This is a genomic window from Salegentibacter salarius (genome assembly GCF_900168265.1).
GTDB lineage: Bacteria > Bacteroidota > Bacteroidia > Flavobacteriales > Flavobacteriaceae > Salegentibacter > Salegentibacter salarius.
The window spans coordinates 115,344-173,014 of record NZ_FVZF01000001.1; the positions used below are offsets into that span (position 1 = coordinate 115,344).

Here is a 57,671-nt window from a genome sequence, read left to right on the forward strand (position 1 = left end):
CATCCCCAATTTCACCGGCATCCTCTCCAAAAATTAAGGTTTCAGGTTTATTTCCGAATATTTGATCGAAATTATCACGCAAAATAATTCTTCCATCTACTTCAGCCGAATCTTCATTGTATTCTGGTAAAACTTCGACCTCCAGACCATTAGATTCTATATGTAAATGGCTGTTATAATCATTAGCCATATCTTTGTCAAAATCATTTAGCCAATCAATAAGCTTAGATTTTTCTTCAGAATCTTCTTTTCTAATCGCTCTTAAAGCTTTTCTTGCCGTAATAGCCAGATCTTTTTTAAGAGGCTCTTTATTTCCATTTAATTCTTTAGCCAATTTAACAACCGTTTCTTTTTCTTCGGTATTTTTAGCTAATTTAGAAAGTACAGAGAGTAGTTCTTTTTGCTTTGCTTTAGTAGGTTGCAGGTAATTATCCCAGGCAGCTTTTTTACCTTCCCTAACTTCGCGTTTTATTTCTTTTTCAATTTCTTCCAGCTCCGCATCGGTACTAATATTATTTTCAATAATCCATTCCCTAAGCTTCACATTACAGTCGTACTCACGTTCCCAGGACAAACGTTTTTCATCTTTGTAACGTTCGTGAGATCCAGAAGTGGAGTGCCCTTGAGGTTGCGTGAGTTCTACCACGTGAATAAGAACCGGGCAATGTTCTTTTCTAGCTATTTTTTCAGCTTTTTCATAAGCTTCAATCAAGGCTACATAATCCCAGCCATTAACTACAATGATCTCGTAACCTTTGTTTTCTTCATCTCTCTGGAAACCTTTTACGATCTCAGAAATACTTTCTTTAGTAGTTTGATGCTCTGCGTGAACCGAAATTCCATACTCGTCGTCCCATACACTTAGTACCATAGGTACCTGTAATACACCGGCGGCATTAAGGGTTTCCCAAAAATGACCTTCACTTGTACTGGCGTTACCAATGGTTCCCCAGGCGATCTCATTTCCGTCTTCTGAAAATTTTTCAGATGAAATTCCTTCTACGTTTCTATAAATTTTAGAAGCCTGTGCAAGGCCTAAAAGTCTTGGCATTTGGCCGGCGGTAGGAGAGATATCTGCACTGGAGTTTTTTTGTTCCATCAGGTTTTTCCAGCTACCATCTTCGTTAAGACTGTGTGTGGTAAAGTGACCTCCCATCTGTCTCCCGCCAGACATTGGTTCGTTTTCCAGGTTAGAATCTGCGTATAAACCGGCAAAGAAATGTTCTATGCTAAACTGATTAATGGCCATCATAAAAGTTTGATCACGATAGTAACCAGATCTAAAATCACCATTTTTAAAAGCTTTGGCCATTGCGAGTTGTGGCACTTCTTTTCCATCGCCAAAAATTCCGAATTTAGCTTTTCCGGTAAGAACTTCCCGTCTTCCCAAAAGGCTACATTCCCGGCTGGTAACGGCTATTTTGTAGTCTGCCATTACCTGGGCCTTGAAATCCTCAAATGAAATTGAATCTTTAATTTGTGTTTCGCTTTGCATGAACGTTATTTTGAATAATAACAAATGTAACGAAAACTTAGATTGTACACAATTCATTAAAATCAAAATATTTTAAGAAAAGTGTATTTTAAATTATTTTTATTGTTTTTACTGAAATGAAATCTTTAAAATACTGGGAATTACTGCGTTTTATGTAATTCAAGTGAGGAATGCTAAGAATTAGCTAACCAGATTAAAACTTTGTTAATACCACCGGCGGGTAAAAAGCTTGATCAATGTATTTATATCTAGAGAAACAATAAATCTTATTTTTTGATCATAATTTTCTTGAGCTACTTCCCAGCCTAAATTGGAATAAACAGGGAAAAACAGCTCAAAGTAATCGTCTACCAGGCTTAATCTAATCCCAGAATCATATAGAAATTGAGCGTTTTCGTGCTGGTTCTTTACCAGGCCTACATCGCCATAGACAAAAAACCATTTATAAAGATTGGTACTGCCATTTAAAGTAGTTAACCACTGGTTAGCATACTCGGGTTGTAATTGAGATTTAAAACCGCCTTCAGCAACAATTATTTGCTGGCTGAATAAACCCGAGCCCTGGCTTCTTCCGTAGTAATTATAATCGAAAAGATAATCTGTAGGCCTATCTAAGGCAAAACTGAAATAATCTGATTCCATATCATCACTGTACAGAAAAGTTCCCGTAAAAAAGCGCAGATTAATTTGACGGTTATTTCTAAACAGTTTTCTATACTCCAGGCTCATAGATATTTTACTGAACTTTTCTGCCAGTTGAAAATCGAAAGAAGCCGAGTAGTAATCTACTAAATGTGGTTTGCTGTAGCGGTAATTTATATTGAAAACATTATAATTAGGTTGCTCTAAATTTTGATTAGGGTCAATATCCCTTCTCACGTTTACATTCCTAATTAAAAGATTTTGGCGCTCGTTATCGCGTAAATATTTATTTCTGAAAGAAAAGTTTATAAAAGGAGTATATTTTTCATAGAACAAATTGTAACCATAAGAGTAACGCGTTCCTCCAATCCCGTAAGTGATGGCATAAAGCTCTTTATTTGCAAACTGGTGCTTATTTGTTACCGAAGCTGAACCAACTATAGTTTCACTATTAAAACCATATTTTGGCGAAATACTAAAATTAAAGGTCTTGGATAATACGGTTTTATTATACAATTTTGGCCCTATTGCAATTCCATCATACAAATTATAATTAAACTCGGGCATAAAGAATAATTGGGAATACCTGGGATCCTCAATATCCTGTAACAGTCTAAACTGAAGGGGTTTATTGAAAAGCTTAGTTACTGCTTTATAATTATCACGCTGATTAAATTCCGGTATTTTCTGCTCATAATTTAGTGCAAGCCGGTCTACATCCTGCCTGGCAATTTCTATAGTTTTTGTTTTATCTATATTTTCAACCCACCTTTTAAAAACTACTTCCCCATCTTTTAAACCATATAATGAAATAGGAAAATCATTTTTCTCTTTATTTTTTATGGTAACCCTAAGGGAATCCCGGCTTTTGTATAAGTTTTGAATAGTGAAATCTATCTTTTTATTTGAGCTTACATAATCCTTAAAAAACCAGGAAATATCTTTTGTAGCATATTTTCGCAAAATTTGCTCAAAATCTTCAGCCGAAGTTGGCTGCATTTTATGCTGAGAATAAAAATCTTTTACGGCTTCTTTTATCGTATCATTTCCGAGGTAATCTTCAACGTATTTTAAACCAACCCCTGCTTTGTAAGAATTTGCAATATTTTTGTTGAATTTCACCAGGGAATCCTGCGCTGAATTTAAAGGTTGGTCTAAGTTCATTCGCGCCATATTCATATAAAGAAACTGATATTGATCGTTAAATTCGAGATCTGCTGCGTGAAACCATCTTACCCCAATAATATCGCTGAGATTTCCCAGGAGTTTCATTTTAGGATAATAATCATTCACATAATCTATCATTAAAGAAACCAGGATCGCATCGTGCACCCATTGTTCTTTCCTGGGATTAATGTGTATAGAGTTTTCCAGTAAATAATTGGTGATAGTCTTAAATTGCTTAATATCATATTGAAAACCATCGGGAAAAGGACGAATAAAACCGGGTAACTGGTTTAAGCCATAAATTGGGCTGTTCAAATAGTCGTCGCGCGTCACAAAAATTTTCTGATGTGGATATTCACCTACTCGCTCCTGGTAATATTTTAGGATACGATTCAGTAAAATTCTTTTTATCTCTGGCTGAAGTTCATCGTCAGCCACATTGGTAATTATTTCGTGATCTTCGGTTGGTAAGGATTCAAAAATAAAAGAGTTAGTAAGGTAAAGTTTACTGTCTAATTGATCTTTCCCTGAAAGTTTAACCGTTTTTGCACCATTACTTGTGCTAACGCCTTTAAAGTTAAGAGCAGAGCCTACATAATATTGCGGTGGGGTTGTAAGTTCTATTTGTACATCGTAAAGGGCATTATACTGATCTCCCAAATTTTTATGACTGTAAACTTGCCATTCACCATTTTTGTAAACTCCTGGAGTGATGTACCAATACCTAAGTTTATAATTGTTATCTGAATCTACCCCGAAACGGGTAAATTTATCTATAGGAATTTTAACCTGGTAATTAAGATTTATTGTAAAGCTCTGGCCGGGAAGTAAAGGTTGGTAAAGTTTGACCCTAATAAGATCCTGGGCATTTTCAGGTCGATCCCATATTAAGCTGTCATTTTTAGAATTCGTGATACTCTCAATATAGGTAGCCCCGCGTTCCTGCGGTTTGGCAAATCTAAATCGTCTTGCAAATTCTTCGGCAAAACGTTTTGCCAGTGGGGTGTTTTTTGCGCTAAAGGCATTAGCCCAATCATTAAGATAAATTTGGGTAAGCGTATCTTTGCTGGAGTTGGTATAGACCAATTCCTGCTCTATAGTAAAGATGTGTGTACTATCGTTTAAGTGAGCATTTAAGGAGATGGAGTTTTGCGCAAAACTCCATCCAATTCCCACAATAAAAAGTAAATAAAATAGATGAAATCTCAAGGGGGAAAATTTTTTAGCGTCACATAGAATTTGAGCTAAATATAATCAAACTTTTTATCCCTCCTTAAGAATTGATTAAAAGTTAGGACTAAGATTATATTCGCCGTAGAATTCGTTTAGAATTTCAATAACTTCATCTTCTGTATCTACTACCTGAACCAAATCCATATCTGGTGCGCTTATATTTTGAAAAGTATCCAGAAGGGTTTTTTGAACCCAATCTACCAAACCACTCCAAAATTCACTTCCCACCAATATAATAGGAAATTTATCTATTTTATGAGTTTGAATAAGGGTAATAGCCTCAAATAATTCATCTAAAGTTCCAAAGCCGCCGGGCATTACCACAAAGCCTTGAGAATATTTTACGAACATTACTTTTCTCACAAAGAAATAATCGAAATCCAGGCTTTTGTCGTTGTCTATATAAGGATTGTCATGTTGCTCGAAAGGTAAATCTATATTTAATCCTACAGAAGTTCCGCCACCAAGATGAGCACCTTTATTACCGGCTTCCATAATTCCAGGCCCTCCGCCCGTGATTACTCCATAACCGTTTTCCACGATCTTTTTGGAAATCTTTTCGGCCAGTTTATAATATTTTTGATCTGGTTTGGTCCTAGCTGAACCGAATATTGAAACACAAGGCCCAATTTGACTTAGCTTTTCGTAGCCGTTTACAAATTCGCCCATTATTTTAAAGATAGCCCAGGAATCGTTTGTTTTTATTTCATTCCAGGCTTTATTCTGAAGGTTAGTCCTCATATTATTTATTAGTATTGTTAGTGTAATTCTTTTTTAAGGAATTCAGCTGTATAACTTTTCTTCGATTTTGCCACTTCTTCGGGTGTGCCTTTAGCGATAACTTTTCCGCCATTTTTTCCACCTTCGGGACCAATATCGAATATGTAATCGGCCATTTTTATAACATCCATATTATGTTCTATAATAAGGACGGTATTTCCTTTATTGGTTAATTCATTTAAAACATCCATTAAAACCCGAATGTCTTCAAAGTGTAAACCGGTAGTTGGTTCGTCTAATATATAAAAAGTATTTCCGGTATCGCGCTTTGAAAGCTCTGTAGCCAGTTTAATACGTTGTGCTTCTCCACCAGAAAGCGTTGTACTTTGTTGGCCTAAAGTAACATAGCCTAAACCAACATCTTTAATAGTTTTTAATTTTCTATAGATCTTCGGAATTGGCTCAAAAAAGGTGGTCGCTTCATTAATCGTCATTTCCAAAACATCGGCTATAGATTTTCCTTTATACCGAATTTCTAAAGTTTCTCTATTGAAACGTTTTCCCTGGCAGGTCTCACATTCTACATACACATCGGGAAGGAAATTCATCTCTATAACTCTAAGTCCGCCACCTCTGCAGGTTTCACATCTTCCACCTTTAACATTGAAACTAAATCTTCCGGGTTTATACCCTCTGATAAGTGCTTCAGGTGTTTTTGCAAACAAGCTCCTAATTTCTGAAAATACGCCGGTATAAGTAGCCGGATTTGATCTTGGAGTTCTACCAATTGGCGTCTGATTAATATCTATCACCTTATCGGCATTATCCAGTCCCTTGATTGTTTTATAAGGTTTTGGTTCTTTTACCCCATTAAAATAATGCGCATTCATAATAGGGTAGAGGGTTTCATTAATTAAGGTAGACTTCCCACTTCCCGAAACGCCGGTAACTGCGATCATTTTTCCTAAAGGAATTTTAATAGAAACATTTTTGAGGTTATTTCCCGTAGCTCCTTTAAGCTCAATATTTTTTCCGTTTCCTTTTCTTCTTTCCTTCGGAATTTCAATTTCTTTCTTTCCGTTTAAATAAGATGCGGTAAGGGTATCGTGTTTTTTTAATTCTGAAGGTGGCCCCTCGCTAATAATTTCTCCACCGTGTTTTCCTGCTCTCGGGCCAATATCTATCACATAATCGGCGCGTTCTATCATGTCTTTATCGTGTTCAACCACAATAACAGAATTACCAATGTCTCGCAGAGAAATTAGCGAATTGATTAATTTTTCGTTGTCCCGCTGATGTAAACCAATACTTGGTTCATCTAAAATATAAAGAACGCCTACCAGTTGTGAACCAATTTGAGTCGCCAGGCGAATTCTTTGTGCTTCACCACCAGAAAGCGATTTAGAACCACGGTTAAGAGACAAATAGGTTAGCCCAACATCTACAAGAAAACCAATTCTTGTTCTTATTTCTTTAATAACTTCAGCTGCAATCTGATTTTGTTTCTCGCTTAGTTTTTTCTCTAAACCAACAAACCATTTAGCCAAATCTTCAATATCCATTAATGAAAGTTCGGCTATATTTTTGTCGTAAATTTTAAAATAGAGCGATTCCTTTCTGAGTCTTTTTCCTTCACAAACCGGGCAATCAACCTTGTCCATATATTCTTTGGCCCAACGCCTTAGTGAAGTAGAATCATTATTATTAAAAGTGGTTTCAATAAAAGTAGCCACGCCTTCAAAATTGATCTTGAACTCCCGATTTACACCTAGGCTTTTAGACTCTTTAGTAAAGGTTTCTTTTCCGCCGTGCAGAATAAACTTCATTGCAGCTTCGGGAATTTTAGAAACGGGATCTGTTAATTTAAAATCCCACCTTTCTGCAATTAATTCCAGTTGAGAAAACACCCAATTTTTCTTTTTGGGGCCGTGTGGAGCCAAAGCTCCATTTTTGATCGATTTAGAATAATCGGGAATAATTTTATCAATATTCACCTGGTATAATGTGCCAATACCGTTACAGCTGGGGCAGGCTCCTTTCGGGGAATTAAATGAAAATGTGTTAGGTTCTGGGTTTGGATAGGAAATTCCGGTAGTAGGACACATCAAGTTCCGACTAAAATAACGCACCTTTTCGGTTTCCTGGTCTAAGATCATAAGAGTATCACTACCATGGTACATCGCGGTTTTTATGCTCTCATCCAGGCGCTTTTGTGCATCGGTTTTATCGTCAATTTTTAACCTATCAATTACAATTTCAATATCGTGGGTTTTGTAACGATCTAATTTCATACCTTTTACAAGGTCACGAACTTCGCCGTCTACACGAGCTTTCAAAAAACCCTGCTTGGCTATTTGCTCAAATAATTCACGATAATGCCCTTTTCTGGATTTAATAACTGGAGCGAGCACGCTCACTTTTTTTCCTTTAAAATCTTTTAAAATAAGATCTTTTATCTGGCTGTCGGTATAGCTAACCATTTTCTCACCGGTCTCATAACTATAAGCATCACCGGCACGAGCAAAAAGAAGACGTAGGAAATCGTAAATTTCGGTAATAGTGCCGACCGTACTTCTAGGATTTTTACTGGTGGTTTTTTGTTCTATAGCAATAACAGGGGAGAGGCCTTCAATTTTATCTACATCGGGACGCTCCAGACCACCCAAAAATTGCCGGGCATAAGCAGAGAATGTTTCAATATAACGCCGTTGGCCTTCAGCATAAATAGTATCAAAAGCCAGGGAAGACTTTCCAGATCCTGATAGACCGGTAATCACAACCAGTTTCTCTCTGGGAATATTAACATCTATATTTTTAAGATTATGGACGCGAGCCCCTAATACTTCTATAAATTCTTCGGTTTTAGCCATATTTTTTATCAAGGGGGCAAAGGTACTTAAAGTGTTGCTAACTAAAAAGAAAGCAAGTTTCTGCTAATGTTAATTATGGTTTAAAATTGAAAATAGGAGTTAGGGTCATCCTTTGAGATAGATAGGATTGCAATTAATATAATTTTGTAAGGTTTTAAAAATCACTTCAGCTTTATCGAGTTTGTTATTCCTTTTATCCTTTAATTATTCTACTGGTTGTCAGTATAATATTACTTTATTTTTTTGCAGGAATTAAGGATATTCCCCTATATTTGATAGACCAAATCTTCTTAATTTATATTTTCCACCCCCCGGAAACTTAAAACCTGCTATGTTAGGTAATTTTAAAGCCCTATCAATTTTGCCCCTTTTATTTTTTTGCACCCCAAGCGAGATTTAAAATATTCAGATGTTTACATCTGTATGTTTTGAATGTATCTATTGAATGTCTTGTGGACTTGCTCCACGTATTAACTAACTGGCATAATAGCCGCAAAATTGATGTAGTATGATTACGGATAAAAAGCAATTATTGCTTATCACGAATAAGCAAAGTATGGTAGACTGCGTACAGGAGGGGGTAAGTATGCACTTTGAGCTAACACAGGCTAATTCTTTACACACTGGCTTTAACATAGCCCTTAATTTGTTACCTGATGTAATTCTTTTAGATTATTCTTCTTTTAGATCGGGTAGAAACTTTAAGAATATCGCCAATTTTAAATCTAATCATTTTCTTACAAAAGCCTGGCTCGTGGTTTACGCTGAAGAACGTTTTAGGGCTGAAGCGGAAAGCAGGTTCCGAAAAGTGGTAGACGAGTTTATTTATTCACCAACGATAGAAGCTCTTTGCGGAAAAATCATAAAAATGGTTTATAGCAATCGTTCCCTTTCTAATTTTTGGAAAGACGCTTTTATGGGAATGTTTAATCTTATTTCAAAACCAGTTTTATTACTTGATCAAAATGAAATCGTGGCAATGAATGATGCTTTTAAACAAAGTTTTAGAGTAAGAAATAGTAAGGGTTTAAAACTCACTGATTTTGTTAAATGCGAAAACGTGCAAAAAGTAAAAGATAGTTTACGAAATTTTGCAAGAGGTAAACATATTAAAGCTGCGACAAAAACTACCTTATTATTAAGAAATGATAAGCTAAGAAATGCGCGTATCAATTTTTCTAAGTTGAATAAGAATTTTGGACACCAATTTGTCATGTTTATAGATTTTGTTGAAAAAAATGAAGAAATTAATGATGGCATTGGTACTTCCTCTGAAGAGGTAGAAAATTGCTTCAAGCAGAATAGCCAACTAACAGAATTTAAATTTACGAATAGGGAGAAAGAGATTATTGAACTTCTAATAAAAGGCTATAAAACTAAAGACATCTCTGAAGCTTTATTTATTTCCCCAAAAACAATAGAAAAACATCGTTCAAATATTATAAAGCGCACAAACTCTGATACTATATTAGAAAGTATCATTTATGCAATAAGTCATGATCTCATAGATTATCAAAAAGTGCAGTAACTTCTACTTTAGGTTGAAAATAGGAGAAAACCCCCATAGCTTTATAGGAAAGAATTGACCTACATTTATACTAGAAATTTTATCGAAAAGTAGTCACCCCACTTCTCTACTTTTTATGCCCCCAATCTTACTTTAATCTTGTTCTTGAATGCAATTATTCTAGAAATAGAACCGTGTATATATATTATTAACCATTCTTAAATATTATTAACTAAAAAACTTTAGAGTTATGAAAATTTTTAAAAATTACTTTATGGGTGTTGCGATAGTAGCGATGCTTTTTGCTTCCTGTAGCAAAGATGAAAATGCTGGTGAGCCCAAAGTAGGTGATGAGATGGCTACTATTTCATTGGGAGCGGTTCTAAATGATTTTATCAGAAATCAGGATGTATCGAAACAAAGTATACCTGAATGTTCTGATGACGCACCAATGTATGCAAGAGTAGTACTTACGCATGAGCTCGGAGAAGAAGATGTAGTAGTTCCTATCAACTTTGATGGTACTACTTATTTTACCGATTATGATGAGGATTTAGCAATTCCTATTCCTGCGGGAGAAACCACCACTGCTGTTAGTCTAACCGATTTCTGGGTGTATTCCGAAGAACCAGGGGACACAACCTTGCCAATTTGGGTAGCACCAAAAGAAGGAAGTGATTATGAAAACTTTGTAAACGATCCTCTTCCAATTAATTTTGATCTTAGAGCTGGCTCAAAGAAATACGTAGATGTAGAAGTATTATGTTTTGATGATAGAGATGTAAACTTATACGGATATCAATTCTTTGATCTTGTACCAATCCCGCTGATTAAATTTTGTTTATTCGGAAACTTCTGTCCTTCAGAAGATGGAAGACACTATGTAGCCGGTTATACAGTAAATGTATGGATGGGCTCAGAAGCAGTTGGAGATCCAATTTACACTGAATCTAATACTGTAGAAGAAGATGAAACTACTGGCGATTATTATTCAGATCCATTATGTTTCTGGTTACCTGATACAGCCGAAACTGATACTTACTATTTCCAGATTACTCTGAATAATACCGACGAGTATAGTTCAGATGATGCCGGAGAAGTTATTCTTGCAGGTGCAATTACAGATGATGAAATCAAAATGTTCTATAGTGAGGACGATGATTCAACTATGGATTACTACCACTTTAACTATGGATGTGGAAATGATAACCCTCCACCATTTGATGACCCAAGAACAGAAGCTAAACGTTATAAGGCTTGTTTAAAGAATTTAGGTGATTCAAATGCTGTAGGATTTGCATATCTGAAATTACAAGGTAATCAATTAACTGCTACTACTGCAGCTACTGAACTTACTCCAGGAGATGTGCCACAACACATTCATGAAAATGCAACCTGTGCAGATTATGGTTCGCCAATTTGGGACCTTGATTACACAGGAGATGTATGGCCAGAAGCAGACGCAGCTGGAAACTTATTCTATACCAGGACTTTTACTTTAACTCCTGCTCAGGTAGCAGCTGCTAATTTAGATCTAAGAACTGCAGTTTTGCATGAGGCAGATATGACACCACTTGCTTGTGGTGAGTTTGAAGAATATTAAAACACCCTAAAGGTGTCCCATCCTGGGACACCTTTTTTAAGTTTTAATTTTTTAAAAATATACTTGATGAAATCACTATCAAAAATTTTAATGCCTTCTTTGGCTATCATTTTCTTTTTCTTTACCTCTTGTACTCAAGATGAACCGGTAGGAAAAGAAGAATTTGGTGATAATCTGGCGGTAATTGAAATAGGACCAATTTTAAATGATTTATTAAATAGACAAATGGAGGGGGATATTCCTGCATGTTCTGATGAAGTACCCACCTTTGCCCAAATAATGTTAACTCACGAATTGGGTAGCGTAGATGTAGTAGTTCCTATCCTGGCAGATGATTCAGGTTTGTTTACAGATTATGATGAAGAGCTGGCTATCCCAGTTCCAGATGGGGAAACCACAACGGAGGTTAGTTTAACAGATTTTATGGTATATGCAGAAGAACCAGGTGCGGAAGTAATGCCAATATGGGTAGCTCCTAAAGAAGGTAGTGATTACGAAAATTTCGTTAATGATCCATTACCTATTGTATTTGATCTTCGTGCAGGCTCTAAAAAATATGTGCCAGTTGAAGTACTTTGTTTTGATGATAGAGATGTAAACCTTTACGGTTATCAATTCTTTGACCTTATTCCTAAAGAACTTTACGAATTCTGTGTATTTGTAAACTATTGTACCGATAACGGAAGACATTATACAGGAAATTATAATTTAAGTATTGACTATTTAATGGGTGATGAAGTTACTAACCTATATGATGGTGAATCTCCTTTAACAGGAAATACGGAAGAGGACGATTCAGGAGACTGGTATGCAGATCCACTGTGTTTAGCCATTCCTGCGCCAATGTATGGTGAGGCTGATACTGATATTTATTTACGTGTTACCGTTACTTTAACTGCCTGGGATGATAATTATGGAGATCCTGCAGGTGAGTATTCCGAGATTATTGAATTAAGCTGGAACGATGTTCAGGCATATTTCGGAGATGATGACACTATAGACTTCGAGCATATTTTCTTTAATTGTGGTGACGACCCAACACAGGATTGCCCAATAACCGAAGAAGATACCGATGGTGATTGTGTTCCTAATGAAGATGATGTGTGTCCTGGTTATGATGACGAAGATGACATGGATGGCGATGGTGTTCCGGACGGATGTGATGCATGTCCTGAAGATTTCGGTGATCCTCTAGATGGTGGTTGTCCTGTTCAAGACTGTACTGGAGATGCAGATGGTGATGGAATTAATGATTGTGATGATGGATGTCCTTATCAAGCTGGTCCAGAATCAAATAACGGATGTCCTGAACAAGGAGGTGATTACTGTGAAACCGCTTATATGGAAGGTGATACAGAGCTTAACACCCTAGCAAATGCAAATCGTTGGGGCTGGGCTGAACGCTATCAAACCGGTATAGATGGAGACAGTGAATCATTTGATATATGGGCTGGAGCAGGCCAAAATGATACCTCTAAAGGGGAACATGTAGGTACTGCAGTAATCTCGGTAGATGACGATGACATCACATTGGTAATTACACTTGAACCTGGAGTAAGCTTAAATGAACTTCATGTTAATTTAAGTGAAGATGCACCATCAGGAAATAGCGTTTTTGCACCTGGTCAATATAACCTGAATGATGAGGTTAGCCCAAGTACTTTGACTTATACCTGGGATAGAGACTATAGTGATGACTTCTATATTATAGTTCACGCTGTAGCTTGTTATTAATTAAATAAAATTAAACTACCAGGATTTATTTACTCCTGGTAGTTTTTAAATAACCATTCTAAATATTTAATCCAAAAAACTTTAATTATGAAATTATTAAAAAAATATATGGCAGTTATTGCTGTATTCTCACTCGTATTTTCTTCCTGTACCAAGGAGGAAAACAATCTAACAGACGATCCAGCATCTGAAAATTTTGCAGAACTTAGTTTAGGTGCAAGCTTAAATAGTTTTGTGAACAGAGCTGCTGTAAAGCAAAGCCTTCCTGAGTGTTCTTCAGAATCACCGGCTTATGCTCATGTTGAACTTACTCATAACATGGGTACTGAACTAGAAGGAACTATAGAGATAAATGTTCCCATACTGGAAGAAGATGGAACTTATTATACCGATTATGATGAAGGTTTAAAAATACCAGTTGCAAATAGTGAAACTAATACAGCTATGGTATCCTTAACCTCGTTTTTGGTTTACGATGGGGATCCAGAGGATGAAGCTTCAACTTTAATCTGGGCCACTCCAACCACAGCAAGTGATTATGGCAGCTTCGTTAGTCAGGGGCTTCCTTTTGATTTTACTATTCGGGCCGGTTCTAAAAAATATGTTGATATAGAAGTCTTATGTTTTGATGATCGTGATGTTAATTTATACGGCTATCAATTCTTTGATCTAATTCCAGAGGTACTTTATGAGCTATGTGTTTTTGCCAATTATTGCAATGATGCAGGCCGTCACTTTACCGCAAATTATAGTCTGGCTGTAACTTATATTGGAGGAGATGAGGATATGATACTTCATGAAACTGCAGATCTTCCCGTTACTGGTTATGATGAAGATACAGAAGATTACTTCGCTGATCCATTTTGCTTTGCTATTCCTGCTCCACAGTATGATGAAGCAAGTGATGAGCCCTACATACGTTTAACCGCAACTTTACTTAATTGGGAAGGAAATTATCCTGATCCAGTAGGTGTACCTCCAATGGAAGTAGATCTTTCCTGGGATGATATTTCAGGTCACTTAAACGATGATGGAACTGTTGATTATGAGCATATTTTCTTCAATTGTAATGGAGACGATCCAGGAAATGGAAATGGTGAATGTGATCCTCAAAACCCAGCTGATGACTGTGATGGTGACACTATTCCGAATGGTCAGGATAATTGTCCTGAAACGGCTAATGCAGGTCAGGGTGATTTAGACGAAGATGGAATTGGAGATGTTTGTGATACAGATATTGATGGAGACGGAATTCTAAATGTTGATGAAAATGAAGGTTGTGTTAGAAATCCAGATCCAGAATGTGGTGAAACAGTGGTAGAACCTTGTTTGCCTGAAGCTGCTGACGGATGCGAATCTACAGATGCATTAAACATTAATCTTGATAGTGCCGGTCCTAGTATTACCAATGTTTCTTATGGAGATTGGACAGTGCAAATTGTAGATGGTGAATTATTTGTAGGTGTTACGCCTATAATTCCATTCGAAATTTCAGACATAGAAGTTATAGTACTTCAAAGTGCTACTTGTGAAACTGTAACTGTTCCAGATGAAGGAGGTTCGGTTACAATACCTGGCATAACAGAAGATGATTTGCCACTTTCTATAAGTGTAAGAGCAAATATCTGCGATGTGTCAGGAGAATAATAATCTCAGCTAATTTTTACCGGGGGGTGACTAAGAAGCTGAGTAGTTTTTACTTCCCTCTTTCTTGAGAGATGTAAAAAGAGGCTGTGCGGACTTTCCGCACAGCTTTTCTTTTTAAAAATCTTAGGAACTCAAAAATAAGTTTATATGTTTAGCCAATAATTTTTGGATTTATTTAAATGATTTTCATCTTAAAAACTTCGAAACGGCAGTAAAATAGAAGCTTTCTACAATGAATTAAAAAGTATTTTTTAAGTATCAAATTAATTGAAAATTGTATTCAATCAATATGCTTGTAAATATTTGTAGGAATCTGACTATTAAATTATTAAACGCCTTCTGAGGGTGTTTTTTTTGGAATGACCTTTGTAAATCAAAATGAAAATTTCAAATAATTTAATTTTAAAAAGAGAACCCTACTTATGAAAAAAAGCAAATTCTTGTTACTACCTGTTCTAGCGATTTTGGCTTGTAGTAAAGATCCCATTGCAGAAAATGAAGAATCAGAAACGCAATTAAAACCTGAAGAAATTACCGAGCAACTTACCGAAGTAGCATACCCCGATGAACAAGGCCCTGTCTCAGAGATTTATTATGGGGGTCAAAAGATGCCTGTAGAGTCACATAACGGTAATTATGTTTATCAGGGAGATATTATGATCCCTGCAAATCAAACCAGTAAATCTCCGCAAAGTCTAATACTAGATAAGGATGAAACTCCTCAGAAAAGTACTGGGAGAACAAGTGGAATGTGGCCTGATAATACTGTTTATTATGCTATAGATAATAATCTATCAGATAAGAACCGTGTTTACGATGCCATAGATCATTGGGAGTCTAATACATCCCTTAAATTTGTTCAAAGATCTGGTCAGTCCAATTATATTTATTTCACCCCTGGCTCTGGCTGTTCTTCTTATGTTGGAATGATTGGAGGTCGTCAAAATGTAACATTGGCAAGTGCTTGTACCACAGGTAATACTATTCACGAGATTGGCCACGCGGTTGGACTTTGGCATGAGCAAAGTAGAGTAGATCGTGATAATTATATTAATGTTAATTTCGAAAATGTTCGAAGTGGTACTGAACATAACTTCCATACTTACGAAACCAGTGGCTTTGATGGTGATGAATTTACCAGTAGCTTGGATTTTGGTTCAATAATGATGTATAGTGCCTATTCTTTCTCTAAGAATGGTGAGCCTACAATTACCAGAAATAATGGTAGTATTTACCAGGTTCAAAGATCTGAACTTTCTTCTGGAGATATTAGAGGTATTGACGCAATGTATCCGGGAGATGGAGGTGCTCCATCTTATACAAATGGTGAATACTATACTATTAGTGGAGTAACTGTGCTTAGAGCGAACGATCTTTGGTATTTCTGGACTAAATACGGATTCAAAAGAGTTGAATTGAAAAATGACCGTTGGTATTGGGTTTAATGACTCAGTTTCTAATAAAATTAAGAACCCGGACAATCTTGTCCGGGTTTTTTATATTATAAGACTTTTTGGCAGCAAAACTGTAGAAATACCTTCTACACAATTTGAGGTTGATTTCCCCAAATTTGTTTCATCAAAATCCGAAATAATTTGATGTATGTTATTTTTTAAAGATTAAAATAATCTTTAGTGATTTAAAATGCAACTTTCCAAAGGGACTTTACGGTTTGAATATTTAGAAGAAATATGGGCCAGGAATTAAGCGAAAAATTCTTCAACTAGCGTTTTTTCATTTTTACTGAGATTTTGATTAATCGAATTTGTTTGCATTTTATCCAATTTTTGGGTGTTTCTACTACCTGGAAACTAGGGAATGCTTAAGTATGAGGGGCTAAGGTTTTGTATTTGTAAGAAAAGGACTAATAAAAATTTTACTTTGAATTTGTGAATCTTACGGGTTTTCCCCCATACACAACAGAGTAACCTCATTATAAATTAGTATTAAGATTGAAAGGCATTTCCTACCAGCCAGAAATCTTCGCCCCCAACCATTTTACCCCTACTATTTATACTATAATGCACCTGATTTATTTCAGGTTAGATAACTAAACTATTTAGGTCATGAAAAAAATTATACGTTTTAGCCTGGGAATAATTCTAATATTATTTTGTGTTGTGTCCTGTACCAAGGAAGAAGTAGGTAAGGAATTAGAGGAATCCCATGCGGTTGGGAAACTCTCTTTTGGAAGTGTACTAAGCGACCTGGCTAATCGAAACCAACTAGTTAAACAAGGTAACTCTGATGCTTATGATATTCCACAATGTTCAGATGAAAACCCACTGTTTGTTAGAGTTGCTATTAAGGTAAAAGACCAAAATGGCGATTGGATTTGGTATAAAAATTCTCACCAGGAGAAGATAGAAATAGAAGTAAATCCCAATGGTACCGATTTGGATAACGATGGAAATTTGGACGCCTGGTTCACCCAGGAATCTGCTGATCTTGAACTTGCGGAAGGAGAGTATAGAATAGAATATTTTGCGGTTACTACTGCTTCGGGAAATGAACAGGAAGACATTATTTATATGGCACCCCGAATTCCTGAAAACGAATTAGATTATAGTCAAAGTATACAATATCATAATTTTGTAAATAAACCTTTACCCATTGAGGTGAAAATTAGACCAGGGGTGAAATATTACCAGCCTGTAGAAGTCCTGTGTTATGAAGAGCATTATGCTTTCGCTTTTGGTTATTTATTCTTCGATTTTAATGCAACCAATTTAGTTTACCTATGCACTTACGGTAATGTGTGTGAAGAAGATCAAAAACATATGCCGGCCCAATTCAAAATGAAAGTATGGTCCGGTTCAGATGAAGGTGACCTTTTAGTAGTAGCTCAAAATGAAAGAAAAGCCTTTAATGATGATAACGGATCTCATTATTATGCTGATGCACTTTGTTTCCCACTTCCTGAAATAGAAGATTATTATGCGAAAATATGGCTAATAGAAGACGAGACTGAAACACTTATTAGAGAAGGGAGTTTTAATGCTGAAGATCTTGCAAATATTTACCAGGAAGAACAGGAACATTACTACTATCATTTTAGGGAAGCTTGTTGTGGAAAAACAGACAATTCCAATTTACTGGAAGATATAACTGAAAATGAAGAGGATTGTGAAGAAGAACCGCAGGATCCAGAAGAACCAGTAGATTGTAACGTATGTGAAGATGAGGATGATGGAAAAGTAAATGAACTTCGATTAAGATATATAGGAGAAGAGGTAATCACTTTAACAATTAAGAATAATATAACCGGTAATGATGTCATTTTATTAGAAAATGAATCTATCCAACCTGGAGAGATTATTAATATTCCTGCGGAATGGGAACACCAAGGTCACGGGGATGTAATAGGTAACAATTTGGAATTCATTATTGAAGAAGAAACCAATGAATATCTCCACGTAAGTTGTTCTCAAATCCTATATCTCGGGAAATTAAGTAGCCAATCAAGTTCTAATAATGGTAACCAGGGCAATAATTCAAATAGCGGAAATAGAAATGGTCAATCTGGAAATAATAATAATGAGAATGATCCTCAAAACGGAAATTTTGAAATAACATATATAAAAACTAGCGGAGGAGGAGAATGTCCTATCCCTAACTAAAAATATTAAACCCATAGGCCTGTCATTGGGTGGTTCTTTTACAGGCCTATTAATCAAACCTTTTTATTAATTAATCTAAATTTTTTATTATGAAAATCTTTAAAATTTATTTGGCTTATGTCGCTTTATTAGCGATGATAATGACTTCCTGTAGTAAGGAAGACAACCCAGACAGTCCCGATGGACCGGCTGGAGAAGAGATGGTAGCTCTATCTTTTAATTCGATCTTGAAAGATTTTAATGAGGGCAGAGCTCCTATTTATAAACAATCAGAAGCAAATCCAGTAAACCAGGGCGAAAATGCTATTCCAGCTTGTTCTGATGATGCTCCCACGGCTATAAGGGTAGCAATTTTGGATGAAAATGATGAGTGGGTTTCTGGAGATCAATTCTTTGAAATTCCTGTTATTCCAAATGGTGATGGCGGTTGGATGACCGAAGAAACAGACGATATTGAGTTACCAGAAGGTGAATATAGTCTTGAATATTTTGCTGTGTTGTCAGGTGAGAATATTGTTTATATCGCTCCACGTGAAGATGACGATTATGGTCCAGCCGAATACCAAAATTTTGTAGATGACGCCTTACCAATTGACATTGATTTAAGAGAAGGAGTGAAAAAGTATGTTGATGTAGAGGTACTTTGTTATGATGAGCATTTCGTGTACTCCTATGGTTATTTATTCTTTGATTTCGAAGAAGTAGACATCGTTTACTTATGCTTGTTCGGTAATTATTGTGATGAAGATGGTAGACATTATCCTGCAGAATTTAGATTTGACGTTTGGGCATTAAACGATGATGAAGCTGATCCGAAGGGCGACCTATTGTATAGTGATGAAAATGAAACTGGTACTTACGATAATGGAGATTTTTATGCAGATCCATTATGTATTGCATTACCTGATTACGGTGAAGGAGAGGAAGATGTTTATTATGGAGAGCTTTCTCTTTACAACCCAGAAACTGAAACTTGGTCACTAATAAGAATGGGAGCATTTAGCCAACATGATGTTGAAAGCCTAGAATTAACAGGGGAAGATATACCTGCCGGTTATGATAGCGCAAGTAATTACTATCACTTCAGAGAAGGAGCTTGTTCAAACCAGGATGATTCAGACCCATGTTTATTTTCAGAACCAACAAATGAAGGAGAGCATTATTCTAATGATTTTGACGGAGATGACGAGAAAGATTTCATTAGTATAACCGGTATAGATGGTAATTATGATAATGTTACTACTAATTCGCCCTCTAACACTCCTGGCAATGGTACAATGCAAGATGAAGGTACTTACGGTTTCTTTGCATCTCCTAGTGATGTCCACAGTAATTGGATTGGAACTTTACCAGACACAGGTAATATGCTAATTATTAATGGAGAGGATGATATAGCAAATACAGCTCCTTATTTTGTGATTTCCGAATCCGAAGTTTGTCCTGGAGCCGATTACTTTGTAACCTTCAATCTAGTAAATGTTCTCGATGAAGATAATGGCGGAGCTGCCAATAACGTAGATTTACAAGTTAGAGTTAATGGTTCTGTTCTTCCAGGAGTAACTATTACGGCGCCTTATGACAATGGAAACCAGCAATGGTTAAAAGTTGGATTAAGACTAAAAGCAAATGGGAACGGTGAATTTGAGGTTCGTTTTGAAAACGCTGAGACTGCTGCAAATGGAAACGATTTTGCAATAGATAATGTAGTTATCTCAAACGACCCAGGAATTATTGATGGAACAGAAGATATTACGGTTGTTCAGTAATATTAAATGTAAATTTATTTTAATCTAAGAAGAGCCCAAATTTGGGCTCTTCTTTTTTTATGGCTTAATTTCCAATTTCACATAACTTCTTAACTCCTCAAAAAACATCCTAAATTCATTCTCAAATTCGTCATAAAACTCACGTAATTCTTCAACGGCTAAATGCATTTTAGCACGGTATTTAATTCTTCGGTTCATTTGAAAAAGAATTTTCTCTATGCCATCTATTTTTCGATAATTAAAAAGCCAGTTATCAGCGATCATATATGGAAGAAAATTTTGAACTGGTTTTGGTAAAACTTCAAAATTATCTTGAAGAAGTTTATAAAAATCTTCAGTATAAATCTTTAAAGGAATATCACTGTAATCTTTCCAGTTTGCTGCTAGAAAATGATCATATAAAATGTCTACGATAACACGGCTGTAGTGGCCATACCTGTCAAATAAACGTGCTACACTTTTGCTTACAATAGGATGGGTATCAGTAAAAGTATCAATAGCACGATGCAGTACAATTCCCTTTTGAATTTCCGGTGGATACTCTAAATACTGATTTCCTTTAATCGAATCTGCGATAAAATTTCCGATTTTTAATTCGTCATTATCGCCCGAAAGGTATATGTGTGCTAAGAAATTCATCTTTGAAAGTTACATAAATCCGGTAGTTTCCTGTTTAATTTTTGTTAAGTTTTGGCGCTACCTGACTGCTCCTTGTATATTTGTTAAAATTTCAATTTTAAAGACAGACATATTCAAAATATAATAAACTTATGAGTTTAATAAAATCAATTTCAGGAATACGGGGTACAATTGGAGGAAAAACGGGTGATAACCTTACCCCAATAGATACGGTGAAATTTGCCGCCGCCTACGGCACCTGGTTAAAAAATAATTCAGAGGATAAAAAATTAAAGGTAGTTGTAGGTCGTGACGCCAGGATCTCAGGAAAAATGGTCCAGGATTTAACGATGAATACCCTCACCGGTTTGGGAATAGACGTTATAGATATAGACCTTTCAACCACACCAACGGTAGAAATTGCCGTGCCTTCAGAAAATGCGGATGGTGGAATTATCTTAACCGCCAGCCATAACCCAAAGCAATGGAATGCCCTCAAATTATTAAATAGTAAAGGTGAATTTTTGGATGGGGCAGAAGGAGCGAAAATTCTGGAATATGCAGAGCAGGTTAATTTTGATTTTTCGGAAGTAGATGACCTCGGTATAATTACAAGGATAGATAATTATATGGATATTCACATAGAAGAGGTTTTGAAACTTAAACTTTTGGATGCCGAAAAGATAAGAAAGGCCGGTTTTAAAGTTGTGGTAGATGGAGTGAATTCTAGCGGCGGAATTGTAATTCCTGATCTTTTGAAGAAAATGGGCGTTGAGGTAGTAGAACTTTATTGCGAGCCAAACGGGCATTTTCCGCATAATCCGGAACCTTTAAAAGAACACCTTACCGATATTTGTGAATTAGTGAAAAAGGAAAAAGCCGATTTTGGGATCGTAGTAGATCCAGATGTAGATAGGCTTGCTTTTATTGATGAAAACGGAGAAATGTTTGGGGAAGAATATACCCTCGTGGCTTGTGCCGATTATGTGCTATCTAAAACTCCGGGAAATACTGTAAGTAATTTATCGTCTTCAAGAGCGCTTAGTGATGTCACTAAAAAGCACGGCGGGGAATACAATGCCAGTGCGGTAGGTGAAGTTAATGTCGTACAGCTAATGAAAGATTCTAATGCGGTTATTGGTGGAGAGGGCAATGGCGGAATTATTTATCCCGAATCTCATTACGGACGTGATAGTCTGGTGGGAGTTGGATTGTTTTTAACCCATTTAGCCGAAAAAAACATTAGCGTTTCTGAATTAAGAAAAGAATATACAGCTTATTATATGAGCAAAAATAAAATTCAGTTGACTCCTGAAATTGATGTGGACGGAATTTTAAAAGCTATGGAGGTGAAATATAAAGATGAACAAATCTCTACGGTAGACGGGGTGAAAATAGATTTCCCTGAAAACTGGGTGCATTTGAGAAAATCAAATACCGAACCAATTATTAGAATTTATACCGAAGCAAAAAGTCAGGAAAAGGCAGATGAGCTAGCTGAAAATATGATTAAGGAAATTAAGAAAATTATAGCCTAACGTACCACAGCATTTTTGGGAATTTCTTTTCCAAGATGTTTCCAACGCTTGTGCGTCCAGAGATAAAGTTCTGGTTTTTCGCGAATCTGTTTTTCTAAATGCTGAATATAATCTAAGGTAATTTGATTGTTTCCAGTTTCAGCAGGATTATCAGAAATATTAATTAAAGAGGCTTTATAATAGCCTCTTTTTACTTTTTCTACGTGCAGGTAGAGTACTACCATATCAAATTCTTTAGCTATCCTTTCAGATCCTGTATAAAAAGGAACTTTTTTTCCCATAAAATCTGTCCAGAATTTATAACTGGCTGTTTTAGGAGATTGGTCGGCTATCATGGCATAAGCGCCACGCAGGCCGGCATTTTCATTTCGGCTAATGCGCATATTGGCTTTAGAGTTTTGGATAAGTTCGGCGCCAAATCGTCGTCTTATATCATTAATAAGTTTATCAAAACCGGGATTTCTAATTTTTTTGTAAATCCCAAAAGCGCTGTGTTTAAGCTCATGGAGTTGTAAAGCAAAAAGCCATTCAAAACTGGCATAATGCCCACACATGAGCATAATACTTTTGTCGAGTTTTTCTATCCGTCTTATTTCTTCAATATTTGTATAAACAAAGCGTTTTTTAAGTTCTGCTTCAGAAATAGAAATACTTTTTACCATTTCCAGGAACATATCACACATATGTGCATAAAACTTCTTCCGTATTTTAATAATTTCTTCGGAAGACTTTTCGGGAAAAACCAGATTTAAATTATCTGTAACGGTTTTTTTTCTGTATCCAACGAGATGATAAACTATAAAATAAACCACATCTGAAACACGGTAGAAAAGCCAAAAAGGAAGTATGGAAATAAGCCAAAGCAACGGATAAAACAACCAAAAAACTACAGCCTGCATAAAATAATTTTCAGCAAATATATGGTATATTTGGCACTAAACTAAAGCTACTATGGGAGAATTAAACCTGGTTACCCTTATAATTATTGGTGTAAATGTATTGGTTTCATTCAAAGGATTTAAAGACGATTCTTTTTTTCAGAAATATAAATTTAATATCGCCGATATTAATCGTGGGGCCATATATCAAATCCTTACTTCCGGTTTTTTGCATGTAAATACTACCCACCTTTTGGTTAATATGCTTACCCTTTATTTTTTTGCGAATTCAGTAATCTTTTTCCTGGGGACTTTAGGCTTCATTTTAGTGTACCTGGCCAGTTTGGTTTTAGGGAATCTGCTATCTTATTATTTTCATAAAAAAGATATGCATTATACGGCTGTAGGAGCAAGTGGTGCGGTAATGGGCGTGCTTTATTCTGCAATTTTATTGAGGCCTGATATGATGCTTGGCCTGTTTTTTATTATTCCGGTGCCGGCTTATATTTTTGGAATAGGTTATTTGTTTTACACTATTTACGGGATGAAGCGGCAGTTAGGAAATATTGGTCACGATGCACATTTTGGTGGTGCGGTAGGCGGCTACTTACTAACCTTATTGCTTGCTAGCTGGGTTTTTGAAGAACATTTGCTGATGGTAATTCTTTTAGCTCTTCCGATTCTAGTTTTATTTGTGCTACAAAAAATGGGTAAAATATAATTTGGTACTCTTCTTGTTTACTGGTACTGCATCAATATTATAACACAAAACCATGAAAAAGATAATCTTACTTTTCGCTTTAGTTGCGGGGCTTGGAATGCAAGCTCAAAATGATAATAGCAATCCCGGTATTCACGTGACTGGAGAAGGAATTGTAAAAGTAACCCCAGATAAGGTGACCATAAATTCCAGGATTGAACACGAAGGCCAAAGCGCTACTTCGGTGAAATCTCAAAACGATGAGGTGGTAGATAAAGTGATTAAATTCCTGAAATCTGAAGGTGTAGCGGAAAAAAACATTAATACCGATTATATCAATTTGAATAAAAGATATAATTATAATGATAAAACCTATACCTATGTAGCTAGCCAGGCTATTTCTATTACGCTTGAGGATATTAGTAAATATGAATCAATCATGAAAGGCCTATTGGAAAATGGTCTTAACGGAATTAGCGGAATTGAATTTGAATCTTCAGAAATAGAGAAGCATAAAGCAGAAGCGAGAAAAAGGGCAGTTTTGAATGCTAAAGAAAAAGCTGAAACTCTAGCGGAACCTTTAGGACAACGCGTTGGAAAAGCTTTTATGATAAGTGAGGGCAGTAGTAGTTATTATCAGCCCGTTTATCGTGCAATGGAGATGAAAGCTTCATCAGACCAGGCTTCAAACCAGGAGACGATTGCTCCCGGGGAAATGGAGGTTAATATTAAAGTGAACGTTGCTTTCCAATTACTTATGGAGTAAAAGAAATAAGTTTTAAATAAAAAAGCGCCAGAAAGGCGCTTTTTTATTTTATGGAAAAATCAGAATATCTAACCTTTATTAAGCAATTCTCCAATTTTGTTATCTAAAGCATCACCTCTAAGATCACGGGCTACAATGGTACCATCTTCATCTAATACAAAAGCGGCTGGGATAGCTTTAATTCCGTAGAGCTGTGCCACAGGATCCTGCCAGAATTGAAGGTTAGAGACCTGGTGCCATGGCAAACCATCTTCTTCAATAGCTTTTATCCAACGATCTTTTTGTCCGGGACGGTCTAAAGAAACGCCAATTATGCTTAAACCATCGTCTTTGTATTTATTGTATGTTTTAACGAGGTTTGGATTCTCAACGCGGCAGGGTTTACACCAGGCTGCCCAAAAATCTATTACCGTAACTTTTCCCATGGCATCTTTTAAAGCAAGCTTATCACCATCTGGAGTAGGGGCAGTAAAGTTTGGAGCTTTGCTACCAACGGCTACTTTATTTTCTTTTTCAAGGTTTTTAGCGATCTGTTTTCCGATAGCAGTATTCTTTATTTCTTCAGAAAGCCCTTCATACATTTCCTTGATCTCGTTTACCGGGTAAGATTTCATTCTAAGCATATCGCTTATCACCATTATAGATACAAAAGAATCTGGGTTTTCCTGAACTATTTTTTTCTTAAAAACCTTATCGTTATCTATAATTTCTTTTTCGGTTTCCTTTAAGTTGGTAAGTTTAGTGCTGTCTTTTTGTTGAAAAGCAGAGCGCATAGCGGTACGGCCTTTCATCACCTTTTCATTTACCTTGGTCAAGTGGCCTAAATATTCCTGTAATAAACGATTTTCCTTTCCACCGCTTACTTCAGAAGCACGTAAACTATCTTTATAAACTTTAAAGTTTATTTCTTCATTTTCAGAAATAAAAATCACATTTCCCTGGGTACCTTCAAATTCAAGAAAGCTTAAATTAGGAGTTTCAGGATCTTCCATATCCAGTTCAAAATGTCCGTCTTTAATTTTAGTAGAGTCTACCCGGTTTGGACGGTTGGTATTTTCGTCAATTTCAGAAATATATACCATTTTGCCGTCTTCCATTTTAGGAGCCTCTCCCGAGATAGAATAACCTTTATCTTCCTGGCAGGAAGTAAACGCTGCTGCAACAGCAAGCATAATTATTATTTTACGCATAAAATTTGTTTTGTTTAAGGCAAAAATAAGCATCTGGCCTTGCAATACCACCGTAATTTTATAAAAAATTGTTAATTTCAACTCTGTTAATTTGTAAGCCTTGGGGAATATGTAATTTTAACTGATATTACCTTTTTATGACAGAACAGAAAGAAGATTTACCTTTTGAGATCCAGATTAGTTTTCATAAAGTTGTTGAGCAATATAAGAAGCAACTGGAGCATGAAGAAAGTGAGGTTGCCCGTAATTATATAAAAAGCATTTTAGAGCATGTAAAATCTTTTCCTGCATTAACCGAAGGAATTAATGATTTTGATGAGCTCAAGAAATACAAAGAACCGGTAAGGGTTTTACTAGACGATCTTTTTCCCAGCGTGCTTACCAATAATGAAATAAAAGCTGCTTCTATACCTTTTCAAAATTTCTTATTTAATAGATCTAAGCGTTTTAAAAAAATAATGGAGGCCACTCCAGATGATTTTGAACTGGAAATAAGAAACCTTGATAATAAAACTATTTACGTACAGGAATGCATTAATATCTTGAACGATTATTATGGTTATAATATTGATTATTCCAGGCCTTTATATTTTGATATTCCGGATGAACAGGGTATAATAAGGCGTTACCGTATTGCATTAAACGGCGATTTTATTGATATTTTCCCTAAGGATAAAGCCAAAAAGATCACCGATGACGATGTAGATGAATTATTACAGAATGTTGAGAATATAGATTTGTGGAAAGAAAAATTCCCGCCCCAAAGCTGGGTATTTAAAGGCTTTACCATAGTAAATCTTACCGATGTTACTATGGATGACGCCATATCTGAATTAAAAACGGCCTTGCTTTTTGAAAAATCTTCAGAACAGGACGAACTCTTAAAACTGGAAGAAATTTTTAGATCTATTTACAAAATTCCCGATCTAAGAGTAGGTTTTACAGTTTATAATCCGCAGGATGAGATGTTTGAAAAAATGGAATATAAAGATGCCAATAGTTATATTCTAAATGATGAATTGGTGAGTGAGTGCAGGGAAGGGGTTTGTGAAGAAGGTTTCAATAACATTTTTAAAGATTATAGTTTCTTTAGTATTGCTAATGTGGAAGAATATGCCAAAAAAACTAAGAATAATATTCTTTCCAGGCGGTTAAAGGAAAGTGATGTAAAAAGTTGTATTCTGGCCCCGGTGGTAAAAAACAATCGTTTGCTGGGGGTTTTAGAATTGGTAGCTAAGAAGAAAAATCAACTTAACAGTATTAATACGATTAAGTTAGATGAGATTTTACCTTATATCGCTACTGCGGTAGATAGAAATAGAAGCGATTTTGAAAATAGGGTTAAAGCTGTTATTCAAAGTGAGTGTACTTCTATACATCCTAGTGTTTTATGGGTATTTGAGAAGGAAGCGAAAAAATATATTCGGGATTATGATGAAGACGGACTTGCTTCTTTTAAAGATATTGTTTTTAAAGATATTTATCCGCTTTACGGGCAAATAGATGTGGTAGCTTCTTCAGATGCCAGAAACGATGCGATTCAAAAAGATTTACTGCATCAATTAGAAGAAATTCAATCTATAATAGATAAGGCGTATAAATTGGAGGAGCTTCCAATTTATGAACAGGTGAAATTTAGAATTTCCGATTTTATGGAAGACCTGGAAAGTAGCCTGAATGCTTCCAGTGAACAGAAGGTATTTAATTTACTTCAGAAGGAAGTGAATCCTATAATGAGCCATTTACGAAAGCAGTCTTCAGAATTAAAAGACCTGGTAGAGGAATATCAGCATAAACTCAATCCGGAAACAGGAATAATCTACAATCATCGTAAAGACTACGATAAAACCGTGCAACAAATAAACCGTACGATGTCTCGTTTTTTAGACCGGAAACAAATTGATGCGCAAAAGATCTATCCTCATTATTTTGAACGCTATAAGACAGATGGGGTAGACCATAATATTTACATTGGCGCTTCTATGGTAAAGGATAGGCCTTTCAATAAGGTATATCTTTATAATTTAAGGCTTTGGCAGTTGAGTACCATGTGTGAAATGGAAAATCGTTTTTACCAGCTGCAACAAACCACACCTATTAAGCTAGACGCTGCTTCTCTAATTTTGGTTTATAATTCCACCATGTCTATTCGATATCGAATGGATGAAAAGAAATTTGATGTAGATGGGACTTATAACGCGCGTTACGAAATTATTAAAAAGCGTATAGATAAGTCGTTTATAAAAGGAACTGAAGAGCGTGTGACCAAAAAGGGAAAAATAGCAATAGTTTATAGCCAGCGAGCAGACGAAAAAGAGTATCTAAGGTATATTAAATACCTGCAGACTAAACACTACCTTGGTGATGAGGTAGAATTGTTAGATCTTGAAGATGTACAGGGTGTAGTTGGGCTCAAGGCTATTAGGGTAGAAGTGTTATATACGCCCAATAGCAATGAACCCGATAGAACTATTAATTATGAAAATTTAATGGAAGAATTACATTAGGTAAAATGCTCCCACAAATGCAATTACCGAGATAATGATACCTATCATGAATACTGTATAGGTAATCCTCAGTATTTTATATTTTCTATGCAAAACCTTACCAAGTAAATGGAGGTCTAGCATTAAAGATTCGTAGACGTAATCTTTATCTTTTATTATTTCTTTCATTCCCCATTTGAATTGTTCAAACGGCATTTTATGGCTATTCCCAAAAAATAAAAGGTTTACTTCCCGATTCTTTACCTGTTCTTTTGTAAACTCTCCGCTTGTAACCTGCGGACGTGTAGATAATACCGAAAGAATAATTGAAGCTACACTAAATAAAATCAGGATAAGGGTTGGAATCAATAAGTGCTTATTACTGGCAGCATCCAGTTTCGGGATCATATTTGCCAGCGCCAGTGAAATAATAATTGCGTTTACCGATAGCAATATGTTGGCTTTAGTATCGGCAATATCACTTAATTTTATGTGGTTTCTAAGCGTTACCCTAAAAAGTGTTTGGATACTCCTTTCTGGATTATCATTCTTGTAACGCGCCTTCATTCGCGCCTTAGCTTCCTCTTTCTTAAGTTTTTTCTGTTGTTTATTTTTGTCTTCAATAAGTTCCAGCAGGTTTTCTTCCTTTGCCGGCCCCCATTCCTCGATAGCGTAATCGGTGTAGAATTGATGTTTTTCGGTAAACATTCTTATGTTTTCCTGTATCCATTCTGCAGTAGTGAAATTCTTAATGTTATGAAGTTCCAATTCCTGTCTTAAAAGTTCACTGGTTTCTTCAAAATAATCTTTTGCAAAATGAGAAGAATCTGCATCTTTTATGATTTTTTCAGAAATAGTCTTTGGTGTAGAATCAAACTTGGTGGCTTTAATGTTATTTACTACCTCTTCAATTAAGTCTGGAGTGGCATTATTTTGCTCCAGGAAGTCTTTTGCAATATTTACACTTTCCTCTTCATGTCCTTTAAAAGTACGAGTGTATCCGGTGTCATGTAACCAGGCAGCAAGTAATAGTGCTTCCTCTTGTTTAACATTAATTTCGGATTTGGCAATTAATTCTTTAGTACTTTTAACGACGCGTTGTGTATGCTTATAGTTGTGGTATATATACGTGTTCGGTAGTTTTTCCTTAAAAAGATTTAAAACAAAATCATCTGCTTTCTCAATGAGATTATTCATATATTTTAGCTTGTTTTTGTTTAGCCAAAGTACAAAAAATGTTCAATACCCCTTATGAAAAAAACTAACATCTTTATATCACTAACAGCCCTGTTAGTGATTTTTTCGTGTGTATCTACAGATCCCAAATATCGCGAAGGTGAACCTACTTCCAATTTTGGATATCCTGAAAACAAAGATATAGAGAAATCTTTCTACCTGTTAGGAGACGGTGGTTATTCTCCAATTGGAGGAAGTTCCGATGGTCTTATTGCTTTTAAAAGTTATTTAGATTCGGTGAAGCAATCAGACAATTACACCATTTTTCTAGGCGATAATATTTATCCTGACGGAATGCCTGAAAAAGACTCCCCAGATAGGGAAGCTGCCGAATATAGAATTGATGCCCAGTTAGATGCCATTGAAGATTATGATGGTAATGTGCTCTTTATTCCCGGAAACCACGATTGGTACAACGAACGTATTGAAGGTTTAAAAAGGGAAGAGGATTACTTAAAAGAAAAGTTTGGTGAAGATTTGATCTGGAGTCCAAAAACAGGCTGCGGATTGGAAATTATGGATATTGGTGAAGAAATTACTTTAATTGTAATAGATTCCCAATGGTATTTGGAAGACTGGAATAATAATCCTACAATAAATGATAACTGCGCCGAAATTAAAACGCGGGAGGCAATGTTTCTTGAAGTTGAAACCGAACTTAAAAAGAGCCAGAACAAAACCGTTATTGTAGCACTACACCATCCCTTATTTACTAACGGAATTCACGGAGGTCAGTATAATTTTAACAGTCATATTTATCCTTCTCAAAAGAAAATTCCGATTCCAATTTTAGGATCTTTAGCCACATTAATTAGAACTACGGGAGGAGTTTCTATCCAGGATGCTCAGAACGAAAGGTATAAATCTCTGGTTAAACGTCTTGAAACTTTAGGGCATGATTCAGATCGTTTACTGTTTGTAAGCGGGCACGAACATTCATTGCAGTATATTAAGCACGGGAAAATTAATCAAATTGTTTCTGGATCTGCTTCCAAAGCAACTTACGCAACCTTAAGCAACGATGGCCTTTTTGCTTATCCCGAGCAGGGATTTGTAGTTTATGATGTTTTTAAAGATGGTTCTTCCTGGGCTAGTTTTTATGGAAATGAAAACAATAAACCCAAACTATTATATCAGAAAGAAATTTTTAAGGCACCAAAGGAATTTGATGTTTCAGATTTCAAGGAGGAATTTGAAAAAACGATTACTACCTCAGTTTATCCAAAAGATGATACCGAAAAAGGAACTGTCCACCGAACTGTTTGGGGGCAACGCTATCGCGAACTTTATGGTACAGATATCAATGTAAAAATCGCAGATCTTGATACGCTTTATGGAGGGCTTACTCCAATGCGTGCAGGTGGTGGTCACCAAACTATTTCTATTCGGTTAAAAGATAGTTTAGGTAGGGAATATAACATCAGGAGAATTAAAAAGAAAGCCGTTCAGTTTTTACAAACGGTTGCGTTTAAAGATACGCCTATAGAGACCCAACTGGAGAATACGGTAGCAGAAGACGTTATATCAGATTTTTATACGGCTGCCCATCCTTATGCCTTTCTAGCCATCCCAACTATGGCAGATGCTATTGGGGTTTATCATACCAATCCAGAAATCTACTATTTGCCCAAACAACCTAAGTTAGGAAAATACAACGAAGAGCACGGGGATGCTATCTATATGATAGAGGAAAGACCTGAAGATCATTGGTTGGGAGCAGAAAGTTTTGGCTCTCCTAATCACGACATTCAAAGTACGGCGGGAATGTTTGACCGTTTGCGCAGAGACGAGAAGTATTCTTTAGATGAACCTGCTTATGTTAAAGCCAGAATTTTTGATATGCTTATTGGCGATTGGGACAGGCACCAGGATCAATGGCGCTGGGCTGAAATTGAAGATGAAGAAGGTAATCGCACATTCGAACCAATTCCAAGAGATAGGGATCAGGTATTTTCAAATTTTGACGGTGCATTTTTCGGGACTTTAAGGGCTCTAACAGGTTTTGCCTCGCAATTTGCGGTCTATGATGATGATATTAATGATGTAGAGTGGTTTAATGTTTCAGCAACCGGTTTAGACCGTTCTCTACTGCAAAATGTAGGAAAAGAAACCTGGAAGGAGCAAGCCGAATTCATTAAAAAGAATATGACCGATGAGGTTATTGAAAAAGCTTTCCAAAAACTTCCCCCGGAAACTTACGATGAAACAACCGAAGAATTAATTGAAAAAGTAAAAGCACGAAGAGATAATATTGTAGATATCGCCTTAAGATATTACGATCACTTTGCAGATCTTGCCATTATTACAGGAACAGATAAAGACGATTTTGTAGATGTTACCCGAATGAAAGACGGGAAGACTAAAATTAAAATTAGCAGAAATAAAGATGGCGAAAGAGGCGAGGTAGTAAGCGAAAAAGTTTACCATAGGGATGAAACGGAGGAAATTTGGCTATACGCCCTAGATGATGATGATGAAATTTTGGTTGAAGGAGAGGGCGACGATTATATTTTCCTTAGAATAATTGGTGGACAGAATAATGATATATATACTATTAAAAATGGAAACAGGCTTAAGATATACGATCATAAATCCAAACCCAATACTGTAAAAGAAGCCGGGGATGCTAAATTCAGGTTTCGGGATAATTATGAGATAAATACTTACGATAAGGATAAGAAAATCTTTACCGGCGGTGCCATTGTACCGGCCTTTGGTTTTAATCCAGACGACGGGTTTAAGATTGGTCTGGAAATGGTTACCACAAAAAATGCTTTTAAAAGAAATCCGTTTACTACGCAGCATACCTTCGGTGGGGGTTATTATTTTGCCACCAACGGATTTGATTTATATTATGAAGGTGAATTTGCACTTATCCTTGGGGAGTATAATCTAAAAGTTGGAGCTAATTATGCCAGTCCTAATTTTGCGAGTAACTTTTTTGGCTACGGTAATGAAACTCCAAATTTCGACGAAACTCTGGACTTTGATTACAATAGGGTGAAAATTAGTCGTTTTGGAGTAAAAGCAGGTTTTGAAAACCAGACGCCATTTGGTAGTATGTTTAGGTATATGGCTAGTTTTGAAGGAAACCAAGTTGATCCTACAGATGGAAGATTTATCACTGAAGACTTTACTACCGATGACCCGGAATTCTTTGACAGGAAATATTTTGCCGGCTTAGATGCATTATATCGTTACGAAAGTTATGATAATAGGCTTAACCCAAGTAGAGGAATGAAATTTGAATTGAACCTTGGTGGACAAATGAATACCGCTGAAACTTCACAGGTTTATGGATATTTCAAGCCTTATTGGGGCTTCTATAATGCACTTACCAGGAATAGAAAACTGGTTTTAAAAACTCGCGTACAGGCTCAATTAAACATGGGAGATGATTATGAATTTTACCAGGCTGCGCAATTAGGTGGAAACACCGGCTTAAGAGGTTATCGCTTGCAGCGTTTCACCGGTAAAAGTGCTTTTGCCACAGGTGCCGATCTAAGGTATGGTTTCGACCAGTTTACAACCAGATTCCTGCCACTACAAATTGGTGTTTTTACTGGTTACGATTTAGGTAGAGTCTGGAACGACTTTGAAGATAGTAGCAAATGGCACGATAGCTATGGTGTAGGATTTTGGGTTAATAGCGCGGAAGCTGTAAATGGAACCTTCAGTTTATTTAAAGGAAGTGAAGGCTATAGATTTTTCTTTGGTTTCGGATTTGAATTTTAATAGATAGTAAGAAATAAACATTCAAAAAAGCTCCCGGGAAAAAAAATCCCGGGAGCTTTTTTATTTTCTGAGATTTAGGTTTTTATTTTCTCTGAGTAACGATAGCTTAAATCTTTTCCCTTTCTCTCTATGCTTGTATGCTTGATCTTTTAAGGTTATTAAGTTTTAAATATTGGCTTCTTTGGAATAGATTCTGATATAAAAAGAATCCCTGCAGAGCTGATAGTAAGCAAAATCCATAGGTCTTAATGATAGTTATTTCCTAGTTCAGTAAAGAAAAAGCAATGACTTTATCTTGATAAGTAAGTCTAATTAAAGTTCCTTTGAAGCTAGAACACCTAAAGTAAAATCAACTTAAAGCTGAAATGAAATAAGCTGGGATTATTCCCCTTAATCCGGCTTCTTCATATTAAGAGTGTTCGAGAAATCGATAGTTCGAATAGGGAATGGGATGTTGATACCATTCTTATCGAAAGTTTTCTTGATTTCTATAATAGCGATGTCTCTAGCGACTAGTAGATCCCGGTTTTTAGTAGCATCAGTCCAGAAGCGCACTACAAAATTGATAGAACTATCACCAAATTCGGTAAACATAAATTCAACCTGTTCGTTTCCGCGGGAAGGGAAATGTTCAGAAATGGTTTCTATGGTCATTTCTTTAACCTTTTCAAGGTTGGAAGAGTATCCTACACCGCAATTTAGCATAACCCGGGACCGGGTAGTCCTGGAAAAATTTTTAAAAGGCTCTTCCACAATTTTAGAATTGGGAATTACCACGTAGTTATTGTCAGATTGTTTTACCACAATATTCCGGAGATTAATTTCAGTAACTTCTCCGGCATAGGAATTTGTTTCTATCCAATCTCCAATTTGAAGTTCAGGTAGGAAACTTAAGATAATTCCTGAAAAAGTATTGTTTAAAGTACCTTGTAGGGCTAGACCTATAGCTAAACCAACAACACCTGCACCCGCAAGCACCGATGTAAGGATCTTGTTGAGGTCTAGAATACCAAGGGCAATAAAAAAACCGATAAGGATCACAATTGCCTTGCTCACCTTAACGGTTATCTGTCTAATGGAATCTTGTTTAACCCTATTCCCAAGAAGCTTGTTTAGTAATTGTCCGGTGTATTTCGCAAGAAATACGAATATTACAAAAACAAGAATTGCTAATAAAAAGTTTGGCAAATTCAATATCAATGAATCAAGCCAGCTTATTAATTTTGCGCTAATTCCCTCCAGAGATTCTTTAAGGTTAAATTTTTCTTCCAATATTTATATGTTAGCTGGATTTATGAGAATCGGTTGTTTTCATTTTCCAGGCATCTAGCATCCAACTGGTTTTTTCCAGTTCTCTAATGTAGGCACCAATAAGATCTATAGTACCTTCATCTCCAGCTTTATCTGCGGTTTCTACTACAGATCGCATTTGTTTTAATAATGTTCCATGATCTTTTAGCAGCGTTTCAATCATTTCATAATCGGTTAGATCTGCCTTAGATTCTTTAATATTTGAAGCCTCTAGATAATCGGTTAAATTACTAATAGGAGTGTATCTTAAAGTAAGAATACGCTCTGCAATTTCATCTACCTTTAATTTAGCTTCATCGTATAATTCCTCAAATTTTTCGTGTAGATCAAAGAAATTTTTACCGATTACATTCCAGTGAAAATTTCTAAGTTTTTGATAATACAAGTGGTAATCTGCAAGAAGAACATTCAGTTCGTCTACGGTTTTACCTGTTTTTTCTTTATCGAGTCCTAAATAGCTCATAGTTTTATTTTATTGATTTTTAAATTTCAATACGAAAATATGATAGTTTGGTGATTCAGCCAATAAATTCAGCTGATTTAATAGAAGTTTAACGAAGCTTAATTAATAGGACGATTGTCCTTTAAATCTAACTTTTTAATCATTTCTTTTGAAACCTGACCACTGGAAACACCGTAGCCATCAACTAATACTCCTTTGTAACCTTTAGAAGTGGTAATAGCATAAAGAATAGCATTATCATCAGGATTACTCATTCCTTCAAATCTAAGAACTTTATCAACATCAAAATCTTCAACCCCAAAGGTTTCATCTTCAGATTTAAGTTCTATTTCTTCGTCCAGAAGGTTGAAGTCGTGTTCATAACCTTCTTCTAGTTTTAGTTTGTTTATCGCTTGGGAAAGCGTTCCGTAATCTTTCATTTTAAATTGTTTGACTGATTAATAATGTTAAATTACGTTGACAAGCCCTGATATGCAAATATTAAAACCTGTTTAGGATAAGTTTAACTCCTAAACGAAGGCACGTTTTTAAAAGGCTCACAAGGGGTTTTAGGTGTTTGTAGTTACCCAGAAAATTGACTTAATTATCCTCGTCATTTTTCTTCTTTCCCAGGTTGAAAAGTCCGAGAGGGAAAACGAGTAGAAGGAAAAAATACCAGCCCGTAACTAATCCTACAATTGTAATAATTGCAGCAATAATATAAAACCAGTATGAGGTATGGAATTTCATAGTTTGATAAATTGAAAACTAGATGCAAACTTAATAAATAGCCTTTTATTTAAAAGTTGAGGCTTCGATTATCAGGGAAAACATTAGTTGAATTTTTCAACTTCGAAAAAGCTTTTATAATTTATTCAGTTAGCTCTCGGAGCAGGCGTTTGGTTTGTGAAATTAGTTTATAATTTTATAACCGTCTAAAAAACATTTATGAATTTGGGGGTTTCTTAGCTCACGAATTTATTGGATATTTGCAGATTAGCGATTTTTCTAAAAGAAATTAAGAGGGAAATAATTGATTTCTAAGAATTCAATAATGGAAACCAGCGTAGTGCGGAACGCAATAAAAGCTAACAAAAAGGAGATGATTATAAGCCTGTGATAAATTCCCTCAGCAGGATTAAATAATAAATAGATGAAAAATAAAATCACTTTAAAGGAACTGGCGAAATTGCTTAATGTATCGGTTTCTACAGTTTCCAAGGCGTTGCACGATAGTCCTGAAATTAGTCCTAAAACTGTGGAACGGGTTAAGGAACTCGCAAAGTTGCATAAATACCGACCGAATCCTGTAGCGGTGAATTTGAAGAGTAGTAAAAGTGGAACTATTGGAGTAATTATACCAAATATTGCTAATACATTTTTTGCTAATGTTTTATCGCGCATTGAGGCCCGGGCTCAAAAAGCTGGTTTGCAGGTTATCACTTATATTTCTAATGAAAGTTTAGCAAGAGAGCAACAAATTACCGAAATGCTAACTTCAGGTTTTGTTGATGGAGTGCTTATAGCTATTTCAGAGGAAACGCAGCGTAAAAAAGAATATGAACACCTTTTTAATTTGGTAGATTACGATATTCCGGTGGTGCTTTATGACAGGGTTAATTTGGATCTTCCGGTAGATAAAATTGGGATAGACGATGAACATAGTTTTGGAGATGCTACTCGTTTATTACAAACCCGTGGTATAAAAAAAATAGGAATTGCAACCTCAATTCATCATTTGGGAGTGGGGAAGCTTAGAATTACAGGCTACAGGAATGCGTTGAAAGATGAAAAGGACTTTTATATAGCGAACTCTTCCAAGCCTGATACTTTAAGAGAAAAAACCAGGAAACTTCTGGTAGAGGATAAAGTTGAAGCCATACTTTGTTCAGATTTTGAAAGTACAATGCTGGTTTATCGAATGGCCTATGAGAATAAAATCAAGATTCCGGAAGACCTGAAAGTTATCGGCTTCATAAATGGTGATGTGGCTCGTTATTTAACTCCTTCAATAAGTTACGTGGAGCAATTTCCGGGAGAAATTGGAGAAGAAGCTGTTGAACTATTGGTGGACCGTATAGAAAATAGAGTCGCCGGAAAACCTCCAATTAACAAAACCATACACACTAAGTTGATTCATATGGAATCTACAGGGTTTTAAATTTAAAAATTTGAGACATTTTTAGGGAATAGCCAGAAAAACTATCTTTGAAAGGTATTTTATATTTTGTAAATGAAAGATAATCCTTTAGAAAAAAACATACTTATTACCGGCGGGGCTGGGTTTATTGGCTCTCACGTGATCCGACTTTTTGTAAATAAATATCCCAATTATCGGATATTCAATTTAGACGCATTAACCTACGCGGGAAATCTTGAAAATATTAAGGATATTGAGAACGCTCCCAATTATCACTTTATAAAAGCTAATATCACCGATGCTAAAACAATAAAAGCTTTATTTCAAAAGCATCAGTTTGATAGTGTTATCCATCTCGCTGCAGAGTCTCATGTAGATCGTTCTATTTCCAACCCCAAAATATTTGTAGATACCAATGTAACCGGCACTCTTAATTTAATGGAAGCGGCCCTGGAAACTTGGCAGGGTAATTTTAAGAATAAAATATTCTACCATATTAGTACAGACGAAGTGTATGGCACGCTAGGAGAAACAGGATTGTTTACCGAAACTACTTCTTATGCACCTAACTCCCCTTATTCGGCTTCAAAAGCAGCTTCAGATCATTTTGTAAGAGCTTACGGCGAAACTTATAATTTGCCGTATGTAATTTCTAATTGTTCGAATAACTACGGTCCAAATCAATTTCCTGAAAAATTGATTCCTCTTTTTATCAATAATATAATCGAAAACAAAGCTTTACCGGTTTATGGAGACGGAAAATATACCCGCGATTGGTTGTATGTTCTGGATCACGCCAAAGCGATAGACCTGATCTTTCATAAAGGCAACAATAAATCAACTTACAATGTAGGTGGGTTTAACGAGTGGCAGAATATTGATTTAATTAAGCTATTATGTGAGATAATGGACAAAAAATTGGATAGAAACGAAGGTGACTCTGAAACGCTTATCACTTTTATAAAAGATCGTCCCGGCCACGATAAACGCTATGCTATAGATGCAAGTAAAATTAATAAAGAACTTGGCTGGGAGCCTTCGGTAACTTTTAAAGAAGGTTTAATGAAAACCGTAGATTGGTATCTACAGAATCCCGCTTGGATAGAAGCAGTGGTTTCCGGGAGTTACCAGGAATATTATAAAATGCAGTATTTATAACGCTGCACCCATAGGTGCTATATGTAAGGTTTAATGATTACAAGCCTGTGATAAATTCCCGTTTCGGGAGATAATTTATAAAAGAATGAAAGGAATAATTTTAGTGGGCGGAACTGGTTCACGTTTGTATCCCATTAATCATATCAATAGGGAAAATTTAATAAATTTCTCTATTGTAATTTTAAAAATAAGAAGATAATGAGTTGGATTGAACTTTTAGGACCTTCAGGTATTGGTAAATCTACTTTCTTATCACTTTTACAAAAAAATAGAGTACACAGAGTATGGGTTACTGAACAAGAAGCATTAAAAGAAATAATATCCAAAAAGAATTATAGAGGACTAAAGCAAAAGGCTTTACAGTATTATTTAAACCAAAATTTTATAAATTTTCATAAATCCTACTTGCAAGATTTAGTATTACAAAAAGAACAGGCATATGAAGCAGAAGCCTACAAATATAACGCTATAATCAGATTATTTTTTCATTTCCTTCTTCAAGATGAAAAATTACTAGCAGAATTAGGAGAAAGAGAATGGAGTGAAAAAGCATACTGGAATTGTTGGTATAAATCACTGATAGGAAATTTATGTGTTTTTAATTATTATAAATTTGAAAAGCCAATAGTAGTTGATGAAGGTGTAATTCAAAATAATCCGTATATATTTTATTTAGACAAAACATACAAAGGAAAATTACCCAAAGGATTAATCTTTATTAAATCGGATGTAGAGAGTATATATGAAAATTTAATTCATAGAAAAAATGATATTGGGAAAAGGCGTATTCATAAAAATATGGATGAAAATTCACTAAAAATTTTCATAAATCAAGAATTAGAAAATTATTCAAAGAAATTGGATTTTGCTAAGAAATTAAATATTCCATATATCGAAATAGATTTTAGTCACGCTCAAGAGGAAAATATTAAAAGGGCGAATGGTTTTTTAAACCAATTAGCCTGAAACCAAAGTTCTACGAAAAATAATTGAGTTTAGTGATTTTTTTGAAAAATCTTGAAAATCTAAAGAATTCAAGTATAATAAATTAGTTATTTAGTTTGTTAAGGGGGGTAAATATTTACTTTTTTGTTTATAAACACTCAAAAATATGAGGATACCATTAGTCTTTAATTTCTAATTAAAAATCTCTGGCAGATTATTAATAAAAGAAATACTCTAAAAATCACTTTAAATTAAAATGCTAAATAAATAATTAATGTCCAGTCGCAATAGAGTATTTTCTGGTTTAGTATGGACCTTTTCTCAGCAATTTGGAAATCTTCTAATTGGTTTTGTAGTTTCTCTCGTTTTAGCAAGAATTTTACTTCCTGAAGAGTTTGGTTTAATAGCTATGGTAGTCGTGCTCGCGAGTTTTGCCGAAGTACTTGTAGATTCGGGGATGACACAATCTTTGATTAGGAGTGAAAATTTAGATAAAGAAGATTATTCTACAGTTTTTTATTTTAATGTATTAGTAAGTATTATCTTATATCTTTTGTTTTTTTTATTGGCTCCATTGATATCTTCATTTTATGATGAAAAAAGTCTTATTGCTATCACCAGGGTATATTGCATTGTTTTTATAATAAATGCATTCTCAAGTGTACAACAAACTAGGTTAACGCGTCGGATGGATTTTAAAATTCAGGCGTTAATATCTATCCCGGCTAAAGTAGTTGGAGGAATAATAGGAATTATGCTAGCATACTTGGGTTTTGGTGTATGGAGTCTGGTATGGAGCTATGTATCTTTCTCCGTAGTCAACACAATTCAAATTTGGTACTATTCGAAATGGATACCCAGTAAAATTTTTAATTTTACGAAGCTGAAGAAACATTTATATTTTGGATATAGACTGACGATTTCTGGTGTAATTAATAAACTTTTTAATAATGTTTATCTCATTGTTATAGGTAAATTTTTTAATCCTACAGTTTTGGGTTTTTATACACGGGCCGAAACGGTAAACCAATTGGCCGTTTCCAGTATCTCAGGGGCTCTTAACAAGGTTACTTTTCCTTATTTTGCTAAAATTCAGAATGATAGAGTTAAATTAAAAAAGGTTTATAAGGATTTGATGAAAATGGTTGTGTTTATAGTTTCTCCAATTCTGATTTTTGCGGGAGTTTTAGCTGAACCTTTATTCATCGTTCTATTTACCGAGAAATGGTTGCCTGCTGTACCTTTTTTTCAAATTTTATGCTTAACAGGAATTCTGCATCCCATTCATGCATATAATCTCAATATATTAAAAGTAAAAGGACGTAGTGATTTATATCTTAAAATAGCCATATTTAAAAAGATTTTAATAGTTATTGGGATTATAATCGGAATTCAATTTGGGATATATGGATTACTTTATGCACAGGTAATTTTATCATTTTTATTTCTCTTAATAAATGGTTATTATACCAAAATCTTTATAGATTATGGCCCTTTAGAGCAATTTAAAGATATTTCAATTTTTATTTTTATAGCTATTATTGGGGGAGCGGTTATATATTATTTGGATTCATCATTTTTTAAAATGAGACACAATATTTTTAGGTTGATTACGGGTTCCTTTATAGGAGTAATCGTGTACATTGCTCTGACATTAAAGTTTCAAAACTCAACTCTTAAACAATTGAAAGCTATTTTAAAAAGAAGTAAGTTTTAGCTTTAAATTAGTTTTGACATTGATTGGATTATTGAAATTTCCTGAATAATTAACCTTATTAACAATTCGCATTTATTGTGATATTATAGTTAAAGACTTTATGGCTATTCAGGTTGACTATCAGTTAGAAGGGATATTCATTAAATACTAAAAGAAATAATTGGATTCCCCCTGTATATTAATTTTATCTTTATTTTCTTTCCTTTATTAACTAATTTTTTGAAAAATGATTCCGGTAACTAAAACATTTTTGCCTCCTAAGCATGAATACACGCAAGTAATCCAACAAATTTGGGAAAGCAACCAGATTGCAAATGGCGGGGAACTTTTATTTGGTCTGCAAAAAGAATTAAAAATTAAATTGGGATGCACAGATCTTATTCTTACTGCCAACGGAACAATTGCTATTCAAATAGCTCTTAAAAATATGGCCAAAAGTGGGGAGGTGATTACTACACCATTTAGTTACGTAGCTACTACTTCGAGTATTGTTTGGGAGAATTGCACTCCTGTGTTTGTTGATATTCATCCTGAATATCTCACGATTGATGAAAATAAAATTGAAGCTGCTATTACAAATAGAACTACAACGATACTCGCAACACACGTTTTCGGGAATCCTTGTAATGTTGATGAAATTGAAAGAATCGCCAAGAAATATAATTTAGAAGTAATTTATGATGCTGCACATTGCTATGGTGTGAATTATAAAGGTCAGTCCCTTTTTAATTATGGAGATATAAGTACGTGTAGTTTTCACGCAACAAAGATTTTTCATACAGGGGAAGGAGGGGCTTTGTTTTGTAAAGATAAAGATCTATATCATAAGCTATTTTATAGCCATAATTTTGGTCATAAAGCCGAACTGGAATTTTATGGTTTGGGGATAAATGGTAAAATGAATGAATTGCAAGCAGCAATGGGGTTGGCAGTTTTACCTTACGTTGATGATCTAATTCAAACCCGAAAAAAGCAGGTTGAACTTTATAACAAAATTTTGGACTTTGAAAATTTAAAAAAAATTATAATACGGGAGAATACAGATTGGAATTACAGTTACTATCCGGTTATTTTTAAAAGCGAAAGCCATTTGTTGCGGGTTCAGAGGGCCTTGAACGAAGAGAAAATTTTCCCAAGAAGATATTTTTATCCTTCTCTAAATACCTTAGACTATGTTAAATTTGAAGAAATGGAAATATCACAAGATATTTCCAAAAGTATTTTATGTTTGCCACTGTATGCTGAGCTTAGAAATGATGAGATAGGTTTTATTTCTAAAATAATAAATAAAACTTTAAGCTTGTAAAAGTCTTAAGTTTATGGATAAAATTTTAAATGGTTCAGGTCATAAAAGCTATTATTTTAAATAGAAAATTATAATCACAAATGAAAGGAATAATTTTAGCCGGCGGAACTGGTTCACGATTGTATCCGCTTACCAAAAGCGTATCAAAACAGTTATTGGCGGTTTATGATAAACCAATGATCTACTATCCGTTATCTGTATTAATGTTAGCGGGAATTAGGGAAATTCTAATTATTTCCACTCCTGAAGATCTTCCTAATTTTCAGAATTTATTAGGTGATGGAAGAGACTGGGGTTTAGACTTGTCTTACGCTGAACAAGCTAAACCAAATGGACTGGCTGAAGCGTTTATTATAGGTGAAGATTTTATAAATAACGATGATGTATGCCTGGTTCTCGGGGATAATATATTTTATGGCCAGGGTTTTAGTAATTTGTTAGAAAATGCGGTTAAAAATTGTAAGGAATTTGGTGAAGCTACAGTTTTTGGCTATTACGTAAATGAGCCAAAAAGATATGGAGTTGTAGATTTTGATGAAACAGGAAATGCGCTTAGCATAGAAGAAAAACCGGAAAAGCCCAGAAGTAATTTTGCAGTTACCGGACTTTACTTTTATCCGAATTCAGTTATTGAAATCGCTAAAAAATGTAAACCCAGTGCTCGCGGAGAATTGGAGATCACTAGTATCAACCAGGAATATTTAAAGCTGAAGGAATTAAAAGTAGAGGTTATGGGTCGTGGTTACGCCTGGCTGGATACAGGAACCCATGATTCTATGTTAGAAGCTTCTAACTTTGTACAAACCATAGAAAAACGACAGGGCTTAAAAATTGCCTGTCCCGAAGAAATTGCTTTTCGTAAGAAATATATCAATAAAGATCAATTACAAAACCTGGCTACTGATCTTGAAAAAAGTGAATATGGAAAGTACTTAATGAAATTAATGCAATAATTTCACTGAAGCTCCTGAATCTTGTTTATCTCTTATTTGCTTCTGAAGTCTATGGACGATATAATCAAATTGGTGTAGGAACCTTTCGCTAATTTAATTAAGAGATTCTTATTTTCCTTATCCTGAGTATGGAGTTCTAATATATTCTGCAAGAAAACTCCTTCTGTAATAAGAACCTGAAAAATCTAATATTTTAAAACCCTATTAATTCGATAGACTAACAGGAAATATTATATTTGCGATGTAGTAATACATTATCTAAAGATGAAAAGCGAAATCCAAAATAAAATTCTATCAGACTATCTTGTGGCAATAAAAGCCGCCATTAGTTCTGGATCAGAAATAATGAGGATTTATGAGGATAGTAATTTTGAAATTGAATCAAAGGAAGATAATTCACCAATAACCCTTGCCGATAAATCTGCGAATATCGTGATTAATGAGTTTTTAAAACCTACCGGTATTCCAATTATAAGCGAAGAAAATGTTGAAGCTGAATTTTCAGAAAGAAAACAATGGGATTACTGTTGGATTGTTGATCCCCTGGATGGTACTAAAGAATTTATAAAAAAAAGTGGTGAGTTTACAGTAAATATTGCACTTGTAGAAAATAACAAGCCGGTTTTTGGGGTGATTTATATTCCTGTGAGTAAGGAGCTGTATTTTGGTAATGTAAAGGCAGGAAGATCTTTTAAAGTTTTTGTTGATGATAAAATCGAAATAGAAGATTTATTAAAAAATGCTGAAGAAGTATTTCCAAAGCGGGCAGAGGGAATGATACACGTTGCCGGAAGCCGCTCGCATATTAACGAGGAGACCCTAAAGTTTATTGATGGGATTAAAGAAAAATATTCTCAGGAAGTAAAAGTTATTCCAAAGGGAAGTTCTCTCAAATTTTGCTTAATAGCGGATGGGACTATTGATATTTATCCCAGAATAGGTACTACAATGGAATGGGATACAGCGGCAGGCCACGCTATTTGTAAAGCGGTAGGGCTTAGGGTTATTGACATGCAAACCAATAGAGAGATGGTTTACAATAAACAAAACCTAAGAAACAACTCTTTTGTCGTTTCCAATCTTTTAGGTGCAAGTTTAAAAACTATTTAGAAGGGAATGAGAATAAGAAAGGTTGGACCAGGAATTGAAAATGAATAAATAGTTGATGGACTATAGATTAAGGCATTATTATTTTGAAGATTTTGATACCTAAACGTTGCGGTAAAAAAAAGGGAAAACCTTATGGAATTAATTAAAAAAAATTTCTGAAAAAACTTGAATTAAAGCAAAATGAGCAAGTATTATTTAAATTATTTAGATGAATTAGAATCAGAAGCGATCTATATTTTACGCGAAGTTTGGGCGCAATTCGAGAATCCTGTGATTCTTTTTTCAGGAGGAAAAGATTCTATTCTAGTAACCCATTTGGCGAAGAAGGCTTTTTATCCCAGTAAAATTCCGTTTGCGCTGATGCATGTAGATACTGGTCATAATTTCCCGGAAACTATTCAATTCAGAAATGATTTAGTTAAGAAACTTGATGTAAAATTAATTGTTGGTTCTGTCCAGAAGTCAATAGATCAGGGACGCGTAGCTGAAGAAAGAGGAAAAAATGCAACCAGGAATTCACTACAGATAACAACTTTGCTCGATGCTATTGAAGAAAACAAAATTGATTGTGCCATTGGTGGCGGAAGAAGAGATGAAGAAAAAGCACGTGCAAAAGAACGTTTTTTTAGTCATAGAGATGATTTTGGGCAGTGGGACCCTAAAAATCAACGTCCGGAATTGTGGAACATTCTAAACGGAAAACATTTCGAAGGGGAACATTTTAGAGCATTTCCTATTAGTAATTGGACAGAGATGGATGTGTGGAATTATATTAAACGTGAAAATATAAGTATTCCGAGTTTATACTTTGCTCATGAGCGTGAAGTAGTTTTTAGAAGTAATTCATGGATACCGGTTTCAGATTATCTTAACCTCGAAGAAAGTGAGCAAATAGAAAAAAAGAAAATACGTTTCCGTACGCTTGGTGATATTACCATCACCGGTGGAATAGAATCTCAAGCAGATAATCTGGATAAAATAGTACAGGAAGTTTCCGCGATGCGCAAAACAGAAAGAGGAGATCGCTCTGATGATAAACGAAGCGAAACAGCAATGGAAGATCGCAAAAAACAAGGATATTTTTAAAATTTAGCTGTATGCATTAGGCTGTAAGCTGTAACTCTAAAGCTAATAGCCTATTACTTTTAATTATGAGAGATTTTAGCAAATATGATGTTTGGAAGTTAAGTCATGAATTGGTATTGCGTGTTTACAAAATAACTTCCTCTTTTCCCGATTCGGAAAAATATCAGCTAATTTCTCAAATGCAGCGAGCCGCTTATTCAATACCTTCTAATTTTAGTGAAGGTTGTGGAAGAGGTTCAGACAAAGACTTTAATAGGTTTGTGCAGATTTCACTTGGTTCAGCTCATGAATTAGAATACTTTTTCATACTGAGCAAAGACTTAAAATTTATTGATGAGCGAACATTTGAGGTTTGTTTTGATGAGGTCAATGAAATAAAGAAAAAATTATACAGGTTAAGTCAAAGATTACAGTGATAGTTCATAAATCAAAGACTTTAATCGACAACTAAAATACATTTTTGGCCTATAGCATAAAGCCTAAGGCCTAAAGCATAGAAACAATGGAAATAAATAACAACCAATTATTAAGATTTACCACCGCTGGGAGTGTAGATGATGGGAAAAGTACTTTGATAGGAAGACTTTTATACGATTCGAAATCTATTTTTGAAGATCAATTAGATTCGGTGAGTAAAACCAGTGCGAAGAAAGGCCACAACGGAGTAGATTTAGCACTTTTCACCGATGGATTAAAAGATGAGCGCGAACAGGGAATAACTATTGACGTGGCCTACCGCTACTTCACTACGCCTAAGCGTAAATTTATAATTGCCGATACACCTGGGCATATTCAGTACACTCGCAATATGGTGACTGGAGCTTCAACTGCTAATGCGGCTGTGATTTTAATTGATGCCAGGCATGGGGTGATAGAACAGACCAAAAGGCATTCTTTTATTGCCTCTTTGCTGAATATTCCTCATCTAATTGTGTGTATCAATAAAATGGACCTGGTAGATTATTCCGAAGAAATTTATAATAGTATTATTACACAATTCGAAGAGTTTTCTTCTAAACTTATAACGAAAGATGTATGTTTTATTCCTATTAGTGCACTTTTGGGAGATAACGTTGTGAATTATTCTAAAAATATGGACTGGTATCACGAAGGCACATTATTGAGCGTACTGGAAAATCTACATATTAGTAGTGATATTAATAAAATAGATGCTCGTTTTCCAGTACAGACTGTTTTACGACCTCAGAGTGAGGAGTATAGAGATTACCGTGGTTATGCCGGGAGAATTGCTAGTGGAATTTATCGGGTAGGGGATGAAGTGGCTGTTTTACCATCTGGTTTTCAGTCTAAAATCAAGTCGATAAATACCGGGGAGCATGAAATTCAGGAAGCTTATGCACCTATGAGTGTTTCCATCACGCTTGAAGATGATATTGATGTAAGTAGGGGTAATATGATAGTGCGAAAAAACAATCAGCCTGAAATGGAACAGGAGTTTGACGTGATGTTATGTTGGTTGGCAAATGAAGCCGCTAAATCCAGAGCTAAATATACAATTGTACATACTTCCCATGAGGAGCGTGCCATAATTAAGGATGTGGTCTACAAAATGGATATCAATACTTTTGAACGAGATAGCGAAGATTCAAATTTAAGCATGAATGATATAGCAAGGGTAAAAATAAGAACTACAAGAAGAATGATGCTAGATGCCTATAGAGATAATCGAAATACTGGAAGTATAATTCTAATAGACGAAAGTACAAACGAAACCGTGGCTGCAGGAATGGTGGTGTAACTGAGCTATAAGCAGTAGGCCTTAAGCTTTTAAGTCAAAAGCTACCGCTTAGAGCTTAGAGCCTATTGCTTAAAGCTTTACCGCCTAAAGCTTAAACCTATCCCTACAATCTACCGCCTGCTGCCTACCGCCTAACATCACAACCGTCTTTCAAATAAATCTTAACGTTTTTCAAGCTTTAAGGTTTCTTTAGCAATAGGCTCATAAAGAAATTCTATCTTTGCCGCCGATAAAAAGTTGAATTAAAATTCTCAAATGACTGAATTTCAGGAGAAATTAGAAAATAAAAGAATACTCGTAACAGGAGGGGCGGGGTTTATTGGTTCCAACTTATGTGAAACCTTATTAGGCTTAAATGCAAAAGTGGTCTGTCTGGATAATTTTGCTACCGGTCATAAACATAATCTAGAGGTATTTGAAAATCACGAAAATTTTAAATTGATTGAGGGGGATATTCGTAACCTTGAGACTTGTCATAAGGCCTGTGAAAATGTCGATTATGTATTACACGAAGCAGCTTTAGGTTCTGTGCCGCGGTCTCTGGCCGATCCTATTACCAGCAACGAAGTTAATATTTCCGGATTTTTAAATATGCTGGTGGCTGCTAGAGATGCCGGTGTTAAAAGATTTGTATATGCGGCAAGTTCTTCTACTTATGGGGATTCAGAAAAACTGCCAAAGATAGAAGATGAAATAGGAAAGCCACTTTCTCCCTATGCAATTACTAAATACGTAAATGAATTATATGCTGATATCTTTCAGGACGCCTATCAATTAGATACCATCGGATTAAGATATTTCAATGTTTTTGGAAGAAAACAAGATCCAAATGGAGCTTATGCTGCTGTTATTCCAAAATTTGTGATGCAGTTTATGAAGCACGAAAGTCCGATAATTAATGGTGATGGCACTTACTCACGTGATTTTACTTATATAGATAATGTTGTTCAAATGAATTTACGGGCAATAACTTCTGAAAATGAAAAAGCCGTAAATCAAGTTTATAACACGGCTGTTGGGGATAGAACCAATTTGGTAGAGCTTACTCAATTACTGAAAAAACATCTTTCTGAATTTGATCCTGAGATTGCCAATGTGGAAGTAAAACACGGACCTAACAGAGCCGGGGATATTCCTCATTCTTTGGCTTCGGTAGAAAAAGCAAAAAAATTATTGGGCTATAATCCAAGTCACCGAATTGATGACGGTTTAAAAGAGGCGGTGGCCTGGTATTGGAAAAATTTAGACCCTGAGGCTCAAACGAAATAAATCAAGACTTAATTAGTTATGAATTTAAACTTCAATTTTATTCCCAATTAATAATTGAAAAATGAACAATAAAAAGTTAGCCATTATAGGCTTGGGTTATGTAGGTTTGCCTCTTGCGAGATTATTTGCAACTAAATATCCTGTAGTTGGTTTTGATATCAATAAAGCCAGAGTTAAGGAACTAATGAGCGGACACGACTCTACTTTAGAGGTAGAAGATAATGTTTTGCAATCAGCTTTAGTTCAAAAGGAAAAACTAAAGGATGAGAACGGTTTATACTGTTCGGCAGAACTTGAAGATATTGCAGATTGTAATTACTATATAATTACCGTTCCTACTCCCGTAGATAAAAATAACAGACCAGATCTTACTCCGCTGTATAAAAGTAGTGAAACTGTTGCTAAAGTTCTTAAACAAGGGGATATAGTTATTTATGAGTCTACTGTTTATCCTGGGGTTACTGAAGATGAATGTGTTCCCGTATTAGAGAAACATAGCGGACTAACCTTTAACGAAGATTTCTTTGTGGGATATTCTCCTGAAAGAATTAATCCGGGCGATAAGGAGCATACGGTAGATAAGATTTTAAAAGTTACTGCCGGCTCTACTCCAGAGATTGGGAAAAAAGTTAATGAACTTTATGCTGAGGTAATCACTGCCGGAACTCACCTGGCACCTACAATTAAAGTTGCTGAAGCTGCTAAAGTTATTGAAAATTCACAAAGGGATATCAATATCGCTTTTGTAAACGAACTGGCGAAGATCTTCAATATGATGGGGATAGATACCCAGGATGTTCTGGAAGCTGCCGGAACAAAATGGAATTTCCTTCCATTTAAACCCGGACTTGTTGGTGGACATTGTATCGGGGTAGATCCTTACTACCTGGCTCAAAAAGCACAGGAAATTGGTTATCATCCTGAAATCATCCTTGCCGGACGAAGAATGAATGATTCTATGGGGCAATATGTTGCTTCAGAAGTAGTTAAATTAATGCTGCAAAACGACCAAAAGGTAAAAGGTGCTAATATTCTGGTGATGGGAATTACCTTTAAAGAAAATTGCCCAGATGTTAGAAATACTAAAGTGGTAGATGTTATAAAGAACCTGAAGGAATATGGAACCAATGTGACCATTTATGATCCGCTTGCGAATCCGGATGAAGTTAAACATGAATACGGACTTACAACTGTAAAAGAAATACCGGGCGAAAAATTTGACGCTGTTGTTTTAGCCGTTGCCCATAAAGAATTTTTAGAAATGAACCTGGATCAGTTGAAAAACGGGAATACTGTTGTATACGATGTAAAGGGAGTGCTTGGGGATAGATGCGATAAGAAGTTGTAATGATGTGATGCAGTGACGATGTAAAGAAGTGATCTTGTGGTAGAATTTCGTTATGTAACCTTTAAATTTTAATAGAATGAAATCACATAAAGATTTAACCGTTTACAAGACAAGTATTGACCTGGTTATAGATATTTATCAACAAAGCCAGAATTTTCCGGATTCAGAAAAATTTGGATTAACGAGTCAGATAAGAAGAGCTTCAGTTTCCATTCCATCTAATATAGCTTGCCCTGTGTAATAAAATTTTAATGATGTTTTTTTATACTTATGTTTTACTTAGTTTGAAAGACAAAAGAATGTATACAGGTTATACGTCTGATTTAGATTTAAGAATAATACAACATAATAAGGGGAATGTAGTATCAACTAAGGATAGAAGACCTTTAAAATTAATTTATTATGAAGCTTGTTTAAGCCAAAGTAGTGCCTTAAAAAGAGAAAAGTACTTAAAGACCACCTACGGTAAAAGATATTTAAAGAATCGTATTAATTTTGAAGAAATAATTACACAGGGTAAAGGGAGCTGCTAGGAGTAGTAAAAAGGAATTTATTAGGTTTCTTTATATCGCTTTGGGTTCCATGGCAGAAATAGAAACTCAACTTGAGATTGCATATAGATTGAAGTTTATAAAAGACACTCCAGAAGTTGTGGAGAAAATAATATATATCAGAAGAATGATTCTGAAATTAATACAAAGTTTGAAAGAGTAATGAAGTAACGAAGTGATGCTGTGATGAAGTAACCAAGTAATAATTGGCTCCGTTACTCCATCACAAGATTACTCCGTTACATATAACAAGCAGGCGCATTGTTTTAATAAACCATTACTTGATCAAAAAATAGAATATAAACATGACAAGAATTAAGAACATCTGCTGTATAGGAGCTGGATACGTAGGAGGACCAACAATGGCGGTGATCGCTCAGAAATGTCCTGAAATTAACGTGACTGTCGTAGATATAAATGAACAAAGAATTGCGGCCTGGAACGATGAAGATGTAGAGAATATTCCAATTTATGAACCCGGTTTATCGAAAATAGTAAAGGAGGCTCGGGATAGAAATTTATTCTTCTCAACCGATGTGGACGCAGCAATCGATAAAGCAGATATGATCTTTATTTCGGTGAATACGCCAACCAAAACTTATGGTATTGGGAAAGGAATGGCTGCGGATTTAAAATACATCGAACTTTGTGCCCGGCAGATAGCAAGAGTCTCCAAGACCGATAAAATTGTTGTTGAAAAATCTACCTTACCGGTTCGTACTGCTGAAGCTTTGAAAAATATTCTTGATAATACAGGCAATGGAGTAAATTATCAAATTTTATCTAATCCGGAGTTTCTTGCGGAAGGTACCGCGGTAGATGATTTGATGAATCCAGATCGGGTTTTGATTGGTGGAGATTTAGATAACTCCGAAGGTAAAGAAGCCGTGGAAGCTTTAGTAGATATCTATGCGCACTGGATTCCTCGCGAACGTCTGCTCACTACCAATGTTTGGTCTTCTGAATTGTCTAAGCTTACTGCTAATGCTTTCTTGGCTCAGCGTGTTTCTAGTATAAATGCAATGAGCGAACTATGTGAGAAAACAGGTGCTGATGTAAATGAAGTTTCTAAAGCCGTAGGCATGGATTCCAGGATTGGTTCAAAATTCTTGAAATCCTCGGTTGGTTTTGGAGGTTCTTGTTTCCAGAAAGATATTTTAAATTTAGTGTATATTTCCAAGTCTTTCGGATTGCATGAGGTAGCCGATTACTGGGAACAGGTAATCCTGATGAATGACCATCAAAAAAGAAGGTTTGCCGCAAAAATTGTACAGACCTTATTTAATACGGTATCGGGAAAGAAAATCGCTTTACTGGGTTGGGCCTTTAAAAAAGACACCAACGATACAAGAGAATCTGCTGCCATTTATGTCGCAGACTACCTATTAAATGAGCAGGCAGAAATTGTAGTCTACGACCCTAAAGTAAAAACTGAACAAATCTATGCTGACCTTGACTATTTAAATACTCGCGCTTCGAAAGAGAATCGTGCCCGGGTGAAGGTGGTAGACACACCGTATGAAGCCACCAAAGATGCTCACGCCGTAGCGCTTTTAACCGAATGGGAAGAGTTTAAAGATCTTGACTGGAAAAAAATATATAATAAAATGTTAAAGCCAGCTTTTCTTTTTGATGGTAGAAGACTATTGGAAAGAAAAACAAAAGAAGAGATAGGTTTTGAGTTTTATGCAATAGGAAGTTAACATCATTAGATTGTATGAAATTAAATGAAATTTCGATTTATAGTCTTAGTTCAAGAGACTTAAAATATTCTTAAAAATCATTCCAGAAATAATGAAAAAGTTATTAAATATTTACATACTAAATACTCCTCATGATACCTGGGAGAATTATCTTATAAAAAATTTTAAGAAAAAAGGTATTATAAAGAATGCGATAGTTCATAAAACCGCTAAGGAAAGTAAAAAAAGATTTTTAAATCTTGGAAAGGAAGGATTGGAAGGCGAATACGTGGCCGTTCCTATTAAAGTTTATAATCGTATGTATGAACATTTACCAAGGTTTATCGATATGTATTGTAGGGTGACACCTTATCATTCCGGGACCTATAGCGAATTAAATTTCCATCAATATCTCGATCATTTTAATTTAATTTTAAATTATTATTATAAATTATTTATTGAAAATGAAATCGATTTATTTATCCATAATAATTCTCCTCATGTAGGTTATGATTATATACCCAATATATTGGCAGAAGAATTAGGAATTAAGACATTATATTTAGAACAGACTACTTTTCCAAATAGATTTTTTTATTACTGGAAGTTTAAAGATTTCGGAGTTTTTAAAACTGCTGAAAATTTATTTGAATCAGATCCTATTAAAATTGAAAATAAATTTGAAAAGGATTTGCCTTATATGAATAAAAAATTATTAAGGCAAGGATTTAAATTTTCAAATATTAAGAATTTTAGTTCCTTGAATAAGGAGTTCACTACTTACGTTCCGGGTTATCAATTTGTAAAAGAACTTTTTAAACCTGAATATAGAGGTCAGGCATACTATCGATATAAGTTGAAAAAGAAATATGAGGAAAATCAAAAGAAATTATCTTCATCAATTGATTTAGGGAAACCTTTTGTCTATTTTGCGCTACATTTACAACCCGAAAAAACAACATCTTCATGGGGAGACCAATACACCGATCAGGCTTTGGCAATAGAGCATTTATCTTCAGTTTTACCCAAAGACTGGAAGATTTATGTAAAAGAAAACCCCAAACAAACCTATTTTATGAGAAATCCTGAATTTTACAGAAGATTGGAAAGGATTCCTAATCTCGAACTTGTATCTCCTGCATATAACACATACGATTTAATTAAAAAATCTAAATTATGTGCAACCATTACCGGCACAGTGGGCTGGGAGGCTATTACAGGCGGTAAACCTGCTTTAGTTTTTGGCCGACCCTGGTATAAGACATTACCCGGAGTTTATGATTTTTCTCCCGATCTTGACCTGGAAAGTATAAGTTCTAAAAAAGTGGATTTTGAAAAACTTCAATCTGAATTCAATTCGCTGGCCAGTAAGTTAGCTCCTGGTGTAATTTATAATGAAAATTACCCACGATATTATAAGGACTATAATGTTGAAGAAAATAATGTATTAGTCGCTAGCACTCTCGAAACAATCATACGTACTAAATTTGATTAAATATGTTAAAAGATAAGAATATATTAATTACCGGTGGAACCGGATCTTTGGGTAATGCTTTAGTAACTCATATTTTGAAAAAGCATCCTAAAGTCAAAAGACTTATAATATTTTCCCGGGATGAACAAAAGCAATTTCAGATGGCCCAAGACTTTCCTGTTGACAAATTTCCCCAATTAAGATTTTTTATTGGAGATGTAAGGGATGAGGCCAGGTTAAAAAGAGCTTTAAAAGGAGTAGATTATGTTATTCACGCTGCTGCTATGAAGCACGTTCCAATTGCCGAATATAATCCTATGGAATGTGTGAAAACAAATATCATGGGTGCGGAGAATATTATTAATGCCTGTCTGGAAACAGAAGTTACACGGGTAGTAGCACTTTCTACCGATAAAGCGGCTGCACCGATTAACCTGTATGGGGCAACTAAACTGGCTTCAGATAAATTATTTGTTGCGGCCAATAATATTACCGGGTGGAATCCAATAAAATTCTCTGTAGTGCGTTACGGCAATGTAATGGGATCTAATGGGTCTGTAATTCCGTTTTTCCTGAAAAAGAAGAAAGAGGGCGTATTGCCAATTACCGATCCTACTATGACAAGATTCAATATTTCCCTCCAGGGAGGAGTCGATATGGTGATGCACGCTTTGGAACATGCCTGGGGTGGGGAAATCTTCGTACCCAAAATTCCTTCTTATAAAATCACTGATATTGCGGAAGCTATAGGTCCTGAATGTGAAAAGCCGATAGTAGGAATCAGGCCGGGGGAAAAGATTCATGAAGAAATGATTACCGATTCAGATTCTTATTATACATATGATCTTGGGAAATATTATACTATTCTCCCTTCAACTCATAAATGGAAATTAGATGATTTTATCAAGGAGTTTAAAGCTAAGAAAGTAAGTCCGGGTTTCCAGTATAATTCAGGGGAAAATGAAGAATGGGAATCCGTAGGAAACCTGAGAGAATTAATTAAAGAACATGTTGATCCAACCTTTGAAGTTTAACCTATGAATAACCCAATTCCTTACGGGCGTCAAAATATCACGGAAGAAGATATTGAAGCTGTGGTAAGCACCTTAAAATCCGATTACCTTACACAAGGCCCCAAAATTGATGAATTTGAAGAAGCCTTTGCAGCTTATGTGGGTAGTAAATATGCTGTGGCGGTTTCGAATGGTACTGCTGCACTTCATCTTTGTGCGCTGGCATTAAAGGTTCAGCCAGGTGACAAGGTAATAACCACGCCTATCACTTTCGCAGCTTCAGCAAATTGTGTGCGTTATTGTGGAGGGGAAGTCGTATTTGCAGATATAGATCCCGAAACTTATTTATTGGATATTGATAAGGTTAGACAGTTGCTCGAAAATGCACCTAAAGGCTCTTATAAAGGCATTATTCCAGTAGATTTTGCCGGAAGAGCGATAGACCTCGAAGCTTTTAGAAAATTAGCCGATGAGTTTGGTCTTTGGATTATTGAAGATGCCTGCCATGCTCCAGGGGGGTATTTCCATGATTCTAAAAAGGAAAAACAATTTTGTGGAAACGGAAAATTTGCCGATTTAGCTATATTTTCCTTTCATCCTGTTAAACATCTTGCTAGTGGCGAAGGTGGAATGGTGACTACCAACGATCAAGAACTTTACGAAAAATTATTGCAGTTAAGAACACATGGTATTGTAAAGGACGAAAAAAGATATAAAAATACTCCGTCTTTTGCCAACGGGCTTGAAAAATCTCAATACTCAATACTCGATACTCAAGACTATCCGCAGTGGTATATGGAAATGCAGGAATTAGGTTATAATTATCGCTTAACAGATTTTCAGGCGGCATTGGGAAGCAGCCAATTAAAACGAGCCGATGATGGACTTGAAAAGCGTAGAGCGATCGCTTCAAGATACCAGGAAGCATTTGAAAATAAAAATTTTATAAAAGGCCAGTCTGGAGTAATTGAAGGTCATGCTTATCATTTGTATGTAATAGAAGTAGAAGATCGTTTAGGCCTATATAATTGTTTAAGGGAGCATAAAATTTTTACACAAATCCATTATATCCCTTGTCATTTAATGCCTTATTATCAGGATCTGGGATGGCGGGAGGGAGATTTACCCGTAGCAGAGCAATATTACAAAAACTGTATTAGTTTACCGATGTTCCCTACTTTAAGAAATGAAGAGCTGGATTTTGTTATTGATTGTGTTAAGAATTTTTACCAGCGATGAATCCTGTCAAGGCGATAAAATCAGATAGAATTGGGCCAGATATATTTTGGACACATTGGATGTTATTTTTTGAAACCACTTCAAATTTTCTTGGGAGAAAAAAGCTAAAAGCTTTCGGTGAAAATTCCAGTTTGAGGCCCTACGCTACTATTGTGGGGAGCAGGAATATTTCTGTCGGCAAGAATGTGGTTATAAGGTCTTTTAGTCAGATTCATTGTGGAAAAAATGGAATCATTACAATTGAAGACGATGTCCTAATTGCACCTAATGTTTTTATTACTACCAATAATCATTTTTTTAGCGATATTAGAACACCTATTAGACTGCAAGGAGGAAGTGCGAAAGATATTTTAATCAAAAGTGGTTCGTGGATATCAACAGGTGCAGTGATTTTACCGGGAGTTACGGTAGGAAAAAATAGTGTAGTTGCTGCCGGAGCCATAGTAAATAAGGATGTGCCAGATAATACTGTCGTTGCTGGGGTGCCGGCAAAAATTATTAAAAAGATTTTATGAGTAATTTATGTATAATACCTGCACGGGGAGGGAGTAAACGTATTCCGAGAAAAAATATTAAAGATTTTCTTGGAAAACCTATTATAGCCTATTCCATTGAAACTGCCTTACAATCAGGTTTATTTGAGGAGGTGATGGTTTCCACTGATGATGAGGGAATTGCTAAAGTGGCAGAGAAACTTGGAGCCAGGGTGCCCTTCTTAAGGTCAGAAGCAAATGCAAATGATCATGCAACCTTGGCTGATGTTGTGGATGAGGTATTGTTACACTATAATTCAAAATTTAAATATGTATGCTGCTTATTAGCCACTTCCCCACTGGTTCAAGAGAAACATCTAGTCGACGCTCTTACCATATTACAAAATGAAGACTTTGATTCAATAAGACCTATTGCTAAATTCTCTTATCCTATTCAAAGAGCCATGAAAATATCAAAAGAGGGCGCCGTTGATTGGTTTTATCCTGAGTTTATAAAATCAAGGTCACAGGATTTAGAAGAGGCATATCATGATGCGGGACAGTTTTACTGGATGAAATCTGAAAAGGGTTTGAGATCGACTAAAAGAGGTGGAATAATAATTGAAGAAAAATATGTACAGGATATAGATACTGAAGAAGACTGGGAAATTGCTGAAATGAAATACAACTTTTTAATAAAGGAATGAAGAGCTATTTTTTTATTCCAGCAAATAAGGAAAAATTCCTCCAGCAGGCAGCTAAGATAGGGTCAGACGAAGTTATATTAGACTTAGAGGATGCTATTCACAACACTAATTTAGAGGACGCCATTGCTAACATATTACATTATAATTTACCCATTCACTCTTATTTAAGAGTAGTAAATTTATTTAATGTAATTAATGGAGATTATAAATATCTAATACCATTGCTAAAAAAGGGTTTTCATAGGTTTGTTTTTCCGAAAGCTGAGCGTTTAATTGAAATTGAAGAATTCGTCAATTTTGTTTCTAAAAATTTATTAAAAGGATCTAAGCTTAGTATAATTGTTTTGATAGAAAACCCAAAGTCTCTATATTTTCTAAATGAATTCACTCAAGCAGATTATGTCGAAGCAATTGGACTTGGTAGCCACGATTATTGCGAAGCAATGGGAATGGAACATACTGCGGAAAATATTTTATGGGCAAGGATGAAACTTCTAAATATTGCCAAAGTATTTGAAAAAAAGACAATAGATATTGCTTCTATGAATATTGATTCTGAAAAAGAATTTAAGGAAGAATGTCTTGACGGGATTAGTAAAGGGTTTAATGCGAAATTTATTATCCATCCATGGCAGTTGAATATCTTGAAGAACCTTTCTGCCTTTAGTAAAGAAGAAGTTCTCTTCGCAGTTAAAGTAAAGAACCACATCGATAAGCTAGGCGGAGTGGCCAAATTTTCAATAGCAAAAATAGATGGCAGAATAGTGGAAAAGCCTCATCTAAAAAGAATCAATAATATTTTAAATTCAACTGGATATGAAACCATCAATAATGGGT

General features: G+C 35.3%; 46 protein-coding genes and 1 pseudogene (3 of these 47 running past the window's edge). 35 read left to right on the forward strand and 12 right to left on the reverse strand.

Going from position 1 to position 57,671, the window contains the following annotated elements:
• The 4 genes from B5440_RS00465 to uvrA form a co-directional block, all read right to left on the reverse strand.
• A protein-coding gene (locus B5440_RS00465; RefSeq protein ID WP_070052573.1) for an alpha-ketoacid dehydrogenase subunit alpha/beta crosses the window boundary here: on the reverse strand, window positions 1-1,495 show its 5' portion. It extends 908 nt beyond the left edge of the window; the window shows 1,495 of its 2,403 coding nt (coding positions 1-1,495); the start codon lies at window positions 1,493-1,495; the stop codon falls past the left edge of the window.
• A 204-nt stretch (window positions 1,496-1,699) separates the two neighbouring features.
• Window positions 1,700-4,513 (reverse strand): gluzincin family metallopeptidase, encoded by a 2,814-nt coding sequence (locus B5440_RS00470; RefSeq protein ID WP_070052571.1) that lies wholly within the window; start codon window positions 4,511-4,513, stop codon window positions 1,700-1,702.
• 75 nt (window positions 4,514-4,588) lie between these two features.
• The gene (locus B5440_RS00475; protein WP_057481602.1) at window positions 4,589-5,278 is read right to left on the reverse strand and encodes an LOG family protein; all 690 of its coding nucleotides are present in this window, start codon (window positions 5,276-5,278) and stop codon (window positions 4,589-4,591) included.
• Window positions 5,279-5,295: 17 nt separating this feature from the next.
• Window positions 5,296-8,127: an excinuclease ABC subunit UvrA gene (gene uvrA, locus B5440_RS00480; protein WP_070052569.1), complete on the reverse strand. Its 2,832-nt coding sequence runs from the start codon at window positions 8,125-8,127 to the stop codon at window positions 5,296-5,298.
• A 508-nt stretch (window positions 8,128-8,635) separates the two neighbouring features.
• Here uvrA and B5440_RS00485 point away from each other — a divergent pair.
• From B5440_RS00485 to B5440_RS00515, 7 genes are all read left to right on the forward strand, one after another.
• Entirely contained in the window at window positions 8,636-9,655 is a 1,020-nt protein-coding gene (locus B5440_RS00485; RefSeq protein ID WP_070052567.1) for a response regulator transcription factor, read from the forward strand.
• A gap of 229 nt (window positions 9,656-9,884) precedes the next feature.
• The gene (locus B5440_RS00490; protein WP_070052566.1) at window positions 9,885-11,237 is read left to right on the forward strand and encodes a hypothetical protein; all 1,353 of its coding nucleotides are present in this window, start codon (window positions 9,885-9,887) and stop codon (window positions 11,235-11,237) included.
• A gap of 66 nt (window positions 11,238-11,303) precedes the next feature.
• Entirely contained in the window at window positions 11,304-12,971 is a 1,668-nt protein-coding gene (locus B5440_RS00495; protein WP_141728101.1) for a hypothetical protein, read from the forward strand.
• Between the two features lie 87 nt (window positions 12,972-13,058).
• On the forward strand, window positions 13,059-14,618 hold the full coding sequence (locus tag B5440_RS15415; RefSeq protein WP_070052563.1) for a thrombospondin type 3 repeat-containing protein: 1,560 nt from the start codon (window positions 13,059-13,061) through the stop codon (window positions 14,616-14,618).
• 422 nt (window positions 14,619-15,040) lie between these two features.
• A complete protein-coding gene (locus B5440_RS00505; RefSeq protein WP_070052562.1) occupies window positions 15,041-16,063 on the forward strand; it encodes a M12 family metallopeptidase in 1,023 nt (340 codons plus the stop codon).
• Between the two features lie 621 nt (window positions 16,064-16,684).
• Window positions 16,685-18,238 (forward strand): hypothetical protein, encoded by a 1,554-nt coding sequence (locus tag B5440_RS00510; RefSeq protein WP_070052560.1) that lies wholly within the window; start codon window positions 16,685-16,687, stop codon window positions 18,236-18,238.
• Between the two features lie 89 nt (window positions 18,239-18,327).
• Window positions 18,328-20,004 (forward strand): hypothetical protein, encoded by a 1,677-nt coding sequence (locus B5440_RS00515; RefSeq protein WP_070052559.1) that lies wholly within the window; start codon window positions 18,328-18,330, stop codon window positions 20,002-20,004.
• A gap of 57 nt (window positions 20,005-20,061) precedes the next feature.
• On the opposite strand, the gene B5440_RS00520 is transcribed toward B5440_RS00515, so the two are convergent.
• Complete coding sequence (locus tag B5440_RS00520; RefSeq protein WP_070052558.1) at window positions 20,062-20,643, reverse strand: acyl carrier protein phosphodiesterase; 582 nt, start codon at window positions 20,641-20,643, stop codon at window positions 20,062-20,064.
• A 131-nt stretch (window positions 20,644-20,774) separates the two neighbouring features.
• Here B5440_RS00520 and glmM point away from each other — a divergent pair, with 131 nt between their 5' ends.
• Window positions 20,775-22,160, forward strand: a complete 1,386-nt coding sequence (glmM, locus tag B5440_RS00525; protein WP_070052557.1) for a phosphoglucosamine mutase — start codon at window positions 20,775-20,777, stop codon at window positions 22,158-22,160.
• Here glmM and B5440_RS00530 read toward each other — a convergent pair.
• On the reverse strand, window positions 22,157-23,059 hold the full coding sequence (locus B5440_RS00530; RefSeq protein ID WP_070052555.1) for a lysophospholipid acyltransferase family protein: 903 nt from the start codon (window positions 23,057-23,059) through the stop codon (window positions 22,157-22,159). The genes glmM and B5440_RS00530 overlap by 4 nt on opposite strands.
• Before the next feature lie 52 nt (window positions 23,060-23,111).
• On the opposite strand from B5440_RS00530, the gene B5440_RS00535 reads away from it, so the two are divergent.
• Together B5440_RS00535 and B5440_RS00540 are read left to right on the forward strand one after the other, a co-directional pair.
• On the forward strand, window positions 23,112-23,759 hold the full coding sequence (locus B5440_RS00535) for a rhomboid family intramembrane serine protease (RefSeq protein WP_070052553.1): 648 nt from the start codon (window positions 23,112-23,114) through the stop codon (window positions 23,757-23,759).
• A gap of 52 nt (window positions 23,760-23,811) precedes the next feature.
• A complete protein-coding gene (locus B5440_RS00540) occupies window positions 23,812-24,504 on the forward strand; it encodes an SIMPL domain-containing protein (protein WP_070052552.1) in 693 nt (230 codons plus the stop codon).
• A 68-nt stretch (window positions 24,505-24,572) separates the two neighbouring features.
• On the opposite strand, the gene B5440_RS00545 is transcribed toward B5440_RS00540, so the two are convergent.
• On the reverse strand, window positions 24,573-25,694 hold the full coding sequence (locus B5440_RS00545) for a TlpA disulfide reductase family protein (RefSeq protein ID WP_070052748.1): 1,122 nt from the start codon (window positions 25,692-25,694) through the stop codon (window positions 24,573-24,575).
• A gap of 137 nt (window positions 25,695-25,831) precedes the next feature.
• Here B5440_RS00545 and B5440_RS00550 point away from each other — a divergent pair, with 137 nt between their 5' ends.
• Entirely contained in the window at window positions 25,832-28,201 is a 2,370-nt protein-coding gene (locus B5440_RS00550; RefSeq protein WP_070052551.1) for a GAF domain-containing protein, read from the forward strand.
• On the opposite strand, the gene B5440_RS00555 is transcribed toward B5440_RS00550, so the two are convergent.
• Window positions 28,193-29,377 carry a Pycsar system effector family protein gene (locus B5440_RS00555; RefSeq protein WP_070052550.1) on the reverse strand — a complete coding sequence of 395 codons (1,185 nt, stop codon included), beginning with the start codon at window positions 29,375-29,377 and terminating at the stop codon, window positions 28,193-28,195. The two genes, B5440_RS00550 and B5440_RS00555, sit on opposite strands and share 9 nt — an antisense overlap.
• A 54-nt stretch (window positions 29,378-29,431) precedes the next feature.
• On the opposite strand from B5440_RS00555, the gene B5440_RS00560 reads away from it, so the two are divergent.
• On the forward strand, window positions 29,432-33,151 hold the full coding sequence (locus B5440_RS00560) for a metallophosphoesterase (RefSeq protein ID WP_070052549.1): 3,720 nt from the start codon (window positions 29,432-29,434) through the stop codon (window positions 33,149-33,151).
• Between the two features lie 390 nt (window positions 33,152-33,541).
• Here the strand turns inward: B5440_RS00560 and B5440_RS00565 are convergent, their stop codons facing one another.
• From B5440_RS00565 to B5440_RS15580, 4 genes are all read right to left on the reverse strand, one after another.
• Complete coding sequence (locus B5440_RS00565; RefSeq protein WP_070052548.1) at window positions 33,542-34,423, reverse strand: mechanosensitive ion channel family protein; 882 nt, start codon at window positions 34,421-34,423, stop codon at window positions 33,542-33,544.
• A gap of 10 nt (window positions 34,424-34,433) precedes the next feature.
• Entirely contained in the window at window positions 34,434-34,925 is a 492-nt protein-coding gene (locus B5440_RS00570; protein ID WP_070052547.1) for a Dps family protein, read from the reverse strand.
• Window positions 34,926-35,023: 98 nt separating this feature from the next.
• Window positions 35,024-35,344, reverse strand: a complete 321-nt coding sequence (locus tag B5440_RS00575; protein WP_070052545.1) for a phosphoribosylpyrophosphate synthetase — start codon at window positions 35,342-35,344, stop codon at window positions 35,024-35,026.
• Window positions 35,345-35,504: 160 nt separating this feature from the next.
• Window positions 35,505-35,654 carry a hypothetical protein gene (locus B5440_RS15580; RefSeq protein WP_176728197.1) on the reverse strand — a complete coding sequence of 50 codons (150 nt, stop codon included), beginning with the start codon at window positions 35,652-35,654 and terminating at the stop codon, window positions 35,505-35,507.
• A 403-nt stretch (window positions 35,655-36,057) separates the two neighbouring features.
• Between B5440_RS15580 and B5440_RS00580 the strand changes: the two genes are divergently transcribed.
• Window positions 36,058-37,065, forward strand: a complete 1,008-nt coding sequence (locus B5440_RS00580) for a LacI family DNA-binding transcriptional regulator (RefSeq protein WP_070052543.1) — start codon at window positions 36,058-36,060, stop codon at window positions 37,063-37,065.
• 72 nt (window positions 37,066-37,137) lie between these two features.
• On the forward strand, window positions 37,138-38,202 hold the full coding sequence (gene rfbB / locus B5440_RS00585) for a dTDP-glucose 4,6-dehydratase (protein WP_070052541.1): 1,065 nt from the start codon (window positions 37,138-37,140) through the stop codon (window positions 38,200-38,202).
• A gap of 198 nt (window positions 38,203-38,400) precedes the next feature.
• Window positions 38,401-39,168 (forward strand): hypothetical protein, encoded by a 768-nt coding sequence (locus B5440_RS00590; RefSeq protein WP_070052539.1) that lies wholly within the window; start codon window positions 38,401-38,403, stop codon window positions 39,166-39,168.
• A 253-nt stretch (window positions 39,169-39,421) separates the two neighbouring features.
• Window positions 39,422-40,864 (forward strand): lipopolysaccharide biosynthesis protein, encoded by a 1,443-nt coding sequence (locus B5440_RS00595; RefSeq protein ID WP_070052538.1) that lies wholly within the window; start codon window positions 39,422-39,424, stop codon window positions 40,862-40,864.
• 226 nt (window positions 40,865-41,090) lie between these two features.
• Window positions 41,091-42,170 (forward strand): DegT/DnrJ/EryC1/StrS family aminotransferase, encoded by a 1,080-nt coding sequence (locus tag B5440_RS00600; RefSeq protein WP_070052536.1) that lies wholly within the window; start codon window positions 41,091-41,093, stop codon window positions 42,168-42,170.
• Between the two features lie 80 nt (window positions 42,171-42,250).
• Complete coding sequence (gene rfbA / locus B5440_RS00605; protein WP_070052535.1) at window positions 42,251-43,123, forward strand: glucose-1-phosphate thymidylyltransferase RfbA; 873 nt, start codon at window positions 42,251-42,253, stop codon at window positions 43,121-43,123.
• Between the two features lie 264 nt (window positions 43,124-43,387).
• Window positions 43,388-44,233 (forward strand): 3'(2'),5'-bisphosphate nucleotidase CysQ, encoded by an 846-nt coding sequence (gene cysQ / locus B5440_RS00610; RefSeq protein ID WP_070052534.1) that lies wholly within the window; start codon window positions 43,388-43,390, stop codon window positions 44,231-44,233.
• Between the two features lie 180 nt (window positions 44,234-44,413).
• Complete coding sequence (gene cysD, locus B5440_RS00615; RefSeq protein ID WP_070052532.1) at window positions 44,414-45,319, forward strand: sulfate adenylyltransferase subunit CysD; 906 nt, start codon at window positions 44,414-44,416, stop codon at window positions 45,317-45,319.
• Between the two features lie 65 nt (window positions 45,320-45,384).
• Window positions 45,385-45,735 (forward strand): four helix bundle protein, encoded by a 351-nt coding sequence (locus B5440_RS00620; RefSeq protein WP_070052530.1) that lies wholly within the window; start codon window positions 45,385-45,387, stop codon window positions 45,733-45,735.
• Between the two features lie 86 nt (window positions 45,736-45,821).
• Window positions 45,822-47,078: a sulfate adenylyltransferase subunit 1 gene (locus tag B5440_RS00625; protein ID WP_070052529.1), complete on the forward strand. Its 1,257-nt coding sequence runs from the start codon at window positions 45,822-45,824 to the stop codon at window positions 47,076-47,078.
• A gap of 255 nt (window positions 47,079-47,333) precedes the next feature.
• Window positions 47,334-48,347, forward strand: a complete 1,014-nt coding sequence (locus B5440_RS00630; RefSeq protein WP_070052527.1) for an SDR family oxidoreductase — start codon at window positions 47,334-47,336, stop codon at window positions 48,345-48,347.
• A 61-nt stretch (window positions 48,348-48,408) separates the two neighbouring features.
• Window positions 48,409-49,695 carry a nucleotide sugar dehydrogenase gene (locus B5440_RS00635; protein ID WP_070052526.1) on the forward strand — a complete coding sequence of 429 codons (1,287 nt, stop codon included), beginning with the start codon at window positions 48,409-48,411 and terminating at the stop codon, window positions 49,693-49,695.
• Between the two features lie 76 nt (window positions 49,696-49,771).
• The gene (locus B5440_RS00640) at window positions 49,772-49,936 is read left to right on the forward strand and encodes a four helix bundle protein (RefSeq protein ID WP_079711036.1); all 165 of its coding nucleotides are present in this window, start codon (window positions 49,772-49,774) and stop codon (window positions 49,934-49,936) included.
• Between the two features lie 13 nt (window positions 49,937-49,949).
• Window positions 49,950-50,228, forward strand: coding sequence for a GIY-YIG nuclease family protein (locus B5440_RS15870; protein WP_070052524.1), 279 nt, complete (start codon window positions 49,950-49,952; stop codon window positions 50,226-50,228).
• A pseudogene (locus tag B5440_RS00650) lies at window positions 50,227-50,409 on the forward strand (four helix bundle protein); the annotation flags it as partial. The gene B5440_RS15870 and the pseudogene B5440_RS00650, both read left to right, overlap by 2 nt.
• Before the next feature lie 142 nt (window positions 50,410-50,551).
• Window positions 50,552-51,949, forward strand: coding sequence for a UDP-glucose 6-dehydrogenase (locus B5440_RS00655; protein WP_070052523.1), 1,398 nt, complete (start codon window positions 50,552-50,554; stop codon window positions 51,947-51,949).
• A 91-nt stretch (window positions 51,950-52,040) separates the two neighbouring features.
• Window positions 52,041-53,423, forward strand: coding sequence for a capsular polysaccharide export protein, LipB/KpsS family (locus B5440_RS00660; RefSeq protein WP_070052522.1), 1,383 nt, complete (start codon window positions 52,041-52,043; stop codon window positions 53,421-53,423).
• A gap of 2 nt (window positions 53,424-53,425) precedes the next feature.
• A complete protein-coding gene (pseB, locus tag B5440_RS00665; protein WP_070052520.1) occupies window positions 53,426-54,436 on the forward strand; it encodes a UDP-N-acetylglucosamine 4,6-dehydratase (inverting) in 1,011 nt (336 codons plus the stop codon).
• Between the two features lie 3 nt (window positions 54,437-54,439).
• Window positions 54,440-55,654: a UDP-4-amino-4,6-dideoxy-N-acetyl-beta-L-altrosamine transaminase gene (gene pseC / locus B5440_RS00670; RefSeq protein ID WP_070052519.1), complete on the forward strand. Its 1,215-nt coding sequence runs from the start codon at window positions 54,440-54,442 to the stop codon at window positions 55,652-55,654.
• The gene (locus B5440_RS00675) at window positions 55,651-56,169 is read left to right on the forward strand and encodes an acyltransferase (RefSeq protein ID WP_070052517.1); all 519 of its coding nucleotides are present in this window, start codon (window positions 55,651-55,653) and stop codon (window positions 56,167-56,169) included. The genes pseC and B5440_RS00675 overlap by 4 nt, the downstream gene beginning before the upstream one ends.
• A complete protein-coding gene (pseF, locus tag B5440_RS00680) occupies window positions 56,166-56,834 on the forward strand; it encodes a pseudaminic acid cytidylyltransferase (protein ID WP_070052515.1) in 669 nt (222 codons plus the stop codon). The genes B5440_RS00675 and pseF overlap by 4 nt, the downstream gene beginning before the upstream one ends.
• Window positions 56,831-57,671: the 5' portion of an HpcH/HpaI aldolase/citrate lyase family protein gene (locus B5440_RS00685; protein WP_070052513.1), read on the forward strand. It continues 2 nt past the right edge of the window; 841 of the gene's 843 nt are visible here — the first part of the coding sequence; its start codon is at window positions 56,831-56,833; its stop codon straddles the right edge of the window (only 1 of its three bases is visible, at window position 57,671). Before pseF ends, B5440_RS00685 begins: the two co-directional genes overlap by 4 nt.
• Window positions 57,651-57,671, forward strand: the 5' end (the start) of a protein-coding gene (locus B5440_RS00690) for a MaoC family dehydratase (protein ID WP_070052512.1). It continues 444 nt past the right edge of the window; 21 of the gene's 465 nt are visible here — the first part of the coding sequence; its start codon is at window positions 57,651-57,653; its stop codon lies off the right edge, out of view. Before B5440_RS00685 ends, B5440_RS00690 begins: the two co-directional genes overlap by 23 nt.

Bases quoted from the DNA above. Each gene is read 5' to 3' on its own strand.
- B5440_RS00640 (WP_079711036.1), top strand. From the start codon at position 49,772: ATGAAATCACATAAAGATTTAACCGTTTACAAGACAAGTATTGACCTG.
- B5440_RS00660 (WP_070052522.1), top strand. From the start codon at position 52,041: ATGAAAAAGTTATTAAATATTTACATACTAAATACTCCTCATGATACC.
- B5440_RS00510 (WP_070052560.1), top strand. From the start codon at position 16,685: ATGAAAAAAATTATACGTTTTAGCCTGGGAATAATTCTAATATTATTT.
- B5440_RS15580 (WP_176728197.1), bottom strand. From the start codon at position 35,654: ATGAAATTCCATACCTCATACTGGTTTTATATTATTGCTGCAATTATT.
- cysQ (WP_070052534.1), top strand. From the start codon at position 43,388: ATGAAAAGCGAAATCCAAAATAAAATTCTATCAGACTATCTTGTGGCA.
- B5440_RS00600 (WP_070052536.1), top strand. From the start codon at position 41,091: ATGATTCCGGTAACTAAAACATTTTTGCCTCCTAAGCATGAATACACG.
- B5440_RS00485 (WP_070052567.1), top strand. From the start codon at position 8,636: ATGATTACGGATAAAAAGCAATTATTGCTTATCACGAATAAGCAAAGT.
- B5440_RS00575 (WP_070052545.1), bottom strand. From the start codon at position 35,344: ATGAAAGATTACGGAACGCTTTCCCAAGCGATAAACAAACTAAAACTA.
- B5440_RS00505 (WP_070052562.1), top strand. From the start codon at position 15,041: ATGAAAAAAAGCAAATTCTTGTTACTACCTGTTCTAGCGATTTTGGCT.
- B5440_RS00570 (WP_070052547.1), bottom strand. From the start codon at position 34,925: ATGAGCTATTTAGGACTCGATAAAGAAAAAACAGGTAAAACCGTAGAC.
- B5440_RS00555 (WP_070052550.1), bottom strand. From the start codon at position 29,377: ATGAATAATCTCATTGAGAAAGCAGATGATTTTGTTTTAAATCTTTTT.
- B5440_RS00635 (WP_070052526.1), top strand. From the start codon at position 48,409: ATGAACAATAAAAAGTTAGCCATTATAGGCTTGGGTTATGTAGGTTTG.
- B5440_RS00545 (WP_070052748.1), bottom strand. From the start codon at position 25,694: ATGCGTAAAATAATAATTATGCTTGCTGTTGCAGCAGCGTTTACTTCC.
- B5440_RS00620 (WP_070052530.1), top strand. From the start codon at position 45,385: ATGAGAGATTTTAGCAAATATGATGTTTGGAAGTTAAGTCATGAATTG.
- glmM (WP_070052557.1), top strand. From the start codon at position 20,775: ATGAGTTTAATAAAATCAATTTCAGGAATACGGGGTACAATTGGAGGA.
- pseF (WP_070052515.1), top strand. From the start codon at position 56,166: ATGAGTAATTTATGTATAATACCTGCACGGGGAGGGAGTAAACGTATT.
- B5440_RS00475 (WP_057481602.1), bottom strand. From the start codon at position 5,278: ATGAGGACTAACCTTCAGAATAAAGCCTGGAATGAAATAAAAACAAAC.
- B5440_RS00595 (WP_070052538.1), top strand. From the start codon at position 39,422: ATGTCCAGTCGCAATAGAGTATTTTCTGGTTTAGTATGGACCTTTTCT.
- cysD (WP_070052532.1), top strand. From the start codon at position 44,414: ATGAGCAAGTATTATTTAAATTATTTAGATGAATTAGAATCAGAAGCG.
- B5440_RS00550 (WP_070052551.1), top strand. From the start codon at position 25,832: ATGACAGAACAGAAAGAAGATTTACCTTTTGAGATCCAGATTAGTTTT.
- B5440_RS00560 (WP_070052549.1), top strand. From the start codon at position 29,432: ATGAAAAAAACTAACATCTTTATATCACTAACAGCCCTGTTAGTGATT.
- B5440_RS00495 (WP_141728101.1), top strand. From the start codon at position 11,304: ATGAAATCACTATCAAAAATTTTAATGCCTTCTTTGGCTATCATTTTC.
- B5440_RS00590 (WP_070052539.1), top strand. From the start codon at position 38,401: ATGAGTTGGATTGAACTTTTAGGACCTTCAGGTATTGGTAAATCTACT.
- B5440_RS00580 (WP_070052543.1), top strand. From the start codon at position 36,058: ATGAAAAATAAAATCACTTTAAAGGAACTGGCGAAATTGCTTAATGTA.
- B5440_RS00675 (WP_070052517.1), top strand. From the start codon at position 55,651: ATGAATCCTGTCAAGGCGATAAAATCAGATAGAATTGGGCCAGATATA.
- pseB (WP_070052520.1), top strand. From the start codon at position 53,426: ATGTTAAAAGATAAGAATATATTAATTACCGGTGGAACCGGATCTTTG.
- B5440_RS00540 (WP_070052552.1), top strand. From the start codon at position 23,812: ATGAAAAAGATAATCTTACTTTTCGCTTTAGTTGCGGGGCTTGGAATG.
- B5440_RS00655 (WP_070052523.1), top strand. From the start codon at position 50,552: ATGACAAGAATTAAGAACATCTGCTGTATAGGAGCTGGATACGTAGGA.
- rfbB (WP_070052541.1), top strand. From the start codon at position 37,138: ATGAAAGATAATCCTTTAGAAAAAAACATACTTATTACCGGCGGGGCT.
- B5440_RS00520 (WP_070052558.1), bottom strand. From the start codon at position 20,643: ATGAATTTCTTAGCACACATATACCTTTCGGGCGATAATGACGAATTA.
- B5440_RS00630 (WP_070052527.1), top strand. From the start codon at position 47,334: ATGACTGAATTTCAGGAGAAATTAGAAAATAAAAGAATACTCGTAACA.
- uvrA (WP_070052569.1), bottom strand. From the start codon at position 8,127: ATGGCTAAAACCGAAGAATTTATAGAAGTATTAGGGGCTCGCGTCCAT.
- pseC (WP_070052519.1), top strand. From the start codon at position 54,440: ATGAATAACCCAATTCCTTACGGGCGTCAAAATATCACGGAAGAAGAT.
- B5440_RS00625 (WP_070052529.1), top strand. From the start codon at position 45,822: ATGGAAATAAATAACAACCAATTATTAAGATTTACCACCGCTGGGAGT.
- B5440_RS00535 (WP_070052553.1), top strand. From the start codon at position 23,112: ATGGGAGAATTAAACCTGGTTACCCTTATAATTATTGGTGTAAATGTA.
- B5440_RS15870 (WP_070052524.1), top strand. From the start codon at position 49,950: ATGTTTTTTTATACTTATGTTTTACTTAGTTTGAAAGACAAAAGAATG.
- B5440_RS00515 (WP_070052559.1), top strand. From the start codon at position 18,328: ATGAAAATCTTTAAAATTTATTTGGCTTATGTCGCTTTATTAGCGATG.
- B5440_RS00530 (WP_070052555.1), bottom strand. From the start codon at position 23,059: ATGCAGGCTGTAGTTTTTTGGTTGTTTTATCCGTTGCTTTGGCTTATT.
- rfbA (WP_070052535.1), top strand. From the start codon at position 42,251: ATGAAAGGAATAATTTTAGCCGGCGGAACTGGTTCACGATTGTATCCG.
- B5440_RS00490 (WP_070052566.1), top strand. From the start codon at position 9,885: ATGAAAATTTTTAAAAATTACTTTATGGGTGTTGCGATAGTAGCGATG.
- B5440_RS15415 (WP_070052563.1), top strand. From the start codon at position 13,059: ATGAAATTATTAAAAAAATATATGGCAGTTATTGCTGTATTCTCACTC.